The organism is Paraburkholderia fungorum, from assembly GCF_902833645.1.
Classification (GTDB): domain Bacteria; phylum Pseudomonadota; class Gammaproteobacteria; order Burkholderiales; family Burkholderiaceae; genus Paraburkholderia; species Paraburkholderia fungorum.
On record NZ_CADFGE010000006.1, the window covers coordinates 280463 to 337600 of the forward strand.

The 57138-nt window shown below is 63.1% G+C and carries 51 protein-coding genes (1 of these 51 running past the window's edge); 28 read left to right on the forward strand and 23 right to left on the reverse strand.

Translation table 11 applies throughout. From position 1 onward, the window contains the following. Positions 1 to 404: 404 nt before the first annotated feature. The 3 genes from hpnJ (at position 405) to HWX91_RS20565 (ending at position 4140) form a co-directional block, all read left to right on the forward strand. A complete protein-coding gene (gene hpnJ / locus HWX91_RS20555; protein ID WP_028198640.1) occupies positions 405 to 1826 on the forward strand; it encodes a hopanoid biosynthesis associated radical SAM protein HpnJ in 1422 nt (473 codons plus the stop codon). Next, on the forward strand, positions 1823 to 3007 hold the full coding sequence (gene hpnI / locus HWX91_RS20560) for a bacteriohopanetetrol glucosamine biosynthesis glycosyltransferase HpnI (RefSeq protein ID WP_028198641.1): 1185 nt from the start codon (positions 1823 to 1825) through the stop codon (positions 3005 to 3007). The genes hpnJ and hpnI (HWX91_RS20560) overlap by 4 nt, the downstream gene beginning before the upstream one ends. Positions 3008 to 3087: 80 nt before the next feature. Beyond that, entirely contained in the window at positions 3088 to 4140 is a 1053-nt protein-coding gene (locus tag HWX91_RS20565) for a flippase-like domain-containing protein (RefSeq protein ID WP_042276084.1), read from the forward strand. 21 nt (positions 4141 to 4161) lie between these two features. Here HWX91_RS20565 and HWX91_RS20570 read toward each other — a convergent pair whose 3' ends face one another. Both HWX91_RS20570 and HWX91_RS20575 read right to left on the reverse strand, forming a co-directional pair. Then, complete coding sequence (locus HWX91_RS20570; RefSeq protein ID WP_028198642.1) at positions 4162 to 5568, reverse strand: ATP-binding protein; 1407 nt, start codon at positions 5566 to 5568, stop codon at positions 4162 to 4164. Further along, positions 5565 to 6224, reverse strand: a complete 660-nt coding sequence (locus HWX91_RS20575; protein ID WP_028198643.1) for a response regulator — start codon at positions 6222 to 6224, stop codon at positions 5565 to 5567. Before HWX91_RS20575 ends, HWX91_RS20570 begins: the two co-directional genes overlap by 4 nt. 385 nt (positions 6225 to 6609) lie before the next feature. Between HWX91_RS20575 and HWX91_RS20580 the strand changes: the two genes are divergently transcribed. The 3 genes from HWX91_RS20580 to hpnK are packed head-to-tail and all read left to right on the forward strand — an operon-like array spanning position 6610 to position 9055. Beyond that, complete coding sequence (locus HWX91_RS20580; RefSeq protein ID WP_028198644.1) at positions 6610 to 6951, forward strand: hypothetical protein; 342 nt, start codon at positions 6610 to 6612, stop codon at positions 6949 to 6951. Between the two features lie 12 nt (positions 6952 to 6963). Continuing rightward, positions 6964 to 8241, forward strand: a complete 1278-nt coding sequence (hpnI, locus tag HWX91_RS20585; protein WP_028198645.1) for a bacteriohopanetetrol glucosamine biosynthesis glycosyltransferase HpnI — start codon at positions 6964 to 6966, stop codon at positions 8239 to 8241. Beyond that, a complete protein-coding gene (gene hpnK, locus HWX91_RS20590) occupies positions 8231 to 9055 on the forward strand; it encodes a hopanoid biosynthesis-associated protein HpnK (protein ID WP_028198646.1) in 825 nt (274 codons plus the stop codon). The genes hpnI (HWX91_RS20585) and hpnK overlap by 11 nt, the downstream gene beginning before the upstream one ends. Positions 9056 to 9931: 876 nt before the next feature. Here the strand turns inward: hpnK and HWX91_RS20595 are convergent. From HWX91_RS20595 to HWX91_RS20605, 3 genes are read right to left on the reverse strand one after another with little or no spacing between them, the layout of a single operon-like run. Further along, positions 9932 to 12982 (reverse strand): efflux RND transporter permease subunit, encoded by a 3051-nt coding sequence (locus tag HWX91_RS20595; RefSeq protein ID WP_028198647.1) that lies wholly within the window; start codon positions 12980 to 12982, stop codon positions 9932 to 9934. Then, positions 12979 to 14124: an efflux RND transporter periplasmic adaptor subunit gene (locus tag HWX91_RS20600; RefSeq protein WP_028198648.1), complete on the reverse strand. Its 1146-nt coding sequence runs from the start codon at positions 14122 to 14124 to the stop codon at positions 12979 to 12981. The genes HWX91_RS20595 and HWX91_RS20600 overlap by 4 nt, the downstream gene beginning before the upstream one ends. After that, positions 14114 to 15610 carry a TolC family protein gene (locus HWX91_RS20605; protein WP_028198649.1) on the reverse strand — a complete coding sequence of 499 codons (1497 nt, stop codon included), beginning with the start codon at positions 15608 to 15610 and terminating at the stop codon, positions 14114 to 14116. Before HWX91_RS20605 ends, HWX91_RS20600 begins: the two co-directional genes overlap by 11 nt. A 225-nt stretch (positions 15611 to 15835) precedes the next feature. On the opposite strand from HWX91_RS20605, the gene HWX91_RS20610 reads away from it, so the two are divergent. The 3 genes from HWX91_RS20610 to HWX91_RS20620 all read left to right on the forward strand — a co-directional run bounded on the left by HWX91_RS20610 (position 15836) and on the right by HWX91_RS20620 (position 18690). Further along, positions 15836 to 16495, forward strand: coding sequence for a response regulator (locus HWX91_RS20610; protein WP_028198650.1), 660 nt, complete (start codon positions 15836 to 15838; stop codon positions 16493 to 16495). After that, positions 16495 to 17859 carry an ATP-binding protein gene (locus HWX91_RS20615; protein ID WP_028198651.1) on the forward strand — a complete coding sequence of 455 codons (1365 nt, stop codon included), beginning with the start codon at positions 16495 to 16497 and terminating at the stop codon, positions 17857 to 17859. The genes HWX91_RS20610 and HWX91_RS20615 overlap by 1 nt, the downstream gene beginning before the upstream one ends. A gap of 96 nt (positions 17860 to 17955) precedes the next feature. Beyond that, positions 17956 to 18690 (forward strand): ProQ/FinO family protein, encoded by a 735-nt coding sequence (locus HWX91_RS20620; protein ID WP_042276111.1) that lies wholly within the window; start codon positions 17956 to 17958, stop codon positions 18688 to 18690. 18 nt (positions 18691 to 18708) lie between these two features. Here the strand turns inward: HWX91_RS20620 and HWX91_RS20625 are convergent, their stop codons facing one another. The 4 genes from HWX91_RS20625 to HWX91_RS20640 form a co-directional block, all read right to left on the reverse strand. Continuing rightward, positions 18709 to 20055, reverse strand: coding sequence for a TAXI family TRAP transporter solute-binding subunit (locus HWX91_RS20625; protein WP_028198652.1), 1347 nt, complete (start codon positions 20053 to 20055; stop codon positions 18709 to 18711). A gap of 605 nt (positions 20056 to 20660) precedes the next feature. Further along, on the reverse strand, positions 20661 to 21863 hold the full coding sequence (locus HWX91_RS20630; RefSeq protein ID WP_028198653.1) for a porin: 1203 nt from the start codon (positions 21861 to 21863) through the stop codon (positions 20661 to 20663). Positions 21864 to 21994: 131 nt separating this feature from the next. After that, positions 21995 to 23458 (reverse strand): amidase family protein, encoded by a 1464-nt coding sequence (locus tag HWX91_RS20635; RefSeq protein ID WP_028198654.1) that lies wholly within the window; start codon positions 23456 to 23458, stop codon positions 21995 to 21997. Between the two features lie 45 nt (positions 23459 to 23503). Further along, complete coding sequence (locus HWX91_RS20640) at positions 23504 to 24817, reverse strand: MFS transporter (protein ID WP_028198655.1); 1314 nt, start codon at positions 24815 to 24817, stop codon at positions 23504 to 23506. Between the two features lie 353 nt (positions 24818 to 25170). Between HWX91_RS20640 and HWX91_RS20645 the strand changes: the two genes are divergently transcribed. Beyond that, positions 25171 to 26103, forward strand: a complete 933-nt coding sequence (locus HWX91_RS20645) for a LysR substrate-binding domain-containing protein (protein ID WP_030103345.1) — start codon at positions 25171 to 25173, stop codon at positions 26101 to 26103. 43 nt (positions 26104 to 26146) lie between these two features. Here the strand turns inward: HWX91_RS20645 and hpaC are convergent, their stop codons facing one another. Further along, positions 26147 to 26686: a 4-hydroxyphenylacetate 3-monooxygenase, reductase component gene (gene hpaC, locus HWX91_RS20650; RefSeq protein WP_030103344.1), complete on the reverse strand. Its 540-nt coding sequence runs from the start codon at positions 26684 to 26686 to the stop codon at positions 26147 to 26149. A gap of 295 nt (positions 26687 to 26981) precedes the next feature. Between hpaC and HWX91_RS20655 the strand changes: the two genes are divergently transcribed. Beyond that, complete coding sequence (locus tag HWX91_RS20655) at positions 26982 to 27632, forward strand: response regulator transcription factor (RefSeq protein ID WP_028198657.1); 651 nt, start codon at positions 26982 to 26984, stop codon at positions 27630 to 27632. Here HWX91_RS20655 and HWX91_RS20660 read toward each other — a convergent pair. The 5 genes from HWX91_RS20660 to HWX91_RS20680 form a co-directional block, all read right to left on the reverse strand. Next, the gene (locus tag HWX91_RS20660) at positions 27622 to 28365 is read right to left on the reverse strand and encodes an SDR family NAD(P)-dependent oxidoreductase (RefSeq protein WP_028198658.1); all 744 of its coding nucleotides are present in this window, start codon (positions 28363 to 28365) and stop codon (positions 27622 to 27624) included. The two genes, HWX91_RS20655 and HWX91_RS20660, sit on opposite strands and share 11 nt — an antisense overlap. An 85-nt stretch (positions 28366 to 28450) precedes the next feature. Further along, positions 28451 to 29578 (reverse strand): amidase, encoded by a 1128-nt coding sequence (locus HWX91_RS20665; RefSeq protein ID WP_028198659.1) that lies wholly within the window; start codon positions 29576 to 29578, stop codon positions 28451 to 28453. Next, positions 29575 to 30090 (reverse strand): nuclear transport factor 2 family protein, encoded by a 516-nt coding sequence (locus tag HWX91_RS20670; RefSeq protein WP_028198660.1) that lies wholly within the window; start codon positions 30088 to 30090, stop codon positions 29575 to 29577. The genes HWX91_RS20665 and HWX91_RS20670 overlap by 4 nt, the downstream gene beginning before the upstream one ends. A gap of 23 nt (positions 30091 to 30113) precedes the next feature. Beyond that, complete coding sequence (locus HWX91_RS20675; RefSeq protein ID WP_028198661.1) at positions 30114 to 30491, reverse strand: hypothetical protein; 378 nt, start codon at positions 30489 to 30491, stop codon at positions 30114 to 30116. Between the two features lie 48 nt (positions 30492 to 30539). Further along, entirely contained in the window at positions 30540 to 31715 is a 1176-nt protein-coding gene (locus HWX91_RS20680) for an acyl-CoA dehydrogenase family protein (RefSeq protein ID WP_028198662.1), read from the reverse strand. Positions 31716 to 31963: 248 nt separating this feature from the next. Here HWX91_RS20680 and HWX91_RS20685 point away from each other — a divergent pair, with 248 nt between their 5' ends. Beyond that, positions 31964 to 33466 carry a PAS domain-containing sensor histidine kinase gene (locus HWX91_RS20685; protein ID WP_028198663.1) on the forward strand — a complete coding sequence of 501 codons (1503 nt, stop codon included), beginning with the start codon at positions 31964 to 31966 and terminating at the stop codon, positions 33464 to 33466. A gap of 7 nt (positions 33467 to 33473) precedes the next feature. Here HWX91_RS20685 and HWX91_RS20690 read toward each other — a convergent pair whose 3' ends face one another. Genes HWX91_RS20690 through HWX91_RS20700 form a run of 3 tightly spaced genes read right to left on the reverse strand, consistent with a single transcriptional unit; the run spans position 33474 to position 36598 of the window. Then, positions 33474 to 34790 carry an MFS transporter gene (locus HWX91_RS20690; RefSeq protein ID WP_028198664.1) on the reverse strand — a complete coding sequence of 439 codons (1317 nt, stop codon included), beginning with the start codon at positions 34788 to 34790 and terminating at the stop codon, positions 33474 to 33476. Between the two features lie 27 nt (positions 34791 to 34817). Further along, a complete protein-coding gene (locus HWX91_RS20695; protein ID WP_028198665.1) occupies positions 34818 to 35318 on the reverse strand; it encodes an aromatic-ring-hydroxylating dioxygenase subunit beta in 501 nt (166 codons plus the stop codon). Continuing rightward, complete coding sequence (locus HWX91_RS20700; RefSeq protein ID WP_028198666.1) at positions 35315 to 36598, reverse strand: aromatic ring-hydroxylating oxygenase subunit alpha; 1284 nt, start codon at positions 36596 to 36598, stop codon at positions 35315 to 35317. The genes HWX91_RS20695 and HWX91_RS20700 overlap by 4 nt, the downstream gene beginning before the upstream one ends. Positions 36599 to 36702: 104 nt before the next feature. On the opposite strand from HWX91_RS20700, the gene HWX91_RS20705 reads away from it, so the two are divergent. Further along, on the forward strand, positions 36703 to 37623 hold the full coding sequence (locus tag HWX91_RS20705) for a LysR family transcriptional regulator (protein ID WP_028198667.1): 921 nt from the start codon (positions 36703 to 36705) through the stop codon (positions 37621 to 37623). Positions 37624 to 37674: 51 nt separating this feature from the next. Here HWX91_RS20705 and HWX91_RS20710 read toward each other — a convergent pair whose 3' ends face one another. Beyond that, positions 37675 to 38562, reverse strand: a complete 888-nt coding sequence (locus tag HWX91_RS20710; protein ID WP_028198668.1) for a LysR family transcriptional regulator — start codon at positions 38560 to 38562, stop codon at positions 37675 to 37677. A gap of 102 nt (positions 38563 to 38664) precedes the next feature. Here HWX91_RS20710 and catB2 point away from each other — a divergent pair, with 102 nt between their 5' ends. The 3 genes from catB2 to catC are packed head-to-tail and all read left to right on the forward strand — an operon-like array spanning position 38665 to position 41089. Next, positions 38665 to 39822 carry a muconate cycloisomerase CatB2 gene (gene catB2 / locus HWX91_RS20715; protein WP_028198669.1) on the forward strand — a complete coding sequence of 386 codons (1158 nt, stop codon included), beginning with the start codon at positions 38665 to 38667 and terminating at the stop codon, positions 39820 to 39822. 47 nt (positions 39823 to 39869) lie between these two features. Next, positions 39870 to 40778 (forward strand): catechol 1,2-dioxygenase, encoded by a 909-nt coding sequence (gene catA, locus HWX91_RS20720; RefSeq protein WP_028198670.1) that lies wholly within the window; start codon positions 39870 to 39872, stop codon positions 40776 to 40778. A gap of 20 nt (positions 40779 to 40798) precedes the next feature. Continuing rightward, on the forward strand, positions 40799 to 41089 hold the full coding sequence (catC, locus tag HWX91_RS20725) for a muconolactone Delta-isomerase (protein WP_028198671.1): 291 nt from the start codon (positions 40799 to 40801) through the stop codon (positions 41087 to 41089). 64 nt (positions 41090 to 41153) lie between these two features. On the opposite strand, the gene HWX91_RS20730 is transcribed toward catC, so the two are convergent. After that, on the reverse strand, positions 41154 to 42131 hold the full coding sequence (locus tag HWX91_RS20730) for a PDR/VanB family oxidoreductase (RefSeq protein ID WP_028198672.1): 978 nt from the start codon (positions 42129 to 42131) through the stop codon (positions 41154 to 41156). Between the two features lie 206 nt (positions 42132 to 42337). Then, entirely contained in the window at positions 42338 to 43228 is an 891-nt protein-coding gene (locus tag HWX91_RS20735) for a LysR family transcriptional regulator (RefSeq protein ID WP_028198673.1), read from the reverse strand. A 293-nt stretch (positions 43229 to 43521) separates the two neighbouring features. Between HWX91_RS20735 and HWX91_RS20740 the strand changes: the two genes are divergently transcribed. Beyond that, positions 43522 to 43665 (forward strand): hypothetical protein, encoded by a 144-nt coding sequence (locus HWX91_RS20740; protein WP_156034542.1) that lies wholly within the window; start codon positions 43522 to 43524, stop codon positions 43663 to 43665. On the opposite strand, the gene HWX91_RS20745 is transcribed toward HWX91_RS20740, so the two are convergent. Further along, positions 43639 to 44598 (reverse strand): LysR family transcriptional regulator, encoded by a 960-nt coding sequence (locus HWX91_RS20745; RefSeq protein ID WP_028198674.1) that lies wholly within the window; start codon positions 44596 to 44598, stop codon positions 43639 to 43641. The genes HWX91_RS20740 and HWX91_RS20745 overlap by 27 nt on opposite strands. Before the next feature lie 139 nt (positions 44599 to 44737). On the opposite strand from HWX91_RS20745, the gene HWX91_RS20750 reads away from it, so the two are divergent. The 3 genes from HWX91_RS20750 (at position 44738) to HWX91_RS20760 (ending at position 48135) form a co-directional block, all read left to right on the forward strand. Continuing rightward, on the forward strand, positions 44738 to 46048 hold the full coding sequence (locus HWX91_RS20750; protein WP_028198675.1) for an MFS transporter: 1311 nt from the start codon (positions 44738 to 44740) through the stop codon (positions 46046 to 46048). Positions 46049 to 46128: 80 nt separating this feature from the next. After that, positions 46129 to 47151, forward strand: coding sequence for a histone deacetylase family protein (locus tag HWX91_RS20755; RefSeq protein WP_028198676.1), 1023 nt, complete (start codon positions 46129 to 46131; stop codon positions 47149 to 47151). Between the two features lie 237 nt (positions 47152 to 47388). After that, the gene (locus HWX91_RS20760; RefSeq protein ID WP_028198677.1) at positions 47389 to 48135 is read left to right on the forward strand and encodes a glucose 1-dehydrogenase; all 747 of its coding nucleotides are present in this window, start codon (positions 47389 to 47391) and stop codon (positions 48133 to 48135) included. A gap of 42 nt (positions 48136 to 48177) precedes the next feature. Here the strand turns inward: HWX91_RS20760 and HWX91_RS20765 are convergent, their stop codons facing one another. Beyond that, positions 48178 to 49056, reverse strand: a complete 879-nt coding sequence (locus tag HWX91_RS20765; protein ID WP_028198678.1) for a LysR substrate-binding domain-containing protein — start codon at positions 49054 to 49056, stop codon at positions 48178 to 48180. Between the two features lie 117 nt (positions 49057 to 49173). Here HWX91_RS20765 and HWX91_RS20770 point away from each other — a divergent pair, with 117 nt between their 5' ends. From HWX91_RS20770 to HWX91_RS20805, 8 genes are all read left to right on the forward strand, one after another. Further along, a complete protein-coding gene (locus HWX91_RS20770) occupies positions 49174 to 50427 on the forward strand; it encodes a 2-aminoethylphosphonate--pyruvate transaminase (RefSeq protein ID WP_028198679.1) in 1254 nt (417 codons plus the stop codon). Positions 50428 to 50620: 193 nt separating this feature from the next. Continuing rightward, on the forward strand, positions 50621 to 51574 hold the full coding sequence (locus tag HWX91_RS20775) for a LysR family transcriptional regulator (RefSeq protein WP_042276130.1): 954 nt from the start codon (positions 50621 to 50623) through the stop codon (positions 51572 to 51574). 198 nt (positions 51575 to 51772) lie between these two features. Continuing rightward, entirely contained in the window at positions 51773 to 52750 is a 978-nt protein-coding gene (locus HWX91_RS20780; RefSeq protein WP_028198681.1) for an isopenicillin N synthase family dioxygenase, read from the forward strand. Then, positions 52747 to 53610 (forward strand): alpha/beta fold hydrolase, encoded by an 864-nt coding sequence (locus tag HWX91_RS20785; RefSeq protein WP_028198682.1) that lies wholly within the window; start codon positions 52747 to 52749, stop codon positions 53608 to 53610. Before HWX91_RS20780 ends, HWX91_RS20785 begins: the two co-directional genes overlap by 4 nt. Then, on the forward strand, positions 53607 to 54713 hold the full coding sequence (locus HWX91_RS20790) for a BMP family ABC transporter substrate-binding protein (RefSeq protein WP_028198683.1): 1107 nt from the start codon (positions 53607 to 53609) through the stop codon (positions 54711 to 54713). Before HWX91_RS20785 ends, HWX91_RS20790 begins: the two co-directional genes overlap by 4 nt. A 13-nt stretch (positions 54714 to 54726) precedes the next feature. Continuing rightward, the gene (locus HWX91_RS20795) at positions 54727 to 55665 is read left to right on the forward strand and encodes an aromatic ring-hydroxylating oxygenase subunit alpha (protein ID WP_081833189.1); all 939 of its coding nucleotides are present in this window, start codon (positions 54727 to 54729) and stop codon (positions 55663 to 55665) included. Beyond that, positions 55643 to 56875 carry a Rieske 2Fe-2S domain-containing protein gene (locus HWX91_RS20800; protein ID WP_081833190.1) on the forward strand — a complete coding sequence of 411 codons (1233 nt, stop codon included), beginning with the start codon at positions 55643 to 55645 and terminating at the stop codon, positions 56873 to 56875. Before HWX91_RS20795 ends, HWX91_RS20800 begins: the two co-directional genes overlap by 23 nt. A 7-nt stretch (positions 56876 to 56882) precedes the next feature. Continuing rightward, positions 56883 to 57138, forward strand: the beginning of a protein-coding gene (locus HWX91_RS20805; protein ID WP_028198685.1) for a glutathione S-transferase family protein. 392 nt of this gene lie beyond the right edge of the window; only the first 256 of its 648 coding nucleotides appear in the window; it begins with the start codon at positions 56883 to 56885; its stop codon lies beyond the right edge, outside the window.

Here is a 57138-nt window from a genome sequence, read left to right on the forward strand (position 1 = left end):
CCTGAGATGGTCGTTTAGTTGTGACCGGTCAATGTAGTCAATGCGCGTGCCGAACTGAACGAATAAAAACTCACAATCAAAGCAGATCGGGCGCTATGGCGACAGTGAGCAGCGCACCGTTCCTTGCCGCCAGACGAGCCGTTGGCGGCGTATGGTCCGTTTTACGCCGCGATTGTGGCTGCAACATTGTTTCGCTATAAAGTACTCAAGCGCACTTGAGGCGAAGGCTGGGATTAACCATTTAGTACGGCCTGAACCGGGATACTTTCCTTAAGGTTTCCTTCAGCTTTGCTCCGTAGTATTTGCGCGATCCTATGTGCCCGCTTGCATTCTTGCGGGCAATCGTTCCGATAGTTTTCTGACAGAAAACTGAAAGCGCCGATCAAAGGCTTGCTGGAGCATTCATGAAAACCCTGTTCTTACAGGCGCCGTCGTACGACGGCTTCGACGGTGGCGCGGGTTCGCGCTACCAGGCCAAGCGTGAAGTGCGCTCGTTCTGGTACCCGACTTGGCTCGCGCAGCCCGCCGCGCTCGTCCCCGATAGCCGCGTACTCGATGCCCCCGCAGACGGTCTGTCCGTCGAAGCATCGCTCGACATAGCACAGCAATATGACCTGGTGGTGATCCACACCAGCACACCGTCCTTCCCGACCGACGCGCTGTTTGCCGAAGACCTGAAGAAGCGCAAGCCTTCGGTGCTGATCGGCATGGTCGGCGCGAAGGTCGCGGTCGATCCGCACAATTCGCTGACAGCGAGCGAAGCGATCGATTTCGTTTGCCGTGAAGAATTCGACTTCACCTGCCAGGAAGTCGCCGAAGGCAAGCCGTTCGCCGGCATCAAGGGTCTCAGCTATCGCGCGGCCGACGGCTCGATCGAGCACAACGAAGCGCGCCCGATCCTCGAGAACATGGACGAGCTGCCGTTCGTGGCGCCCGTGTACAAGCGCGACCTGAAGATCGACAACTATTTCATCGGCTATCTGAAGCACCCGTACGTATCGATCTACACGGGCCGGGGCTGCCGTTCGAAATGCACGTTCTGCCTGTGGCCGCAAACGGTGGGCGGGCATCGCTACCGAACGCGCTCGACCGAGAACGTGCTCGAAGAAGTGAAGTGGATTCGCGACAACATGCCTGAAGTCAAGGAGATCATGTTCGACGACGATACCTTCACCGACTTCAAGCCGCGCGTCGAGGAAATCGCCCGCGGTCTCGGCAAACTGGGTGTGACGTGGTCGTGCAACGCGAAGGCGAACGTGCCGTACTCGACGCTGAAGATCATGAAGGAAAACGGCCTGCGCCTGCTGCTGGTGGGCTACGAATCGGGCGACGACCAGATTCTGCTCAACATCAAGAAGGGTCTGCGTACCGACATCGCGCGCCGCTTCAGCGAAGATTGCCGCAAGCTTGGCATCAAGATTCACGGCACCTTCATTCTCGGTCTGCCGGGCGAGACGCAGGACACGATCCAGAAGACCATCGAGTATGCGAAGGAAATCAATCCGCATACGATCCAGGTGTCGCTCGCGGCGCCTTATCCCGGCACGACGCTCTACAACCAGGCGGTCGAGAACGGCTGGCTGGAAGAGAACAAGGTCATCAACCTGGTCAGCAAGTCAGGGGTGCAGCTTGCGGCGATCGGCTATCCGCATCTGTCGCGCGACGAGATCTATCACCAGCTCGAGAATTTCTATAAACGCTTCTATTTCCGGCCGTCGAAGATCTGGGAAATCCTGCGTGAGATGCTCACGAGCTGGGACATGATGAAACGGCGTCTGCGTGAAGGCGTCGAATTCTTCCGCTTCCTGCGCGCCCACCAAGCGTGAGCGCCCTGCATCTGCTCGCCGTCACGCTTGCCTATGCGTGTGCGGCGAGTGCGGTTTTCGGCATCGCCTACACGGTGCTGGCGGGCGCCCTGATCGGCCGGTTTTTCGCGAGAGCGGTATCCGAGCCGAGCAGTTTTCCGCCGGTCACCGTCGTCAAACCATTGCACGGCAACGAGTGGGCGTTGCTCGACAACCTCTCGGGTTTCTGCCAGCAAGACTATCCGGGCCCCGTGCAATTCCTGTTCGGCGTGCACGATTCAGCCGACCCCGCCTTGCAAACCGTCGACGCCTTGCGGCAGCTGCATCCGGAAGCGGACATCACCGTGGTTGTGGATGCGCGCCTCTACGGTCCGAACCGTAAGATCAGCAATATCCTCAATATGCTGCCGCAGGCCCGGCATGACGTGCTGGTGTTCGCCGACAGCGACGTAGGGGTCGGGCCGGATTATTTGCGCAATGTGATCGGCGAACTGCAGAAGCCCGGCGTCGGTCTCGTTACCTGTGTGTATCGGGGTGCGCCCGACCCCGGCTTCTGGCCGCGCATGTCGGCCAAGGCCACCAATTACCAGTTTCTGCCTGGCGTGGTCACAGGGCTCGCACTCGGTCTCGCGCGCCCATGCTTTGGGCAGACCATCGCGATGCGCCGCGACACCCTCGAAAAAATCGGCGGCTTCACACCGTTCGTGAAGCATCTCGCCGAAGACCATGCAATCGGCGAAGCCGTGCGCATGATCGGCGAGAAAGTGGTGATTCCGCCTTTTACGATCTCGCATGCCTGCGTGGAATCGAGCGCGACACAACTGATCGCGCACGAACTACGCTGGAGCCGGACGATTCGCAGCATCGACCCGCTCGGCCATCTCGGCTCCGCGCTGATTCATCCGCTCGCTTTCGCGTTGCTCGCGATTGCCTTCTCGGGCGGTGCGCTGTGGTCGTGGCCGCTCGCGCTGCTCGCCGTGTGCGCGCGGCTCGTGCTGAAGCTGCTGGCCGACCGTGCGTTGCAGCAGACGCGTCGCGACCTGTGGCTGTTGCCGTTATGGGATATCGTATCGTTTTGCATTTTTGTCGCGAGTTTCTGGTCCTCGCACGTGATCTGGCGCGGCTTCAGTTTCAAGGTGGACGGCGACGGCCTGCTGTCGGCCGTGCAGGACGGATTGACGGATGAGCAGCAGGTTGGGTAAGCAATGACGCGTGGATATCTGGAGGAGGGCGGCGAAGCTCACGTGGCGTGCCTGAAACGCGCGCCGGGAGTCGCCGCGCGATGATGAAGCATCTCGGGCGCATCGCCGCGCTGGCCGGCTTGCTGGTGTCGCTGTGGCTGGTCTGGCAGGACAACCCCGGTGCGGTGTTCTCCGCCTTGCGCGCGGCCGGCGCTGGCCTGCTGCTGGCGGCGATCGCGCACGTGCTGCCGATGATCGCCAACGCCTGCGACTGGCGCTCGCTGATTCGCGGCGCGAACCGGCCGGGTTTCGTCAATATGCTGCATCTGGTATGGGTGCGCGAATCCGTGAATAGCATGCTGCCGGTGGCGCGGATCGGCGGCGAGGTGGTGTCGTTCCGCATGCTCCGGCGCTGGGGCGTGCGGCCATCCACGGCGGTGGGCAGCATCATTGTCGACATGCAGCTCACGGTGATCAGTCAGTTGCTGTTCACGATGGTCGGTATCGGTTTTCTGTTCGCGCACGCGCAGTCCGACACGCTGCGGCTCGCCGGGCAACTCGCGTGGGGCGTGGTGGTGCTGACGCCGCTCCTGATACTGTTCGCACTCGTGCAGCATGCGAGCCCCTTCGAGCGCATCACGCGCATGCTCAATCGTATGACGAGTGGCAAGCTTGCCACGCTCGTCGGACAATCGGCGCAGATCGACCAGGCCATCAAGCTGATCTGGCGCCGCCGCGCCGTGGTGCTGCGCTATCTGTTCTTCTGGCAACCGCTGCAGTGTTTCCTGACCTCGCTCGAAATCTGGCTCGCGCTGTATTTTCTGGGCGTACATGTCACCCTCGTTGAAGCGGTGGTGATCGAATCGCTGATCCAGGCGATCAGCAGCGCGGCTTTCTTCGTGCCGGGCGGTCTCGGGGTGCAGGAGGGCGGTTTCATTCTGATCGGCGGCGCGTTCGGCCTCGATCCGTCCACCTGCCTCGCGCTCGCCGGCGCGCGGCGCATTCGCGATCTGCTGATCTTCGTGCCCGGCCTCATTGCGTGGCAGTTTGCCGAGTCGTCGAGCCGCGAGCCGAAGCCGGTGGCACAGGGGGCACAGGGGGCACAGGGAACACGGGCGGGGCGCACCGCCGTGGGCGAGGTAAGCGGACGCTAGGCCGGCGCGCGCGTGGCGCGCTCAGTCCTCATCTCCGGTGTAGGCGGGGAACGATACTGCGACGGCGAGACCTTGCTCGCCGATCCCCGAGCCCAGATGCAGGCTTGCGCCGAAATGCTCGGCGATGCGTGCGACGATCGAGAGTCCCAGTCCGCTGCCGGTCGCCTGATTGCCGGTCGCACGAAAAAAACGGTTCGTGAGACGCGCGAGATCGCCCGGTGCGACGCCGGGGCCGTTGTCGCGCACCGTGAGTTGCACACGGCCGACTTCACGGCGCACCGCCACTTCGACGCTGCCGCCGCGCCGTCCGTACTTGATTGCGTTATCCAGCAGATTGTCGAGCAGGATGCCCATCAGAACGGGTTCCGCGTTGATCTCCGCACGCATGTCGCCCGTGAGCGTGACGTGAATGTTTTTCTGCTGCGCATTGCGTTCGTTGGCGAGTAGCGCATCTTTCGCGACCGCCGCCGGCTTGAGCGGCGCGGTGGAGAGCTTCTCGTGCACGTCCAGGCGGGCAAGCAGCAGCAACTGCTCCGCAAGCCGCGCGCTGCGATCGACGCCTTGCACCACACGCTCCATCGCCACGCGCTGTAACGCCGCATCCGGCTCGGCCAGCGCCACTTGTGCCTGCACCTTGATCGCGGCGAGCGGCGTCTTCAGTTCATGGGCGGCGTCGGCGGTGAATGCACGTTCGCGTTCGATGGAGTGCTGCAAGCGCGACAGCACCAGATTGATCGCGTCGACGAGCGGCCGCACCTCGGTCGGCGCCCGGCCAATATCGACGGGTTCCAGCCGGTTGATGTCGCGTGCGCGAATTGCGCCCGACAGCACCTTGAGCGGCGCGAGACTCCAGCCGATGCTGAACCACACCAGCAGCGCCAGCACCGGCAGCGCGACGAGGGTGGGGCGCGCGATCCGGCTCGCGACTCCGCTTACCAGATCGCTGCGCGTATTGGCCGGTTCGAATACCCGAACCGTATGGCCGAGGGCGGTATCGCGCAAGGTGAACGTGTGCCATGCCTCGCCGCCGAGCGTCATGTTTTGCGCACCGCTTGCGGGTGGCACGGGTAAGTCCCACGCCTGCAGGGCGCGCAGTCGCGGGCTGCCCGCCAGGACCTCGCCGTTCGCTCCGCGTACCTGAAATAGCGCGTCGCGGGGCAACGCGTCGTCGTCGTCGCTATCGTTCGCACCGGCTTCGCCGCCTTGTTCTTCCTCGCGCAGATCGATGCGCGCATTGGCCAGGGTGGTCAGATTCCGCTGGTCGAGCAGCGCGAGAATTTGCGCGATTTCCGCAAGGCGTGCCTCTTCCCATTCACTGACTTCGCGCTTGGCCTGAAGATAGCTCGAGATCAGCGCGATACCCCAGATCAGCACGATGCTGGTGAGGATCAGCAGCATCAGGCGACGGCGTATCGATGCCGGCATCAAGCTTTCTCCACCACGTAGCCGATATTGCGCACGGTTCTGATCAGCTTGGCGCCGAGCTTTTTGCGTAGGTTGGACACGTGGACTTCGATCGCATTGCTCTCGATTTCCTCCTGCCAGCCGTACAGACTTTCTTCCAGCCGCGAGCGGGACTGCGGAATACCCTGGTTGGTCAGCAACTGCATCAGGATTGCCCATTCACGCGAGGTGAGGGGGACGCGCGTATTGCCGATTTCAACGGTTTGCGCGGCGGGATTGACCGTCAGATCCTGATAGCGGATAAGTTCGATGCTGCGCCCTTGCGCGCGTCGCAGCAGCGCCCGGCAACGGGCAATCAGCTCGGTCAGGTCGAAGGGCTTGCCGAGGTAATCGTCGGCGCCCGCCTCGAGGCCGCCGACCCGATCCACTACCGTGCCTCTTGCGGTCAGCACCAGCACCGGCACATCCTTGCCGGCGTCGCGCAGCCTTTTGAGCAGGTCCATACCCGATACTCTGGGCAGGCCCAGATCGAGCACGACGAGCGCGTAGGCGGTAGTATCGAGCGCAAGACTTGCCTTGTGACCGTCGCGTGCCCAATCGACCGTGAAACCGGCTTGACGCAGTCCTGCTTCGATACCGCAGCCGATCAGGTCGTCGTCTTCTACGAGGAGTACGCGCATGGGGGAAAAGACTCCGTTGGATGTTCATTGCATTGCGGCAAAGGGTTCCCGTCGATGTGAGCTTCAGTGAAATTCCGTGAGCTTCAGGCCGCATATCCGAAGTGTAACGATCATGTCTACGACACGCTTTATACCTCATTATTCCTTAAGGTTTCCTTCAGCTAGAATCGCTACCATCGCCCCTGAATTGTTGCTGTCGTGTGGCCGTCATGGGCATACGACATTACGTCGGGTTGTCAGAATGTTGCAACCCAATCGTAATAACATCGACCGAAAGTACGGCCGGCGCTTTGGTAGGCGCTTTCGTCAGCGCTTTTTCCGGCGAATGGCACCACCTCACGCCGACGTGCGTTTCGTGCGTTTCGTCAGGCCACGAGATCACGCCATGAAGCCAGTCACGATCGACATGTTGCGGGCCCACCTGATGGCGGCGTCGCTCACGGCCATGGGTACTCAGGTGCTCGCGTTGCTGGCCCTGCTGGTCATGCCGGTTTCCTCGCAAGTCTTCAGTTCCACGAGTTTCCGGATCCTTGCGCTCACGCTGATCGCGAGCGGCGTCGTGCTGATGCGCCAGTTCGCGCAGGCCGCTTTCAACGTCGCCTTCCGGAACCGGCACGCAACCCACGCCGGCCGGTCCGTGCTGATCGGTGCGGATTGTCCGTGGCGTTGGTTCGTTGTGCTTCATCTGCGCTTTACGGGTAGGCCTTTCGTGCTGGCCAGGCCTTGACGGACACGAGCGATGGCAGCGCATTCATTGACAGCATACCAATGGGTCCTGTTACTCGGCTGCGCGTCAGCGTCGCTTTATGCGATGCTGGCCGCCGTGGCGATGCCGTTTTTTGCGGCGCGGCGCGGACGAACGGCGCGAGCGGCGGCTGCGAGCGCCGCCTCCAGGGCCGCGGATGTTTTGACTCCCTTTGCCGGTGTCGGCGTCAGCGTCCTTAAGCCGCTGTGTGGCGCCGAGCCACGTCTGTACGAAAATCTCAGAACCTTTTGCGACCAGCGTCACGGAAATTTCCAGCTCGTGCTGGGCGTATCTTCGCCGGACGATCCGGCCATTGCCGTGGTGCGCCGTTTGCAGGCCGCATACCCGGGGCACGATATCGAGCTTGCGGTCGATGCGCGTGTACACGGCAGCAATCTCAAGGTCAGCAATCTGATCAACATGGCGGAGCATGCGCGCCATGAGTTGATTGTGATTGCCGATAGCGACATCGCGGTCGAAGCCGATTATCTCGACAGCGTGGCGGCGCCGCTGGCCGATCCACGCGTGGGGGTCGTCACCTGTCTCTACGTGGCGCAGGGCGTCGGCGGTTTCTGGCCGCGGTTGGGTGCGTTGTTCATCAACGAGTGGTTTGCTCCGTCTGTGCGTGTCGCGCATGCGGTCGGCTCGCGCCGCTTCGGTTTTGGCGCGACGCTCGCATTGCGCCGCGCGACGCTTGAGCGTATTGGCGGTTTCGACGCGTTAAAAGACTGTCTCGCGGATGATTACTGGCTCGCTGAACACGTGCGGGCACTCGGACTTCGGACGGTGCTGTCGCGTGTGATGGTGGCCACCGATGTCATCGAGCCGACCTTTTCCGCGTTGTGGCAGCGCGAGACACGCTGGCTGCGTACGATCCGTTCGGTGAACCCGCCTGGTTTTGCGTCGTTGATCATCACGTTCCCGACGCCGTGGCTGCTGGCCGGCGCATGGCTGACCCACAGCCTTGCGAGCGCGCCGTTCGACGGCGTGCATCTGTGGGCGGCGCTGGCGAGCGGCGCGGGCACGGCGGCGGGGTTTGCCGCGCGCATGCTGCTGCATCTGCGGTCCGCGCGTCATGAGCGCACCTTCTGGCGCGATCTGCCGCTGGTGCCGTTGCGCGATGTCTTGCTGATGTTCCAGTGGCTCGTGGCCGCGTTTGGCTCGCATGTGGTGTGGCGCGGCCAACGCGTGCGGGTCGACACCTCCACGTCTACCGCGCAACCTGCGGCGTTGCGTGTAATGGATGTCATGGAGACGTCGGATGGCGGCTAAGCCACGCGGGTTGATTGTCACAGCCGACGATTTCGGACTGCATCAACGGGTGAATCTGGCGGTCGAGCAGGCGCACCGGTATGGTGTGTTGACGGCTGCGAGCCTGATGATCGGTGCGCCCGCCGCGGACGATGCGGTGGCGCGTGCTCGCGCGCTGCCGGGGTTGCGGGTTGGCCTGCATCTGGTGCTGGCTGACGGCGACGCCGTTATGCCGCGCGACGGGATTGCCGCGCTGGTTGACGAGCATGGACGGTTCGGCGATAACATGGTGCGCGACGGGGTGCGGTTTTTCTTTTTGCCGCATGTTCGCAAACAGTTGGCGCGGGAAATTCGCGCGCAATTCGAGGCATTTGCGAAGACGGGGTTGACGCTCGATCATGTCAACACGCACAAGCATTTTCATTTGCATCCGACGGTGCTGGGTTTGATTCTGGAGATTGGCCGCGAGTACGGGATGCGGGCGATGCGGTTGCCGTTCGAGGTTAGCGCGCCGGTGTGGTTACGGCCGTGGATTTCGCGGGTGCGGGCGAGGTTGGATCGGGCGGGGATCGCGCACAACGATTATGTAGTTGGGATTGCTGATAGTGGACGGATGGATGAGGCGGTGTGGCTCGCTGCGCTTGCCGATTTGCCGCATGGGGTGGGGGAGATTTATTGTCATCCTGCGTTTGCCGGCGATCGGGTTTTGAGTGATGGGATGCGGGATTATCGGCATGCCGATGAGTTGCAGGCGCTTTTGTCGCCTCGGGTCGGCGAGGCGATTCGGGGGTTGGGGGTTCCGGTGGGGGGGTTTGAGGATGTGTTGAGAGGTTGATTTTCTTTTTGCCTGTTCGGCGGGTTCCTTGTTGATCTGGCTCTTTGGCCTTTCCTTGCTGTGTTAGTGGTCTATTGGCGTTGCCCCTGTGCGGGGCGGCACTTACTTTCTTTGCCGCCGCAAAGAAAGATAAGCAAAGAAAGCGGCTTACACCGCTAATTCTTAAGCGGGTCCCCCGCGCAGTAGCGGTAGTGGTGCATCTGGAATCTGTGTCCTCGCACATTCGGCGCTGGTGACAAAGGCGTCATACCTCCGGCGGCGCTGCGCGCGCCGATACCCTGTTCAAAACACCGGCCGCCGGACTTGCGCTTCCGCGGTTTGGTCCGTTCCCAGCTCGCCGTTGCATCGCTGCCACTCGGCCGCGGTGTAGCTCTCCCGATTTCCTGTTGCCGTTCCCTGCTTCCTGTTGCCTCGCTGCTGCAAGCACAACTGTGGCAGCGATCGTGATTGCACCGCGAATGCGACGCACGCCATTCCATTTGAAGTGGGGTTGACCAATCAGGGCGGGGGCATCTCGCCGAGGCGAAGCCGAGGGCACCCGCTGCGCGAAGCGAAGCCGCTGGTTTCCCTGGCAGACCCGTCCGCGACGCACGCAGTGCGGAGTGGGAGCTGATGAGTGCTTTGTCAACGGCGCGGAGTGTGCGGGGGCACGGATTCCAGATGCACCACTACCGTGGCTGCGCGGGGGACCCGCTTAAAAATTAGCGGTTTGAGCCGCTTTCTTTTGCCTACTTTTCTTTGCGGCAGGCAAAGAAAAGTAGGTGCCGCCCCGCACAGGGGCAACGCTAATAGACCACTAACAATTCAAGGAAAGGCCAACAGGCCAAAAGATCAACACCCAAATCAGACCCCGCCGAGCAGGCAATCACCACCCCTTCAAACACCCCCCTTCTTCATCAACAACTTCAACACCACAGGCAAAAGCAACAACACCAACGGCAACTGCACAATCAACCCCGAAATAATGGCAACTGCCAACGGCTGCTGCATAGCCGACCCCTGCCCAAGGGCAAAAGCAAGCGGCAGCAATGCCAAAATAGCCGCAATAGTCGTCATGGTAATCGGCCGCAACCGATTCCGCCCAGCCGCGATCAGCGCCTCCTCGAACCGGACACCTTCATCCCGAATCAACCCCTGCAACTCCGATACATAAAAAATCGCCACCTCGGTCACGATGCCGATAATCATCGTCATCCCCATCATCGCGGAGATGTTCAACTCGATGCCGGTGATCCATAACCCGATAAACACCGCGCCCGCGGCCAGCAACGGCATCGCCATCACCGCCAGCGCAACGCGAAACCGCTCGTACAGAAACAGCAGCAAGCCAAACACCAACGCAATTGCCGCGCCGAACACCGTCAACAAACCCTTGAAAGCAATCTGCTGTTGCTGATACAAGCCACCCAACTCGTAATACACGCCGGCCGGCAACAAACTTCCATCGCTCAACACACGCTGCACGTCCGCGATCGTCGAGCCCAGATCGCGGCCGTCGATCCGCGCGGTCACCGCCACCATCCGCTTGAGATTGTCGCGGCTGATTTCCGGTTGGCCAGTCACCGTCACCTGATCGGCAACGCGATTTAGCGCGAACAGATGGCCGTCCGGTGCACGAATTTCCAACTGCCCCAGTTGCGTATCGGTGAGCTTCAGCGCGCCAGCCACGCGTACCCGCACGCCTACGGTCTTCGGCCCGCTTTGGAACTGCGTTGCAATATTGCCCTCCACCATGTCCGACACCGCCTGCGCGATCGACTGCGGGTCCATTCCCTCAGCCGCCGCCGCCTCCGGCCGGATGTGCAGTTCGAGCGCATCGCCCGCCGGATTGATGCCGTCGTTGACGTCCACCACGCCCTGAATCTTGCCGATTCGTTCGGCCACCTTGCGCGCGGTCGTGTCTAACGTCGTCTGGTCGTCGGAATAGATCTTGATCTGGACCGGTTGCGGCACCGCGGTGAGGTCGCCGATCAGATCCTCCATCAACTGCGCGAGTTCGATGCTCACGCCGGGCACCTGCGTCTCGATCTTCGAGCGGACTTCCTCCATCACCGTTTCAATCGGCTCACGGCCACTCGATTTCAGGCGGATAAAGAAGTCCCCCTTATTGGGCTCGTTCAGATCGCCGCCAAGACCGGCGCCAGTACGGCGCGAGTAAGTCGCGATGTTCGGATTCGCGCGGATGATCGCCTCGATCTGCTTCATCAGCCGGTCGGTTTCGGTCACGGATGTGCCCGGTTCGGTGTGGTAATCGAGCACGAAACCGCCTTCGTCCATGCTCGGCATGAAGCCGCTACCCACCCGCGTGAACGCGAATGCGGCCACCACGATCAGCGGCAACACGCCGAGCAGCACCAGAGGCGGCCGCGCCGTTACGCGCTCGATGAGAAAGCCGTAGCGCCGGTTCATCCATGCGGCGAAGCGGGTTTCCTTGTGCTCCTCGGCGTCCTTCGGCGTCAGCCAGCGGTCACACAGAATCGGCACGGCGAGCCACGTGACGAGAAACGAAATGAACAGCGCGCTTGCCATTGTCACGGAGAGCGCCTTGAAGAACGCGCCCGTCACCCCCGACAGAAACGCGAGCGGCACGAAAATGATCAGTGTCGCCGCCGACGATCCGGCAAGCGGCCGCGTGAATTCGAGCGCCGCCGCCATCACGCGGCCATGGAACTTGTGCGCACCGCCTTCGCGCATGCGTCGCACGATGTGTTCGATCATCACGATGGCGTCGTCGATCACGAGGCCGACCGCGGCTGCCATCCCGCCGAGCGTCATGATGTTGAAGCCCATGCCGAACACGTCGAGCAGCAGGATCGTCGCGGCCATCACGACCGGCACCAGGGCGACCGCGATCGCCGTGATCTTCCAGTTGCGCAAAAAGGCAAACAGCGTGAACGCAGCCAGCACCACGCCGATCATGATCGCGTCGCGCACGCTGGTCGCCGAGGCGATCACCAGTTCGCTCTGGTCGTACCAGTTCGACAGGTGCACGCCCGCCGGCATCTGATGCTGGAAATCTGCGAGTTTCGCGCGGATCGCCTTGGCCATCGCCACGCTGTTCGCGCCGGGCTGCTGGTAGACGTTGAGCAGCACGGCGTCCTGACCGTCGGCCGTGACGCGCATCCATTGCGGCACGACGCCCTGACGAACGGTCGCGATGTCGCCGAGGCGGATTTGCGTCGCGCCATTGCTCGACACCACCACGTTGCGCAGTTCGTCGAGTCGCGTGATCGTGGTGTTGGCAATCACGAGATACAACTTGTCGTGATCCTCAATGCGGCCGTTGGCCATCAACACGTTGCTCGCGCCGATCGCTTTCGAGACGTCCGGCAGCGACAGCTTATAAGCGGCAAGGCGCGCCGGATCGATCGCGACTTCAAATTCGTCCTGCGCGCCACCCGTCACATCGACACGCGCGACCCCTTCCACTGATGACAGCAACGGGCGCATCTGGAATTGCGCGAGATCGTGCAGCGCCGACAGCGACTGCTGTTTCGATGTCAGGCTATACGCAAGTACCGGGAACACGGTCGGGTCCATGCGCCGGACTTGCATTGAGGTGCCCTGCGGCAGCGTCGCGAGAATCTCGCTGATCGCCGACTGAGCCTGCAACGTGGCTTGCGCCATGTCGGTGCCCCAGTCGAAATTGATCGAAATTTCCGCGGCGCCGCGGCTCGTGGTCGACTCGACGTCGCGCACGTTCGGCACGCGGCGCAGCGCCTCTTCGACCGGCATTGTGACGAGCGTGGCCATCTGTTCAGCAGGGCGGTCACCCGCGTCCAGCGAGACGACGGCACGCGGAAACGCGACGTTCGGGAACAGCGAGATCGGCAGGCGAAATGCGGTCAGCGCGCCCGCGATCGCCAGCAACGCGATCACGAACAGCAGTGAGCGCCGGTGCTTCTGCATCCATTGACCGAAATTCATTGCGCCGCGCCTTTGCTGACGCGCACCGCCATGCCGTCCTTCAACTCATAGTTGCCGCTGACGACGAGGCCCGCCGCGCCGTCGATCGGGCCGTCCACGCCGTAGCGGTCGCCGTTCTCGATCTGCATGACCACCGCTACGCGGCGTGCCCTGTTTTGCGGCGTGATCTGGAACACGTACGCGCCGGCCCCGTCTTTCAGCACGGCGGCACGCGGCACGACCCAGTGCGTGCCGCTGCGCGTCGCGATGTCGGCGCTGACTCGCGTGCCCGGAATGAATGCGCTCTGTTCGAGCGGCACGTTCGCGCCAACGTCGACGAGCTGGCTTTGCTGATCGACCGATGCGCCGACCAGCGTCACGTGCCCATCCGCCGAAGATTTCGCGAGTGCGGTGGAGAGTCCGTGCAGCGTGACGGTATCGCCGGCATGGATCGCGGCGGCGTCCGAGGGCTCGACGCCGAGCATCACGTTCGCGCGCATATCGCGGCCGGCGCGGCCGGCGCCGCTGGCCAGTTGCAGGATCGCCGCGCCTGGCTGTACCTGATCGCCCTGTGCCGCGGATACCTGCAAAACCACGCCGTCGATCGGCGCCGCGACGATCTTGTTGCCGCTCGCGATACCCGTCTGGTTTTGCGCGGCGAGTGCTTGCTGTGCATCGTCGGCGGCCTTGCGGGCCGTGGCGAGTTGCGATTGCGTGGCGAGTCCTTTGCCGTACAGCGACTGCGTGCGCGCGAGTTCGCCTTGCGCCAGCGTCACGGCGCTTTTCGCCTGGAGCGCGGCGAGCACCGCGGCAGGATCGGCTTGCACGACGAATAACGGTGTGCCTCGCGTCACGCGCTGGCCGGCCTGGACGCGCATCTGCACGATACGCGCGAGGTACGGCAGATTAACGGTGGTCAGGTTCGACGCGGACGCCGCGACGATGCCATAGGCGCGGACCGGCTGCGCAATGATGGCGCGTTGTACCCGTACGGTTTGCACGGATACGACGGATTGATCGGCCGCATCGCCGGCGGCGGATGCACCGGCTGCGCTCGCTGTATCAGCCGCATGAACGGCCGCGCTCAGCAGTGCGACGCAGGCAAATGAAATCGCATAAGAGGCGATACGCGGCCGCCGTGCCGAAAGGGGGCTATTTCGCATGAGTTTCGCTGAAGGTCTGAGCAGAGGAAAAAGCGTCGGGGATCGCGCTGCCCAACAGCGCCTGCAAACCGACGCGTTGTTCGGCGAGCGATTCGCGCAGGGTGGCGACGTCGACACGTTTGGTGAGCGCCGCGCCTTGTGCGTCGGTGTAGGCGCCGAGCGCGAGATCGTGCTGCGCATAGGCCGCAGCCGCGTGTTGCGCGGCAAGGTCGACATCGGGCAGCGCCGCCTCGGTTTGCTGCAACTGCCGCGTGAGAATCTCACTGTCGGCGCGCATGTGGGCGACATCGGCGTAGGCCTGATTCAAGCGCGATTGATATTCGTCACGCAGGCGCTGACGGGTTGCTTTCTCAATCGCGACGTTGCCCTGATTGCGATTGAAGATCGGCAGGCTCAGATTGATCTGGAAGCCGCTGGTGTAGATGTTCGAGGTATCGCGCGCACGCACGAAACCTACCGAAAGGCTCGGAAACTGGCTGAGAATCGCGGCACGGTACTTCTGCTCCTGCGCCTCGTAACCCGCCTGAAGCGCGATCAGATCCGGGCGCCGCTGCGCGAGTTTCGCGAGCGCTGCATCGAGCCTGGCGTCGGACAGTGCGCTTATGTTTTCGCTGCCCGCGAGTTGCAGTTGCACGTCGGGCGAGAGACCGAGCAGCGCGTTCAGATCATGATGAGTCTGTTCCGCGGCCCGTTCGGCGTCGGTGTACTGTTTGCGCGCATCGCTGTAAGCGGTGAGCGCGGCGGTCAGGGTGTCGTCGGTCAGATTGCCGTCGCGATGCGCTTCGGCCATGCGTTCGTAGCGCGTGCGCGCGAGTTCGCGCTGCTGTTGCAGCAGCGGCAGGGTGTCCTGCTGGAAGCGCGTCTTGACGAACAACTGGCGCGCCTGGGCGACAATCTGCCATTCTTGCCACAGCAGGCCGAGATCGGTTTTAGCCACCGTCGCATCGGCGGATTGCCTGTTCGCACTGCGCAGCACGATCGCCATCACGTCGATGCTCAGACCATAATTGAATGCGCGCGTGGCGCCGGCCGCACCGGGGTAATCGCTCGACACACTCAATTGCGGGTCGGGCAGCAGTCCGGCCGAATAAGCCTGTGCGCGGGCGATGCCGAGATCGTCGCGCGCCAGTTTCAGGTCGGGATTATTCGCTACCGCCAGCATCGCGACTTCGTCGATATCCAGTCCATCGGACGGATCGAAGCGATGCGCCGCCAGTTCGGGCAACGGCATGGTGGCTGGATCGATCTGGATGCGGTCGAGCGAGTTGGCGGAAGTCGAGGTGTCCTGCGGCGCGAGCGGCTCGCGGTGATACCACGTGCAGCCGCCAAGCAGCATGGCGCAGAGGGGCACGAGCACGAGCACGAGCGCGAGCATGCGCGAGGGTGGAGCGGGAACTGCCGCTGGATCGGCCACTGAATCGACCACTGAATCGACCACTGGAGCGACTACTGAAGCGACTTTCGCAGCAGCGTTGAAAACGGGCAAAGTCCGGCTCCTGAATGAAAACTGGGACGGCGGCGAGCGGATGTCGCGCAACAGGTGCCGATTTTGCTGAGGAAGAGCTTAAGGGACGCTTAGCTGAAGTTAAGCGTCCCATCAGTCTGCCTTCAGCGTTGCTTAAGCTTGCGCTAAGGATCCTTTAAGGATGATTTAAGGAAGCGTTAAGCTAGCGGGCTGGACAATGCAGGCAAACTGCAAAGAGGAGGGGCCATGCGTCTGCTGCTCGTCGAAGACGACAACATGATTGCGGAAACGGTATTGGGCGCCATGCGCCGTTCGGGCTACGCGATCGACTGGGCCGGCGACGGCCGCGCGGCGGAACTATCGCTGGGCAACGGCGTGTACGACCTCGTGCTGCTCGATCTCGGCCTGCCGAAAAAAGACGGCATCGACGTGCTCAACGCCTACCGCAAGAGCGGCGGTGCGGCGCCGGTGATCATCCTGACCGCGCGCGACGCGGTTGAAGATCGGATTCGCGGTCTCGATGCGGGCGCCGACGACTATCTGATCAAACCATTCGACCTCGACGAACTGGCCGCGCGAGTCCGTGCGCTATTGCGGCGGCGCACTGGCCAGAAGCAACCCATCTATGCGCACGGCGAACTCACACTCGATCCCGCCGCGCATGAAGTGACCAAAGACGGCGAGCTGCTGCCGCTCGTGCCACGCGAATTCGCGCTGCTGCAGGCGCTGATCGAAGAACCCACGCGCGTGTTCACCAAGGCGGAGCTGGAAGAGAAACTGTACGGCTGGGGCGAGGAGGTGGGCAGCAACACAATCGAAGTACATGTGCACAGCCTGCGCCGCAAGATCGGCGCGGACCAGGTGGTGACGGTGCGCGGCGTGGGCTACCGTCTGAAGAGGTGCTGATGACGTCGATTCGCCGCTGGCTGCTGGGCTGGCTGATTTTCGGGCTGGCCGCGGCATCGGGCGTGGCCGGCTTCGGCATCTTTCACACCGCGCGCGAGGAAGCGAGCGAACTGTTCGACTACGAGTTGCGCACGGTCGCACTGTCGTTGCCGTCGAATCTGGCCGGTACGGGCGACGGCGAGCATCACAGCCCGGACCTGGGTGATCTGGCCGACGATCGGGTCGTCATCGAAATCTGGGACCGTGCCGGCACACTCATTTATCACTCGACTCAGGCGCCGGTATTCTCGCGCTTGCCCGAAGGCTTCAGCACAGTCGAACGAGGCGAGAGCCATTGGCGCACATTCGGGGTGCAGCAGCGCGACCGCTATATCCAGGTCGCGCAGCCGATCTCCGTGCGCGAGGACCTCGCGCTGCAACTGGCGCTGCATACGCTGTGGCCGCTCGGCGTGCTGCTGCCCGTGACGATCGTGCTGGTGCTGCTGGTGGTCGCAAAAGGGCTGGCGCCGATCGGCGGCCTGACGCGCGCGCTCACGACCCGCTCGCTCGATTCGCTGGAGCCCTTGCGTCTGGATGGCAGCGTGCCGGTCGAAATCAAACCGCTGGTGGCGTCGCTCAACGATCTGTTGCAACGTCTGAACGTGGCGTCGCAGGCACAGCGCACGTTTATCGCGGATGCCGCGCATGAATTGCGCTCGCCGCTTGCCGCGCTGAAGCTGCAATTGCAGGCGGCTTCCCGCGACGGCTCGCTGAAGGGCGAGGGGCAAACGCTGGAGCGCGTCGAGGAGCGGGTCAACCGGATCATTCGCCTGGTGCAGCAATTGTTGACGCTCGCGCGCGAAGATGCGCATCCCGTAACGTCGATGGTGCCGGTGAGCTTGCGCCGGATCGGCGAACAGGCGGTGGGGGATCTGTCGTTGCTCGCGGAGACGGCCGAGATCGATCTCGGCCTCGAATGCGAAGACGCTGGCGCGGGCTACGATACTTATACGGTGCTGGCGGAGCCGCACGGGATGAGTGTGTTGCTGGGGAATCTGATCAACAACGCGATCCGGCATACGCCGCCAGGCGGCCGTGTGGATGTGATTCTCAAGCGCGCCGGCGAGCGGGTGGGATTCGACGTGGTGGATAGCGGCTCGGGGATTCCGGAGGCCGAGATCGAGCGGGTTTTCGACCGGTTTTATCGAGGCGAAGAGGCGCGCGGCGAGGGTAGCGGGCTCGGATTGGCGATTGTGGCGCGGATCGCCGCGCGGCATCAGCTTGAACTTTCCCTACGCAATAACGTAGGGCGGCCGGGCTTGTGCGTATCGGTTTTTGGCCTGAGCGCGCACGAGCCGGCAGCGCCTGTTGCGGTCAAAAGCTGATCGTTTGCCGCCATCGGTGCGCGGCGCATCGCCGGGTGACGGGAGCGTGGCGCAACACGCTGCTACAATCCTGTCTTTCTCGATTGATTGTGCGCTATGGGTTTCGAACAACTTGCTGAATTGAAGAAGCAACTGGCGGCGGCACGCGCCGAAGCTGCGCCTGCGGCCAAGCCAGTCGCCAAGCCCGGCGCGAAGCCTGCTCGCAAGCCGTCGCCGCCGCGCCGTGCCGCGCCCGTTCACAAGCATCAGGCGCATCAGGCCGACGCCAGACCGGCGGCCGAAGCAAAGCCTGCGGCTGACGCGAGACCCGTGGATCCGGTGGTGAAATCGATCGGGAGACTGCAAAAGCGCTTTCCCAATGTGTTCCCGAAGAATCCGGCGCCCAAGCTCCCGCTCAAGGTCGGCATCTTCGAGGACCTCGTGGTTCACGCGAAGGACCTGTCGCTGAGCGAAGCCGAATTGCGCGATGCGATCAAGACGTGGTGCCGTGGCAGCCGCTACTGGAAGTGCCTCGTCGAAGGCGCCGCGCGGGTCGATCTGACGGGCGCTGAAGCGGGCAAGGTAACGGCGCAGGAAGCAGCCGGCGCGCAGCGTCTGCAGGCGCATCGTGCGGGCCGGGGCGCGGCGAAAGCGGCGGCTTCGGCGGCTGCAACATCTGCCGATGCCTCGGTTGCTGCGGATGCTACGGATGCTACGGATGCCACAGCGCAGGCAGCATCCGTTGCGCAAGCTGGCGTGCCGACGCAGCCGGAGCAGACCACTTCGGCAGACACTCCGGCCGCAGAATCGGCCACGCCGCCGGCAGCGCCTTCATCCTCCGCTAAATCGTAAAGACGCCAGCCGCCCCGCCTAGGGGCGGCTGCCTTGTGCCGCCGCCAGCCGGCTGCGCACAAAGCCGACGTGCTCGCGCAGCACATAGAACGCGTCGGCGTATGCAAGCGGCATACGCAAGCGATCAAGCGACGCCTCGATAGCGTCGAGTTCCGCGAAGAGCTGTTTGCGCTCGGTCTCGGTCGAGTCGGCGAGTGCTTCGCGTTCGATTGCAATCAGCGCTCCGTAATAGCGATAAATACGCGAGCGTACGCGCCACCGGTAAAGCGCCGGGATCAAGCGCATTGCCGGAAACAGCAGCACTGCCATTGGCAGCAGCAGAACCAGCGTGCGGTCGCCGATGCTGGCGAGCCAGAACGGCAGCGTCCGGTATAGAAAACTCTTGCCGGTCTTGTAGTAGCGCTGTGCGTCCTCGCTGATCTGATATTCGTGGGCGACCGGACTCGGGAATTCCCCCGCGTGCTGCAAGAGCCCGGGCATGCCGTGCACCTCCTGCGCGGCCTCGATCAACAAATCGGAAATGGCCGGATGCAGACCGGTCCGGGCCACCAGTTCGGCTGTCGGGCTGATCAGATGGATGGTGTCGGGTGGAATTCTGCGCTTGAGATCCAGCACGCCGGGCGGCAGATCGATTTCGTCGAGATAGGGAAAAAGGCGCGTATAGGCGCTGGCCTCATCGAAATTCATGACCGAGATGCCGGGTACTTTCAGGAGCCGCAGCATCAGGCCGCGCGTGGCCGAATCACCGTTCAGGATCGCGGCGTCGACCTCGCCCGCCACCAGTTGGGTGGCGGCTTGCATGCCGTCGCTGGGCACCAGCCTGGTGTCGCCGCCTGGCGCGATGCCGTTTGCTTCCAGCAGTTTGAGCGAGAGCAGGCGTGTGCCGCTGCCTTCACGGCCGATTGCAATCCGCTTGCCTTCCAGTTCCGCGAGCTCGCTGAGCCCTGTGCCGCGATAGAACACCACGACCGGAACATAGAACACGCTACCGAGCGACATGAGCGATGACGTATCGAGCCCATCGGCGACGCCGCCTTGCACGAGTGCGAGATCGACGTGTTGTTTCGGGTCTAGCAGACGATGCAGGTTCTGCACCGAGCCATCGGATTCCAGCACCTTGAGTGTGATGCCGTTGCGGGCGAGGATCTTTTTATACTGATCCGCGGTGGCGAGGAAAGAACTGTCATGCGGTCCTGCGCTCATCGTGATGGTTTTCGGCGGTGCCGGATCGACCAGCCAGACGATGAGGGTGACGACCAGCACGACAATCACGGCCACGACGATGTATGACACGGTGTGATCGCGCCACTCCGCATGCGACGGATCGCCGGGCAGGTGTGGCAGACGCGGGCGATGCGCTTTCATGGGAACTCCGTACGAGCAGCCGAGATGAGGCATCGTCGGCGAGGACACACAGGCCACGCCTCGACCCGTGACCTCCAGTTGTTCGCGGCGCGCATACAGCGAAAGCAAAATGCAAGTTTAAAGTGACGCAACGCATTCCAAATGCAGTATGCCGCATCGAACCAGGCAGCAGGGAGTGGCCCAACACGGCGACATGCACGGCCCACGGCGATTGCAACCTGCGCCCCACACGTACCAAAGGGATAACGTGACGAAGTACCGCGTCGGCGCGCGCAGCGCCGCCGGAGGTATGACGGCCTTGTCACTAAGGCCGAATGTGCGAGAACACAGATTCCAGATGCACCACTACCGTGGCTGCGCGGGGGACCCGCTTATGAGCTGGCGGTGTAAAGCCGCTTTCTTTTGCCTACTTTTCTTTGCGGCAGGCAAAGAAAAGTAGGTGCCGCCCCGCACAGGGGCAACGCTAATAGACCACTAACAAAGCAAGGAAAGGCCAAAAGCCAAAGGCCAAAGGCCAAAGGCCAAAGGCCAAAGGCCAAAGGCCAAAGGCCAAGAGACCAAACGACCAACACCAGAACAGACCAACACCCCAACAACAAAAAAAATCAAAACTTATGCCGCATCCCAACCCTCACAACAGCCTGCTTATCACCAGCCGACGCAGAAGGCCCATTAACAGCGGCCACAGCCTGCCGCCCGGTCGAGTCCGTGCCGGAGGCTTTCTGATAAACCCCAATCACATACACATCGGTACGCTTCGAAACAAAGTAATCGATCCCCGAAGCGACCTGCTGATAGGTCGCCCCTGTCATCCCCTTGACTGAACTTCCCTTCGTATAGTCATACGCCACACCACACAGCAGATCAGGCGTGATCTGATACTTGAAACTCACTTCCGCATTATTCAACGTGGCATTGCCACTCAACCCGGCAGGATTCGGCCCCGAACCAAGATCCCCGAGATCTCGAAAACTCGTATTCGAATACGTCGCGCCGAACGTAGCGGCACCGAACAGATAAGACGCCCCAGCACCAATCACATGCAGCGATTTCGCCGACGCGTACCCGGAATAGACCGGCGACACCATATTGCTTCCAGGCAGGCCATTCACGCTAGCCGCGGGACTACCGGTACTGCCGAAGAACGACGTGTTCGGGTTGGCCACATCGAGATAACCGACACCGAGCGCCAACGGTCCATTCACATACCCGGCCGATACCGACCAGATCCGGTTACGCGCGAAATCGCCAGCCACACCGCCCAGGCTGTACATGCCTTCAACCGTCAAGCCGCCATAAGTGTTGCTGGTGAACTTGATCGCGTTATTCGTCGAGTTCGTGTTGTTGAAGTTGTCGAGGTCGCCGGGATGCGCAACCATATAGCCACCCCATTGATCGCCGACCTCGAACGGGCCAAGGATATCGACATTCGTATCGTATTGACGGCCGAGCGTCACCGTGCCGAACGGACCCGACAAACCCACCCAGGCCTTCTTGCCGAACAGCAGTCCCCCCTGGCCGAGCTTGCCGGTGCTGGCGTCGAAGCCATTCTCCAGCATGAAGATCGCTTTCATACCGCCGCCAAGGTCTTCCATGCCGCGCATGCCCCAGCGGCTTTGCTGCATCACGCCGCTCAGCAGGCGAACCGCGCTGTGACCAGAGATGCTGCCGTTGGCGTTGACCGTCGCTGCGTTGCTCGTATAACTCACACCTTCATCGATAATGCCGTATAGCGTGACGGCACTCTGTGCATGAACCACGGCCGGAAAGGGGGCGGCGAGGCATACTGCCAGTAGCATTTTTTTCATGTGGTCTGACGCTCAAGTTGGAGAAGTGCGAAAAGTGACGGACGTGTGGACTCCCGCGAGCCACGCGTTGCTTGCCAGCCAGCAGCCGGAGGCGAAACCGGCTGCTGAAAAAAACTCAGAGTGAGCGGCGGTTAGTGACGCCCGGCGATAAGCGGTGGGCGAATCCTCTCGTGTGCCGCGGCAGCCTCATAGGCGTGACCGAATTGCAACAGACCCCAGTCGTCGCGAAAGCGTCCGGCGATTTGCAGGCCGATCGGTAAGCCCGATGCGCTAAAGCCGCAGGGCAGAGCGAGGACCGGCGATTCGGTGGAAGACAGATACCAGCAGATGCGCATCCAGTCGATGTACGAGTCGTAGCGTGTGCCCATGAATTCTGTGGGCCAGCGCAGATCGGCATCGAAAGGCAGCATCTGCGTGGCGGGCAGCACGTAGTACGCGTGGTTGTCCATGAAGCGGCGCATGCGCTCGAACAACGCTGTCTTTCGCACGAACATGTCGCCCAGATCCGCTGCGGACAGCGACCTGTGCAGGCGGCACTCGGCTTCGATTTCCGGCTTCAGTTGGGCGCGCGCATCGGCATCGAGCCGGTCGACAAGGCTGCCGATCATCCACGCGCGCTCGATGCGAAACACGTCCTCGGCATCGCCGAGATCGGGGTCGGCGAATTCCACCTCGCAACCCATCGACTCGAAGATCGCGGCCTGTGCCTGCACGGTTCGCTGAATCTCGGGGTCGACAGCAAGACCGGCGAGCTGCACCGACATGGCGATGCGCGTGCCGCGAAAGTCGCGTTGCAATGGCTGCGCGAAACGTGAACCGGGCTCGCTGATCTCTGTCGCAGTTTCGCCGGAGGGACCGGAAATCGCGCTGAGCAGCAAGGCCGTGTCGGCCACATCGCGTGCCATCGGCCCGTCTACGCCGAGCGTTGCCCAGCCGTTCGAATCCGGTGCACGCGGCACGCGTCCCGGTGACGGGCGCAAACCCACCACCGCATTCCACGCGGCCGGATTGCGCAGCGAGCCGCCCATGTCGCTGCCGCAAGCGAGCGGATTCATGCCGCAGGCAACGGAGGCAGCGGCGCCGCCGCTGCTGCCGCCCGCGGATTTGCTCAGGTCCCACGGATTGCGCGTCACGCCAAACACGTCGTTGAAGGTGTGCGAACCCGAGCCGAGTTCAGGCGTGTTCGACTTGCCGATCATCAGTGCACCGGCGGCATCGCAGCGGCGCGCGATCAAGGCGCTGTGTTCAGGCACGTGATGTTCGAAGATTTTCGAGCCGAAGGTGGTACGCACGCCGCGCGTCGCGGTCAGGTCCTTTTGTGAAACCGGCAGCCCATGCAAGGGACCTTGCCAGACGCCGCGCGCCCATAGCGCGTCGATATCCGCGGCACGGCTTTTCAAGGTGGCTTCGTCGGCGAGGGTGACGAGTGCATTGACCTGCGGGTTCACGGCATGGATACGTGAGAGGTGCGCATTCAATATCTCGACGGCACTCACGGTTTTCTTTCGTTGCAGATCGAGCAAAGTGAGGGCGGACAGGTCACAAAGTTCGCTACCTGCGGCGAGCGGTGCATCGGCATGAAGAGTGTCTGACATGAGAATTTCGTGGTGTTGAAAGATGAATGACGCGCTCGCGTGCGCCTAGATGTCCTGACGGGTGCGGTCGGCTACGAACAGCAGCGCGACCAGCGAGAGCGCGCCGCAGACAATGACGTACCAGGCGGGCGCAGCCGGATTGCCGGTCGCCTGGATCAGCCATGTCACGATGAATTGTGCAAAGCCGCCGAAGATCGACACGCCCGCGGCGTACGCAATCGAAAGCCCGGTTGCGCGCGTGCTGCGCGGGAACATCTCGGGCAGCATCGCGCCGTTCGCGCCCGCGTTGACGGAATGCAGCGCGGCGAGTGCGCACACCACCAGATACAAGGTGCCCGTCGAAGGCGAATGCTGGATCAGATAGAACCCCGGCAGAATCAGCACGGTCAGAAGCACACGCGAAATGAAGGCGACGCGTTTGCGGCCGAACATGTCGGACCAGATGCCGCCCACCGGGGACATCACCAGCATCACCGCGCCGGCGAGAATTCCGCACCAGAGCGCGGCGTCCATCGGCAGATGCAGCATCTTGATTGCATATGTCGACATGTAATAGATCACGATGAAATGCGCCGAGGTGCCGCCCACCACCAGCAGAAGGGCCACCAGGACGAGGCGCCAGTCGCGTTGCAGAACGGTCTTCAGTACACCGGCGGGTTCGCGCGCGGAGTCGGCGGGCGCGTCCGCTTCGCCGCCCAGCCGCGAGCGCAGATACAGGCCGAGCGGTGCGATCAGCACACCCGCAAGAAACGGAATGCGCCATCCCCAGGATTCGAGCGACGCCTTGTCGAGGTAGTGCGACAGCAGAAAACCCACCAGCGAGCCGGCCAGCGCCGCCGCACCCTGGCTCGCGAACTGCCAGCTTGTGATGTAACCGCGCCGGCCGGAAGAAGCGCGTTCCGCGAGCAGCGTAGTTGCGACACCGACCTCACCGCCGGCGGAAAAGCCCTGCAGCAAACGCGCGGCGACGATCGCGAGCGGCGCGGCGATGCCGATTTGCGCGTAGGTGGGCATCACACCGATCAGGCCGGTGCCGACGGCCATGGTTACGAGCGTCAGGTTCATCGCTGCAATGCGGCCGAAGCGGTCGGCCAGCACGCCGAACAGCACCCCGCCGAGCGGCCGTGCAATGAAGCCGATGCCGAATGTGCCGACGGAGAGCAATAGTTGCTGTTGCGACGAAGCAAGCGGGAAGAACAGTTTGCCGAACAGCACGGCGAAGAAACTGTAGACGGTGAGATCGAAGAACTCGAACGCGTTGCCGATGGTAGTCGCGACGATCAGTCCGCGGGTCGATGCGCCGTGCCCCGCACTTTGACTGGCGTCGTACAGCGGGGAACTGAGTGAAGATGACTTCATAAACGGGATCCCTCTGGAGGTGAATCAATCCGTGATGCTTCGATAGCACGGCGCACTCGATTCGAGCGTGTTTCTATCGAACAGACTATCGAGCAGAGCGCCTTCAATGACGACGACAGGAAAAGTCTAGGGAGTCAAAAAAGCGTTCTGGATTTGCTTTTTCTTATTGTGATAACGCTGGGTTATCGCGCCCGGCGGGGGCTGGCGTCGATGCTCATGGGTGCGCACGGCAATGGGTATTTGGGAGCATGGCCGGCACGTTTCTCACGGTGTACCATCGATTCAAACTGTCAGCCGCTGACTGAAGCCGACCGTGGTCATTTCTCTCTAATCGCTTATCCGGCCGCTTACCCGTGAAATACAACCAGTTGCGCGCATTAGTGGCGATAGCCCAGCACGGCAGCATTCGCGCTGCTGCCAGAACGGTGTGCCTGTCCCAGCCCGCGTTGACCAAGGCGATTCGCGAGCTCGAACAGGAATTGGGTGTGCCGCTGGTGTCGCGCAGCGCGCGTGGTGCGCAACTCACCCAGTTCGGCCAGGCCGTGTGCGCACGCGCAAGACTCATCCTCGCGGAAATGCAGCATGCAAAGGACGATGTGATTCAACTATCCGGTCAGGCGGGCGGTACCGTGTCGTGTGCGGTCACCCCGCTGGTATCGCTCAAGTTTCTGTCGCGCGCCATTCACTCGTTCCGGCAGCGCATGCCGAAGACGCGGCTCTCGGTTCAGGAGGGTTTTCTGACGGCGGCATTGGCCCGCTTGCGCGACGGCTCGCTCGATTTCGTGATCGCTATCGTGGATGAAAAGAAGCTCGCGCCGGAATTCGTGTTCCGCTCCTTGCTCGAAGGCGAGTTGATCATTTCTGCGCGCAAAGGTCACCCGTTGGCGAAGGCCGAATCGCTCGCGGAGCTGGAAGACGCGGAGTGGATGTTGAACACCACGCCCGAAAGCATCGGTCAGTCGCTCCAGGATTTTTTTGTGCGGCATGGCGCAAAGGCGCCGAACGTGGTGGTGGAGTGCAGTTCGTTCAGTGCGAGTTTTTCGCTATCGGTGAAAAGCAATCTGCTGTCATGTTGTCCCAAGAGCTTTCTGGAAACCGACTGGATTCGCGAGCGGATCATATCGATACCGGTGCGTGAACCATTGCCGCGCGTGTCGGTGGGCATCATCTCGCGGCGCGACGCGCTGAATACATCGGCCTGCGATTACCTGATCGACTGTTTCGTCGAAGCGGTCGCGGCGGTGCCGTCGTTTCAATTCGATACCGATAGCGCGGGCGTTGTTTGAGCAAGCCACGCGCCGTGGTTTCATTCCAATAGTCCGGCCGCGCTCACTGCGGCGCCGGGCGCTTGATGCGGTGAAAGTTGCGATCGAAATAGATCAGGCCGTCGCCGTCCGCGCGTACGCTGATACAGGTCGTTTTGACGAACATCACCGAGTGCGAGCCCACTTCCTTCAGGTCGACAATCTCACCCTGGAGACTCGCAAGCGCATCGCGCAGGACCGGCACGCCATGCGTGCCGTCGTCCCAGATCGGCCAGCCAAAACGTTCTTCCATCGGCACCTGCGTCATGCCCGCGAAATGACGCGCAAGCAGTTCATGCTCGCCCGGCAGCACGTTGATGCAAACATGACGGTTGCGCTCGAAGGTGGCGTGCATCGCACTCGAACGGTTCAGGCAGACGAGCAGCGTGGGCGGCGTATCGGTAACGGAACACACCGCGCTCGCAGTCACCCCGCAGCGTCCGTGCGGGCCAGCCGTAGTGATCACGTTCACGGCCGCGGACAGATGCGCCATGGCCTGACGGAATTGCTGTTTTGTCGCCAGCTCAGCGTCGGCGACAGGAATCGGTTGCGGATTCGGCTTCATGGTCTAAAGTCCTCGGGAGTCGCGGCAGGGATCTGGAGTCAAGCGTAATCAATCCGGGTCCGGAAAAAAATCGGCGCGAGCGGTGAGCAGGGGCGCGTCTTTCCCAATCCGTCTAAAGCTTTCCCTAATGCGTGTTCGAACCGCGAGCGCGTGAAGGGCAGGCATGGGAACATTTATCCGCGCTACAGGGTAACTATCGCTTTGCAGCACTTTTTCCGCTGGTTATCATGAGCCGGCATGATGTTTCGAATCGCACCTTCGAATCGCACACTCCCGAACCGCTCCGGCTTACTCCATGTCCCACCCGTCTCAGTCCGCTGCGTCCCCCGCACCGATCGTCTACATCGTCGACGACGACAACGGCATGCGCACCTCGCTTGCATGGCTGCTCGAATCGGTGGGCGTGAAGTCGGCGGGTTTCGGCAATGCCAGCGAATTCCTAAGCGCTTTCGATCCTGGCGTGCCCGCGTGTCTCGTACTCGATGTGCGTATGCCGCAGCAAAGCGGCTTCGACGTGCAAGCGGAGCTGAACCGTCAAGGCGCGACGCTGCCGATCATTTTTGTCAGCGGCCACGGCGATATTCCGATGTCGGTGCGCGCGTTGCAAAACGGTGCGATCGATTTCGTCGAGAAGCCGTATAACTCTCAGCAAATGCTCGATCGCGTGCAGCGCGCGTTGAAACTGGCTGAATCTCGTCACGCCGCCGACCAGAAGCAGCGCGAGTTGAAGAAGCGGCTGGAATCGCTGACGGCACGCGAGAAAGAAGTGCTTCGCGGCGTGATCGACGGCAAGGGCAGCAAGCGTATCGCCTCCGATCTGTCGATCAGCGTGAAGACCGTCGACGTACATCGTGCAAGCATCAAGGACAAACTCGGCGCGGCGTCGATTGCGATGCTGGTGCGCGACGTGATGGCCGTGTGGGACCAGGACGGATTCAACGCATGAACAAGCCGCCATTCACGTCCCAGCACGCACCGTTCGCAAAGTAAGCATGCTCAGCCGCCAGCATGATCGCGACATCGGCGACATACTCCGCGGAGCCCAGACGTCCCGCAGGGATGTTCGCGATGACTGCCTTCAGCTTGTCGGGTGTGACGCTCTCGTGCACGATCGGCAGGTCCATCGGTCCGGGTGAAATCGCATTGACAGTCACGCCCGCTGCACCGAGGTCGCGCGCGAACACCTTGGTCAACGTGATCACGCCGCCTTTGGCCGCCGCATAGTGCGCGCCGGTTGCCGATCCACCGTTCTGGCCGGCCAGCGAGGCGATGTTGACGATGCGACCTACGCCGGCATCAGCGAAATACTGGCCGAATACCTGGCAGCCGAACAGCACGCTGCGCAGATTCACGTTGATCACCTGATCGAACTGCTCGGCGGTGATCTCCATCACCGGGACGACTTTGGATGCGCCCGCATTGTTGATCAGCGCGTCGATGCGGCCCCAACGTTGCAGGATTGCATCGCGGGCGGATTCGAATGCGTGTTTCGCAGTGACGTCGAGAGTCAGCGCGAAGGCGCTTGAACCGTCCGCGCTCAATTCATGGGCGAGGGCTTGCGCGGCGTCGAACGCAATGTCGCCGATCGCCACCGCGTAACCCGCTGCGTGAAAACGCGTGGCAATCGCGGCACCGAGACCGCGTGCGGCGCCGGTAACGAGTACAACTCGCTTCTGCATTGCTTCTACTCCTTGAGAAAACTGCGGCTGCTGTAGCGGCCTGATGCATTGCGGCCCGGTGTGTTGCCGGTTTCGTTGCGCGACTTCACGCGGCGAGTGCCGCTTCGAAGCGTGCTGCTATCGCGCAGACCTGTTCATCCGCCCCTTTGCGTCCAACGATCTGCAAGCCCGCCTTGAGCGGCGAACCGTCGACAGGCAAGGGCAGGCTCAGTGCCGGATGGCCGCTCAGATTGAACGGCCGGATCAGCGACGACATGCCGATAACCGAGGTGCCGCTGCGTGCCTCAGCGAGCGTGATGGGCAGCGCGGGCAGCGTGGGAAGAATCAGTACGTCCACGCTTTCAAGCGCGTGATCGACCGCCGCGGTGAATTGCCGTCGTACCGATTCCGCCGCATCGCGTTGCGCGCTGGTGGTTTTAGCCGCGGCGCGCAACCGTGCGTCCAGATCGGCGCCGAGCTTGCCGCTCGCCACGAGGTGACCGAACGCGTGCGAGGTTTCGACATTGATGATCGCGAGGCCCGCTTCGAAGGCTTCGGCAAAGCCCGGGAGTTCCACCGTGCGAGCATTGCAACCGGCCTGGTCCGCTGCACGTGCAACTGCGCTGAGGATCGCCGGGGTTGCGTCGACCTGCAGGACACCGACGTTGCACACGCCGGTTTGTGGCGCCAGCGCGGCTTGCAAGTCGAAGGTGGCGGTGATTGCCTGCATTGCGGCGACGATCATCCGCATATCGCGCGCGAACGGCCCGACACAATCGAGCGTCGATTCACGTGGCGCCACGCCACGCCGGGATACGCGTCCGTAGGTCGGCTTCAAACCGATCACGCCGCAACATGCAGCGGGGCCGCGAATCGAGCCGCCGGTGTCCGTGCCGAGCGCGGCATCGGCCAGTTTCAGACCGACGGCCGCCGCCGAACCGCTCGACGAGCCGCCGGGAATGCGCGCGGCATCCTGCGGATTTTGTGGCGTGCCGGTGTAGTCGTTGATACCGGTCATGCCGAACGCGAGCTCGTGCATATTGGCCTTGCCGACAATATGCCAGCCGGCATCGAGCAATCGTGCCACGACTTCCGCGTGCTGGTTGGCCGCAGGCGTATCGGCCAACGCGCGGCTCGCGGCCGTGGTCGCGTAGCCGGCGATATCGATCGTGTCCTTGATTGCGATGCTGGGGCCGGTGCCACCTAACGACAAGGTCTGGATAAACTCATTCATGGATTCGGTTTCCTCGCATTGACTTGCCAGGGCGCATCGAAAAGACGTTCGGTGCGAAAGTGTTTGATGAGCCAGTCGCGGCCGTTACCGGCGGATGCGAAATCCACCTCCAGCCGCGCCGAGATCAATTCGGCCGGCGCGTCGACATAGCCGGACGCCTGCAGCATGATCCAGCGGCCTCGCGCGTTTGTGCCTTGCACCTCGATGGTTTCCGACGTGAGGAAGTGCACATTCACCGTGAAATGCGGCGACGGCGGCAGGTAGCGCGTCAGCATCGCGAGAATTTGCGCGTGGCCGCTGAGGCGGCCGAACTTGCTCGCGTACTGCGAGCCGATGCCTTCCCAGATCGCGTCTTCAGCAAAGAGAGCCGCGAGCGTCTCGCCTTCGAGCGCCCCCGAGGGCACATCGCATAGCGCCATATAGCGCGCCATCGTGCGGCGCACTGCGGATTCGGCTTCGAGCGCGGCGAGCCGTTCGGTCAACATGGCCAGCGTAGCGGGCGTCCCGTTCATCGCATCGTGCTCCGGCATAGTCGTCAGGCCGCGTTGGCATGCTGGGGCGGCACGGCCAGCGCGCGGCCGACGCGCGCTTCGATCTTGCCATAACGCCACAGGTTGTACTCGCCGACCGGGGTCGTGCGAAACAGATTGCACACCGCGACCGTCGTATCGAAGTCGCGCACGTCGGCCATGATGTAGAAGGTCCACGGTGCGTTGTCCGCGCTGCCGACGGTAAGCCGGTCGTCGTCCATGATGCCGAGCACGTCGACACCTTCCATCGATTCGAGCGCGGCCAGCATCTTGCCGTAGGCCTGCCAGACTTCACCGATCTTCTCGCGCGGCAAGTCGAAGAAATTCTGCGTGACGCCGCAGCAGAACAGAACACGCAAGGGCAGCTTCGGGTTATCGGACATTGGGTGGTTCTCCATGAAATCGTTTGAAGGGCAAAGGCGAAAAATTGCTTACAGGTAGCCCGGAATCGGCGGAACGCCGACGAACACCGCGCCTGCACCGTCGTAGTTGCATTCGCCGAGGAACGCGTGCTGGGTGACCACCATCGCGTCGCGCAGCAGGCGTTGCAACGGGTGCGTGCGGTAGATCGCCATCGTGCCGCCGAGTCGGTAGGCGCGCTGCACGACCTCGGCGCCTTCGCGGGCGATCTGCGTTGCGGCAAGGCGCAGCAGGCTGGTTTGCTCCGCTGTCACGGGGTTGCCGGCCAGGATCGATTGCCAGACCGTGTCGGTGGCGTCGTAGAAGAACGCACGGGCCGAACGCAATTGCGCCTCGGCTTTCGCCAGTTCGATCCGGTAGTACGCGCGGTCGGCGAGTTGCGGCGCGCCAGTGGTGGTCTTGCGGCCGCCGGCCATCTGGTTGGCGACATCGAGTGCGGCGCGCGCGAGGCCCAGGTTGACCACGGCCAGCACTTGCGCCGCGTAGGCGATCGTCGGATAGCGATACAGCGGTTCGTCCACGCACGCTTCGCCGCCGCGCACGAAGGTCCAGTCGTCGGCGACGAACTGGTCGGTGACGCGCAGATCGTGGCTGCCGGTGCCCTGCATGCCGACCACATCCCAGTTTTCGACGATCTCCACCTGATGCGGGCGAAACACGGCGGTGCGAGGTTTGCCCGGTACGCCCGGGGCGCCGGTGCTGATGCCCACGCCGAGCCAATCCGCGCCCTTGCAGCCGCTCGCGAACTTCCAAGTGCCGTTCACGCGCCAGCCACCGTCGGCGGGTTGCGCGGGTTGAACCGGGAACAGGCCGCCGGCGAACACCTGATCGGGGCCGTCGGCGTAGATGTGCGCCTGAGTGGCGAGCGGCAGCGCCGCGAGATACACGTTGGCCGAGCCGAAACTCGCCACCCATGCTGCCGAGCCGTCCGCGACCGCGATGCGTTCAATCATGTCGAGGAACGCGGTGGGCGCGAGCGCGTCGCCGCCGAAGCACCGCGGTGTGGCCGCGCGATACACCCCTGCCTGTTTGAGTTTCGCAATCAGGTCGCGCGGCACATGTGACAGGCGCTCGAACTCTTCGCGACGCACGGCGATTTCGGCGATGACATCGGCGAGCGGCAAGCGTGTTGCATCGCGGCTGGCGTGCGCGTCGGCGGCAACAGTGTCGGTGGCGGTGTCTGACATGGCGGGGCATCTCCTTGATTCGTTATGGGCTGAAACTCGTGGCAGCAGGTCGTGGGCGCTGAAATGGATGACGATGCGTGCAGAGTGAGGTCAGTCTAGAAATGCAAAAAGAACGCTTCAATTGGGACGCGGGAGGCGTTTTTAGGTAACGCGCCGGGGGCAACTAAAGAAATCTTCAGACGCGAATCCGGCGAACTGGTGTTATGTTCCATGCCATACGTGATCGAATCTTTCTGCCGTCCCGCCCGATGAATTTCCCCGCCGAAGAAGATTTCCACCGCCTGCTCGACGCGCTCACGCTGTGTGTGCTGCTGCATGACGCCGACACGAAGGCAATTGTCTGGGCTAATCGCGCGGCCTGCGAGGCGCTCGGCTTTACGCTCGAAGAACTGCTGCCGCTCAAGGCAAAAGACATGACCCGGCCGGTGCCGAAGTACCGGCGCGAGATCGGCGTCGGCGCCATGGACCGTGCCATCACCGAAGGTCCACAGGTCTACGAGTGGTGCTACCGCTCGCGTAACGGGACCGATATGCTGTCCGAAGCGATTGCCACCTACGTGCCGCTGCGTAATCGGGCCGTGGTCATGGTGCAGTTCCGCGATATCAGCGCCGAGGACACGCTCAAGCAGACGCTGCGCCGCTACGAATCGCGGTTGCGGGAATTCATGCAGGATCTGAGCGAGGGTGTCGCCGTTCTGACACCCAGGGGCGAAGTGGAGTTCGTCAGCGAATCCGGACGGCGCGTGCTGGGTCTGGAAGAGGGCGCGCCAATGGGCGACGTGCTCGACTATTGCAGCGAGTCCGATCGCGACCGGCTGCTCGAACAGCTCGCCGGCGCGCCGCGTATTCAGCCTTCCGCGCCGCAGCGTTATCGCATCACGCGCCGCGACGGCACGCCCGGCTGGTTGCGCATTACCTGCAGAAGAATTGAAATCGAAGACGACCTCAACGGCCGCCTGCTGCACTTTCGCGATATCACGGACGAAGTCGCCGTTGAAGAGGCGCGCCGTCACGAGGCCCGATTGCTGGAATACGCGGGGCGCTACAACGCGATGGGAGAAATGGCGACCGCCATTGCACACGAGTTGAGTCAGCCGCTCGCCGCGGTGCGTAATTTCATCGAAGGCGCGATCCGGCGGCTCGCCCAACCCGATTCGGTCGACGACGCGTTGTGGGGCTTGCGCAGCGCCGATCGCGAGGCCGAGCACGCGGCGCTCATCATCAAAAGCGTGCGTGATTACACCGTCAAGCGGGAATCGAGCGAGACGTATGCGGATCTGCGCGACATCGTCGCGGACGTCGCGTACTTCGTCGAATTGCGGGCGAGAGAGGCGGGCGTGACGGTCTCGATCGAGCAGGCGTCTGAAGCGTTGCCGGTGTACTGCGAGCGTGTGCTGATCGGCCAGGTGGTGCTGAATCTGGCGTTCAATGCGATCGAGGCGCTGACCCAATGCCCGCTGGAAGGCATCAATGCGATTACACAGCGCCGTGAATTGCGCCTTGTCACCAGCTTGCGGGGCAAGCTCGTGCTGGCGCAGGTGATCGACAACGGCCCTGGCGTGCCCGCCGACGCTCACGGCCGGCTGTTCGACGGCTTTTCGTCGTCGAAGGCGGGCGGCAATGGGATCGGTTTGTCGCTGTGCAAGAACATCGTCACGCGACATGGCGGCGAAATCTGGGCCAAACCGGCGCGGCAAGGCGGCCTTCAATGCAGCTTTACGCTGCCGCTGGTGGTCGCGCCTCGCGGTTGATCGCATTTCAATCATGCGCCGTGCTGACGTGTTTTGGAATGGTCGCAAGGGTGATCGCGGTGATCAGGCCGAAGCCGACCAGCATCAACGCAACCGGCCACGGCGCATGCACCTTCGAATACAGCGCGATCGCGACCAGCGGCGCGAGTCCGCCGGAAAATACCGAAGCGATTTCGTGGCCCAGCGCCATGCCCGAATAGCGGACCTCGGTAGGAAACAGTTCGCCCATCAAGGCGGGCTGCGTGCCGATCATCGCGCCGTGGCAGAAGGGCAGGCCGAGCGCCAGCGAAAGAAACACCAGCAGCGGTTCGTGCGTATCGATCAGCCAGAAAGCCGGAAACGCAATCACGACAAGGCCGAGCGCGCCGATCAGATACACCGGCCGGCGTCCGATCACATCCGATAGTCTGCCCCACAGCACGATCGTGACGAGTTCGAGCAGCATGGCGATCATCACGCCGCCGAGCATCACCGAAACCGGCACGCCGATCGTCTTGCCGTACACCAGCACGAACGACAGGAAGATGTACGTGCCGCCGTTTTCGGCGACTCGCAGCCCCATGGCCTGCACCACCTGCTTCGGGTGATTGCGCAGTACGGTCAGCACCGGCATGTGCTTCGGTTTGGCCGCGCTGAAGTCGCGGCTCTCCGGCAGACGCCGGCGGATATAGACACCGACGCCGAAGATCAGCACGCTCGCGAGAAACGGCACGCGCCAACCCCAGGACATGAAGCTCCCGGCCGGCAAACGCTGCACCAGATAGAACGCCGCTGCCGACAGCACGAAGCCGCCCGCCACGCCCAGTTGACTGAACGAGGCATAGTAACCGCGGCGATTGGCCGGCGCGCTCTCGCTGATCAGCAGCACGCCGCCGCCCCATTCGCCGCCCGACGCGATGCCCTGAACGATCCGCAAACAGACGAGTGCGGCGGGCGCCAGAAAGCCGATCTGCGAGAAAGTCGGCAGCAGACCGATGCCGAAGGTGGCCACGCCCATCATCATCAGCGTCACGACAAGCGCGCGTTTGCGGCCATGACGGTCGCCGATGTGGCCGAACACGATGCCGCCCAGCGGGCGCGCCACGAAGCCGATCGCGAAGCCGGCGAAGGCGGCCAGCGTGCCCATCAGCGGATCGCCGTGCAGCGGGAAGAACAGCGGCCCGAAGATCAGGGCCGCCGCCGTGCCGTACAGAAAGAAGTCATACCATTCGAGCGCGTTGCCGAGCACGGAGGCGACGATGATCCGCCGCAGGGTGCGCGAGGTGGCCGGCACCGCGGGCGCGACGGGCGAGCCGGCCGTGGGAGAAAACGTGTCGTTTGGCATTGTCGTGCTCGCTGGTAGGGGCGTCGGTTACAGCAGGAACCCGATGGCGCTGAGCGCCTCGGTCGAATCGATCAGGCGGATGACCTTCTGGGCGATACGCGGCTCGCCGCTCGCGAAACTGATGCGGTGCATGAGATCCGCTGCGAACAGGGTCGACTTGCCGCGCTTGTACGCGACGACGATCTGCGCCGAGCTCACTTCGACCTCGTCGCTCGTATCGCTCGTCAGCGTGAAGCGCGAAACGGTACGCACGGTGCGCGCGGCGTCGCTTGCCGAGGCCGAGTAGCCCGACATCATGCGTTGCACGCGTTTCTCGCGCATGTCCTGATCGTCGTAGGCATAGTTCAGCGTGGCGGCGAAATCGGTGGTGGCGGGATCGATCGGCACCACATAGAAACCCGCCGGATCCCACAGCGAAAGCCACTCGCGATAGTCTTTGCGGTCCAGCAACTCGGCTTCGCGCCAGATCAGTTCGATCGCGCCGGCAAAGGTCTGCTGCGAGAACAGTGTGTTCTTCTGGTCCATCATGCTTGCTCCATCATCGTGCGCCATTGCGCGTAAGCCTCGCGCATGCCGGTTTCATCGGTGGCGTGCGCGGTCTTTTCGCCGTTCGGCGCGGTGCTTTCGCGATTCATACCGCGGTTCACGAGGATCGGCAGATCGGGCCCGGCGTGCGAGCCGCGCTGCACGCGTTCCCATGCTTCGGCGTCGTCCGGACTGCCGAAACCGAACGGGCCCTGGAAGTGTTCGTGAATGCGCAGACGCACGCGGTTCGCTTCTTCGGGGCCGCCATCCATCGCCAGAGCCACGTGGCGAATTTCAGTTTCGTTCGCGGAAATGGGCCGCAGCACGCGGAAAAACGCCATCGACAGCGCGAGGTTGGGAAACAGATTCAGGTTGAAGCCGACCCCCATCAACGATCGTACGATGCGACGCACTTCGTCGGGCGTGTGCTTTTTCGCGAGCGTGGCGGCGAGTTCCTCGAACCGTTCGGGAATCGGCGCGCCGTCGTCGTGATCGAGATCGACGAGTTCCGGCACCAGCACGGCGAGACTGTGGCCATTACCGAGCGAGCGGCAAAATGCCTGGTCGCTCGTCATGAAACTCGTGATGGCGGCTGCCGTTTCGTCGTCGATCGACTTCATCCACGACTTGTGGACCACTGGGAAGTGATACAGGTCGGTGGTGTTTTCGAGCTGGATCTTCCAGTTGCCGTTGAAGCGGAAGCGATGTTCGCCGTTGGCCTTGATCGGATAGCCCGCGCCTTGCTTCATGAACAGGTCGATCCATGGCTTCGCGCCGCCGAGAAAATCCTCGAGCGGTTCAATGTCCTGATTGAAACTCGCGAAGATCAGACCTTGATAGATGCCCACGCGCAGGCTTGCGAGAGGCAACTCGGTCTTATCGATCACGCCTTCATAGCCGTCGCCATAGGGCAGCGCGCGCAATGCGCCGTCGAGACCATAGGTCCAACTGTGATACGGGCACGTGAAGCCTTTAGCGTTGCCCTTGTGCTGCTCGCACACCGTCGCGCCGCGATGGCGGCAGCGGTTTTGCAGCACGTTCACGGCGCCGCTCTTGTCACGCACCACGATCACCGGCTGACGGCCGATCGTGGTGGTGCGGAAGTCGCCCGGATTCGGCAATTCGCTTTCATGCGCGACCCAGATCCACGTCTTGTAGAAAATGCGCTCGAGCTCGGTTTCGAAAACCGCCGGATCGTAGTACAGCGATGGGGCGACGCGGTCGGATTGCGCGCGCTGATACAAGGCGCTCGCATCGACGGTCTGATAGGAGGAATCGCTCATTGGAGTGGTCTGTGGGTGATCGATGAACCAAAGTCTCGCTGAGCGACTGATATGCGTCAAATTGATCTAAAATAAAATATAAGATCAATCTCATGGATATCTCGATGAATTCACTGGACCACGTCGACCTCAATCTGCTGCGCGTTTTCCAGGCGATCGTCGAGGAGCGCAGCCTCACGCGGGCCGGTCAGCGCCTTGCGTTGTCGCAACCGGCGATCAGTTATTCATTGGGGCGCTTGCGGACCCTGTTCGACGATCCGCTGTTCATTCGCACGCGCGCCGGCATGCAGCCCACGCCGATCGCGCTCGAACTGTCGGGCATCGTCGCGCGGGCACTGGATACGGTGCGTGAAGCGCTGCGCTACGCGGAGCATTTCGATCCGGCAGTGAGCACACGCACGTTCCGCCTGTCGTTATCCGACGCAGGAGAGTTGGCGTATCTGCCGCCGATTTGCGAAGCCTTGCATCGGCAGGCGCCGCGCGTGAAATTGCGCGTCGAGCCGTTGCCGGTAGAAGAAATCGAAGACGCATTGCGCGGCAGCCGGCTCGACTTTGCAATCGGCAATCTGCCGGCGCTGACCGCGCGCACGCGTCATCAACCGTTGTTCGAAGAGACTTACGTGTGCATGACGCGCAAGCGGCGCGGCTTGCCGCGTACGAAAGAGCTGGACATGAAGGCGTTTCTGGATGCATCGCACGTGCAGATCACGTCGGTTGAGCACAGCCACTATGCGCTCGACGACGCGTTTCGCGCGCAAGGTGTGGGCCGGCATATCGCACTGGAGTTGCCGCATTTCGTGGCCTTGCCGAGCGTGCTGGCCGTGACCGATCTGTTCGCCACGCTGCCGCGGCGTCTCGCCCAGATTTTCAATCGGGACGGCGGCTTTCAGCTTTACGACTTGCCTGTCACGTTGCCAATGGCGGCCGTCACCATGCACTGGCACGAGCATTTCGATCAGGACGAAGGCAACGTATGGTTGCGCAATCTGATGGGCGATATCGTGCGGCGGTTCGACGAACGTTGAGCTCGCGAAATCGACGGGCGCGAGCGGACCGGCAGCACGCCGACTGAGATTTCAGACTCGTTTGAACAACTCCCGCGCGAGCGAACACAACAACGTGGTGGTCGGCGACTCGTCCTGCAGCCGCCGGCTCATGATGATCGGCGACGCGATATTGGCCGCCGGCACCGGCCGGTACACCACGCCATGGGCGCGCAGCCCCTCCACGCTTTCCGGCACCAGACACACGCCGACTTGCGCCGCGACCAGACCTAGCGCGGTTTGCAACTCCCTCACTTCATGAACGGCCCTGGGCTCCAGTGCGTGATCGTGCATCGCCGATAGCTGCTGGTCCGCATAACTCGGCCGCGGCGTGCTCGGGTAGACGATCAGCGTTTCCTGCGCGAGCGCCGCAAGCGTCAGCGGTTTCTTCTGGCGTGCGAGCGGATGGTCTTGCGGCAGCGCGGCAATCATCCGCTCTTCGACCAGCACCTCGCGCGCCAATTGCGCATCGTCGAAACGCAAGCGGCCGAAACCGACGTCGATACGGCCGCCTTTGAGGGCGCCGAGTTGTTCGATCGTGAACATTTCGATCAGCGACAGTTCGATATGCGGCGCGGCCTCGCGAAACGCACGGATCACCGCGGGCAGCGCGCCATACAGCGTGGACGGCACAAAGCCGATCACGATGCGCTCGGCCAGTTGCGCGAGGCGCCGGGTAAGCGGCGCGAGTTCGTCTGCTTCATCGACGAGGCGCCGCGCCTGCGTATAGAAAATCCGGCCGGCTTCGGTCAGACGCAGCGGCCGTGAACCGCGTTCGAACAGCGCGAGGCCGACGCTTTCCTCGATCTGCTGGATCTGGCGGCTGAGCGGCGGTTGCGTCATATGCAGGCGGTTGGCGGCCCGCGTAATGTTCATTTCTTCGGCGACCGCGATGAAATAGCGGAGCTGGCGAAGTTCCATGCATACCTCTAAGGTATGGAAGTAGTCGGAATCGGTGTTGGACTGCTTCGCGGGTTATTTCTACTATGGTGCTCTCAGGAAAGCAGTTCAGGAGGGCAAGGAATGATAGCAACACCCGTGAAGATCGAGAGCGTGGAGACGATTCTCGTCGACGTACCGACGATTCGTCCGCACCGGCTGTCGGTCGCGACGATGAACTGCCAGACGCTCGTGCTGGTGCGCATTCGCTGCGCCGACGGCGTGGTCGGTGTGGGCGAGGGCACGACCATCGGCGGGCTCGCCTACGGTGAAGAAAGCCCGGAAAGTATCAAGGTCAACATCGATACGTATTTCGCACCGCTGCTCAAGGGCCTCGACGCGACCCGACCAGGCGCGGCAATGGCCACGCTGCGCGGCTTGTTTCAGGGCAACCGCTTTGCCCGGTCGGCGGTTGAAACCGCTTTGTTCGATGCCCAGGCGCAGCGCCTCGGCGTGCCGTTGTCGGAGCTGTTCGGCGGGCGCATCCGCGATGCGGTGGATGTCGCGTGGACCCTCGCGAGCGGCGATACGACCCGCGATATCGACGAAGCCGAGCGTGTTTTCGAAGCGAAGCGGCATCGCGTGTTCAAGCTGAAGATCGGTTCGCGAGCGTTGGCCGACGACGTGGCGCACGTTGTGGCGATTCAGAAAGCGCTGCAAGGGCGCGGTGAAGTGCGGGTCGACGTGAACCAGGCATGGACCGAGTCCGAGGCGATCTGGGCCGGTAAACGCTTTGCCGATGCGGGCGTTGCGCTGATCGAGCAGCCGATTGCCGCGGAGAATCGCGCGGGTCTCAAACGTCTGACGGATCTCGCTCAGGTGCCGATCATGGCGGACGAGGCCTTGCATGGGCCGGCCGATGCCTTCGCACTGGCGAGCGCGCGTGCCGCCGATGTGTTCGCCGTGAAGATCGCGCAATCGGGCGGCCTGAGCGGCGCCGCGAACGTGGCGGCGATTGCGCTCGCCGCGAATATCGACCTGTACGGCGGCACGATGCTCGAAGGCGCGGTGGGCACGATCGCCTCGGCGCAACTCTTCAGCACCTTCGGCGAATTGAAGTGGGGCACCGAACTGTTCGGGCCGTTGCTGCTGACCGAAGAAATTCTCACTGAGCCGCTGCGTTACGAGAATTTTGTTTTGCATCTTCCACAAGGACCGGGTCTGGGCATCACGCTCGACTGGGACAAGATCGACCGCTTACGGCGCGATACGCGCAAGGGCGCAAGCATCACCATGAACTGACGGTTCATTCGCTAACCGCCAAGAACATCAAACGAAGGAGATACCCCATGAACAAGCAAGCCATCGACGCGCTGCTGCAAAAAATCAACGATAGCGCCATCAATGAAGGCAATCCGCGCACGAAGCAGATCGTCAACCGCATCGTCAGGGATCTGTTCTATACGATCGAAGACCTCGACGTGCAGCCGGACGAGTTCTGGACCGCGCTGAATTATCTCGGCGACGCGGGCAGGAGCGGCGAGCTCGGTCTGTTGGCCGCCGGTCTCGGCTTCGAGCATTTTCTCGATCTGCGCATGGACGAAGCTGAAGCGAAGGCCGGCGTCGAAGGCGGCACGCCGCGCACCATCGAAGGACCGTTGTATGTGGCGGGCGCGCCGGTTTCCGACGGCCACGCGCGGCTCGATGACGGCACCGATCCGGGTCAGACGCTGGTGATGCGCGGCCGCGTGTTCGGCGAAGACGGCAAGCCGCTCGCGAATGCGCTGGTTGAGGTGTGGCACGCGAATCACCTCGGCAACTACTCGTACTTCGACAAGTCGCAGCCGGCTTTCAATCTGCGCCGCTCGATTCGCACCGATGCCGAAGGCAAGTACAGCTTCCGCAGCGTGGTGCCGGTCGGTTACTCGGTGCCGCCGCAAGGGCAGACGCAGTTGCTGCTCGATCAGTTGGGCCGCCATGGGCATCGTCCGGCGCATATTCACTTCTTCGTTTCGGCGCCGGGTTTCCGCAAGCTGACCACCCAGATCAACATCGACGGCGACCCGTATCTGTGGGACGACTTTGCGTTTGCCACGCGCGACGGGCTCGTGCCCGCCGTCAGGCAGGCCGAGGGTGCGGAAGGCGAACCGTACGGCGTGGACGGCCAGTTCGCGTTGATCGATTTCGACTTCACGCTGTTCAAGGAACGCGACAATCTGCCGGGCGCCGAAGTGGAGCGCGTGCGCGCCGAAGCCTGAGACAAAAAAGGAGAGCAAGCATGCTGTTTCACGTAGAGATGACTGTCAATCTGCCGTCCGATATGGACGCGGAGCGCGCCGCCCGTTTGAAGTCCGATGAGAAAGCGATGTCGCAGAAGCTGCAGCAGGAGGGCGTGTGGCGGCACTTGTGGCGTATCGCCGGGCGCTACGCGAACATCAGCGTGTTCGACGTGGAAAGCCCCGCGCATCTGCATGATGTGCTGAGCCAGTTGCCGCTGTTTCCGTATATGGACGTCGAAGTGCGCGCGCTGTGCCGGCATGCTTCGTCGATCCACGACGACGATCGCTAAGGGCGCAAGCAAGCCGGTGCTGCAAATGCGGCGCCGGCTTGCTTTAAAGATGGAAGATCAGGTATTAAAGATCGAGCACCAGCAGCGGCGAAGCAGCGCGCGAGACACAGCAGCAGATCACCTTGCCGCTCGCGCGTTCGGCTTTACTCAGGCAATGGTCGCGATGCTCGGGCGTGCCGCTCACCACATCGACCATGCAGGTGCCGCAGACGCCTTCACCGCATGACGTATCCACTTCAATGCCGATCGACGCAAGCGCCGCGACGATCGTCGTGTGCTTATCCACATGGACCGTTGCGCCGCTGCTGGCAATACGCACGTCGAATGAACCCGGCGTGTTCGATTCGTCGTCAGCCGCAGCAGCCGGCGCAGCCGCAAAACGTTCGAGGTGAATCGCATCGGCGGCAACGCGCTGTTCGCCTATTGCCACCACACGTTCCATGAAGGGCGCGGGCCCACAGGTATAAAGGTGCGAGCCGTCGCGCGCATTGGCGACGCAACCGGCTAGCGCCGCGTCGAGTTGGTCCCGTTCGACGCCGAAATGAAACCGCACGAAATCATTGAACGGCGCGCGCGAGAGCAAGGGCAGGAAAGCCGCATGTTCCGCGCTGCGCGCGAAATAATGCAGCACGAAGCGCTGTTCCTGCTTGAGCAGGCGGTATGCCATGCTCAGGAGCGGCGTCACACCGATACCCGCCGCAATCAGAATGTGTTCGGTGGCACCGGGCGCGAGCTGGAACAGATTGCGCGGCGCGCCGATCGTCAATTGGCAGCCGACCGTCACGTCCTCATGCAGCGAGCGCGAGCCGCCGCGCGACGCTTCTTCACGCTTGACCGCAAACAGGTGTGTTTCGCGATGGTCCGGGTCGCCGCACAGAGAATATTGCCGCGTGACACCCGAGGGGCCGGTGACGTCGATATGCGCGCCGGGTTCGTAGCGCTCGAACGGTTGTCCGTCCAGACGCGATACGCTGAACGAGCGCACGCCGTGCGCTTCGTCACGCACGCTGTCGACGCGTACGCTGAAGGTGGTTCTTTCCATGATCTTGGCGGCCAACTGAGCAAAAAGGACAGAGAGGGGCAGAGCGGACGCCACATGCAATTCGCGGCGCCCGGTTGTGCGTCAAGGATAAGAAACCACCGATAATCAGGCAAATCGATTAAAAATAGGTTATGTAATAAATGTGACTGATAATACGGGGCGCTCATCGCCCCTTGTCATGTCCACACGCGTTATTCCCACCTGCGTCATTCCCACATCCCGGCCAGGTGACGCACCAGCGCTTTTTCCGGCCGTTTCAGCGCATTCAGGTCGCGCATGCAGATCAGCAACTGACGTGTGGCCCAGCTGTCCGTCAGTTCGATCGTGCGAATACCCGGCGTGCCGCGATAGCGCTTCGCGGCGGTGGCCGGCACGATGGCGATGCCCGCGCCCTGTTCGACCATGCAGCAGACGCTTTCGAAGGTTCTCATGTGAGCGCGAACGCTGAGCGGTTGCCCGGCAAGCAGTGAACGTTCGCCAAGGTACGCGTGCAACGCGCTGCTCGTGCTCAAGCCAATGAATTCACGCTCGGCCACTTCTGCGAGCTTCACGCGGCGGCGCGCGCCCAGCGGGTCGTCACGGCTCGTGATCAGCACGAGTTTGTCGATGGCGAAGGGCAGCGTCTGCAATGCGCCATGCTCGACGGCATCCGAGATGATGCCGATTTCCGCCGCGCCGGCCAGTACCGCCTTGATGGTTTCGCTACTTTGCCGCTCCTTCAGATCGATCTGTACGTTGGGGTGATCGCGCAGGAACAGGCCGACCGCGGACGGCAAGAACTCGGTGATCGCGGCGGTATTGGTCCACAAGCGGATGCAGGCTTTGCGCCCGGCCCGATGTTCACCGAGTTCGCCCTCCATCCGGTCGATCTGGCCGAGCACGAGCCGTGCATGATGCGCGAGCGTATCGCCGGTTGCCGTCGACTCTACGCCGCGCCGGCCGCGCTCCAGCAATGGCACGCCCAGGGCTTCTTCCATACCGCGCAAACGTGCGCTGGCCGAAGGCAGCGACATGTTCGCGCGGGCCGCGCCATGCGTGATGCTGCCGGTTTCGAGAATGTGCAGAAAAAGGCGGAGGTCGATCAGGTCGAAGCGCATGGGGTGAGATTGGATCGGGGTGTTGTTATCGTGGCCGGGTCTGAGTTTGAACTTGAGCCTCAGCCCCAGCCTCAGCCTTAGTTATAGCCTAAGTCACAGTACGTATCTTACGCATTGTGAGCCGCGCCGCGGCAACCGAAAATCCGGACACGACATTCATAACAACGTCCCGATGATCTCTTCCTTTGCTATGCGCGCGAGTGGGGTTGCCGCGACCTTCGGGGTGGCCGGCCTGCTGGCGCGCGCATTCATTTGATCCGGACGTGGCGGAGTAAACCAGGGAGGGATGCATCATGTGGCCGACTATTCTGGATACGCTGGGCGCTTTGGCCGTGCTGGCCAGTGTGGCCGCGCAGATCGCGTTCATCCGCAAAACGCGGCAATCGGCGAACCGTGAGGCTCGTCCCCAGTCAGCGCGGCGCAAGCCGTTCAGGTAGCGCGTAACGTTGCATCGTGCGCTCCATGCCGTCGAGAAAGGCCTGCTCGGCGGCGTTCATCTTACGCGCGCGCAGCCATAGCAGATCGATATCGACGTCGACCAATCCCTCTTCGGGCGGCAAACGCCACAGGCGTTGTTGCGCGAGATCGTCGCGCACGATGTGCTCGGGCAGGCAGCCGATGCCGTATCCGGCGAAGATCAGCCGACGCACTTCATCGAGGCTCGGAGAGGCCGCCACGATGCGTCCGGTGAAGCCGCGCTGATCGCGGAACACCGTGAGCGGCGAGAGGCTGTCGCCGATCTGGTCGCTGGTGAATGACACGAAGTTTTCCGCCAGCAACTGATCGACCGACAGCGCATGCCGCCCGAACAGCCGATGATGCCGCCCGCAATAAAGCGCATAGCGTTGCCGCAGAAAGCAGCGCTGCTCGAGTTTATCGACGGGCGTGCGGCATAGACCGAGACCGGCCGTGGCGGTTTTTTGCAGCAACGACGAGATGATGTCCGACGAGCGCATGACTTCGATCTGCAAATCCACGCGCGGGTAGGTCTTGTGGAATTCCGCGAGGAATTCGTCGTAGACGCCGGAGTCGATCCGGCTCACCGTCAGAAGCCGGATCGACCCGGTGATGTCGTCGCTGCGATCGTCGAGTTCGGTTTCGAGCCGCGACATGTGGCCGTAAATATCGCTGGCGATCCGGTACACCTCCTCGCCGGCGCGGGTCGGTTCGAAGTGCGGGCCGCGGCGCTGGATCAGGTTGCGCCCGAGCGTGTCTTCGAGCCGTTTGAGCGCCTGGCTGACCGCGGGCTGGGTCAGATGCAATCGGGCTGCGGCACGGCTGACGCTGCGCTCCTGCATGATCACGAGGAACGTGCGCAGCAGGTTCCAGTCGAGCCGGTCATTCAAAAAACGCGTGACGTCCGCGCGCAACTGAGTCATGGACTCTCCTTCGGCATTAGCTGAATTTATAGTTGAGATAATAAGCCGAAATTTGACTAATGTTTTATGGCTAGCGATAAAACCCCTCATAAGATGCCCTGATGTCAGGCATCGCGACTGAGGAGCCGCCATGAACGCTTCACCCTCCGCCACCCGTCAGCCCGTGCGCGCGGCAACCGCCGCTTTCATCGGCACGATGATCGAGTGGTATGACTTCTACATCTACGCCACGGCCGCCGCGCTGGTGTTCGGCGAGTTGTACTTCCCCTCGCACGATCCGTTTGTCAGCACGATGGCGTCGTTTGCGACCTTCGCGGTCGGCTTCTTTGCACGGCCGCTGGGCGGTGTGATCTTCGGCCACCTGGGCGATCGCATCGGCCGCAAGAAGGCGCTGATGACCACGCTGATGATGATGGGTGTCGCCACCGTGTGCGTCGGCTTGCTGCCGGCTTATGCGAAGGTCGGTGTGCTCGCGCCCGTGCTGCTGGTCCTGCTGCGCGTGGTGCAAGGTATCGCCGTGGGCGGCGAGTGGGGCGGCGCTGTGCTGATGGCCGGTGAACATGCACCGCAAGGGCGGCGCACCTTCTTCGCTTCGTTCGCGCAACTGGGCAGCCCGGCCGGATTGATTCTCTCGTTGATCGCCTTTCGCGCCGTGACGTCGATGCCGCACGACGACTTCATCGCCTATGGCTGGCGGCTGCCGTTTCTGGCGAGCGCGGTGTTGCTCGCGGTCGGCATCTTTATCCGTATGGGGGTGAACGAGTCGCCGGAATTCCAGCGCGAGAAAGAGGCGAAGCGCACCGTCGAGTTGCCGATTGCCGAAGTGTTCCGTTCTTCCGGCGCGCTCGTTGCGCTGTGCATTGGCGCGAATACGATCGGTATCGCCGGCGTGTATTTCACCAACACGTTCATGATTTCGTACACCACGCAAAACATCGGCGTGTCGAAATCGCTGATTCTCGATTGCCTGTTCGCGGTCGCCATCATCCAGTTTCTGGCACAACCGCTCGCCGCGTGGCTCGCGGAAAAGCTCGGCGGGGCGCGTTTCCTGAAGTTGGCCGCGTTTGCCGCGATGCTGTCGCCGTATCCGATGTTCACGCTCGTGCAGAGCGGCAGCCGGCTCTCGATGATTGTCGGCATCGCGCTGGCGGTGGTGTGCATGGCGAGCTTCTATTCGGTGATCGCGGGTTTTGTCAGCGGCGTGTTTCCGGTGCGCGTGCGTTACTCCGCGATTTCGCTTTCATACCAGGTGTGCGGCGCGATTGCCGGCGGCCTGACGCCGCTGGCGGGAACATGGCTCGCCCATCAATTCGCCGGACAATGGTGGCCGCTTGCGGTGTTTTACACCTGCCTCGCAGGTATCTCGTTGTCGTGCATCGTCGCACTGGATGCGCTGAAGCACCGTCGTGCCGATGCACCCGAAGCGCTGCCGGCACGCTGAATCACCGTGAAATCAAAGCGCTTGCCGGCGCGTGCGACGATCGCCGTACCGGCTTGCGTCTGAAGCCAAGGAACTGGACTATGCAGACGTTTTTTCATCCGGCGCAGTTGAAGCACCATCCGCGCAGCTATCTGTCGCGCGGTCAGATGCGCACGCCACAGGAAGTGCCCGAACGTGCGTTGCGACTCGCCGAAGCCGTGAAGAAGCTCGGCTTCGACGTGCGCGAGCCGGCGGATTTCGGTGCTGCGCCGCTCGCCGCGGTGCACGGGATGAACTACCTGCGCTTTCTCGAAGAAGCGCACCGCGAGTGGAAGAAGATTCCCGCGGAATGGGGCGACGAGGTGATGTCGAACGTGTACATCCGCGAGAATAATCCCTTGCGCGGCGTGCTCGCGCAAGCGGCCCGCTATCTCGCCGACGGCAGTTGCCCGATCGGCGCGGATACTTACGAATCGGCCTACTGGTCCGCACAAAGCGCGCTGGCCGGCGCGCGGGCGATTCTCGACGGCGCGGGTGAGGCCTATGCGTTGTGCCGCCCGCCGGGCCATCATGCGCGCGCCGAAGCAGCAGGCGGTTTCTGCTATCTGAACAATGCGGCCGTTGCAGCGCAAGCGCTGCGGCAAAAGTATCGGCGCGTGGCGATTCTCGATACGGACATGCATCACGGCCAGGGCATTCAGGAGATCTTCTATGGCCGCGACGACGTGCTGTACGTGTCGATTCACGGCGATCCGACGAATTTCTATCCCGTGGTGGCGGGTTTCGAAGACGAGCGCGGTACGGAACGAGGCGAGGGCTACAACGTCAATCTGCCGATGCCGCACGGTTCGTCGGAGGCGGTGTTCTTCGAGCAGCTCGACGCCGCGCTGCGGATAGTCAGCCGCTTTCAGCCGGACGTGCTGGTCGTGGCATTGGGCTTCGACATCTACAAAGACGATCCGCAAGCGATGGTCGCGGTGACGACCGAGGGCTTTGGCGAACTCGGCGGCCGGCTCGGCGCGCTGCAACTGCCGACGCTGATCGTGCAGGAAGGCGGATATCACATCGAGACGCTCGAGGCGAACGCGCAATCGTTCTTCGGTGGATTTACGTCGAAGCGGTGACGTGAGCGGGCGGGGCCGCTCGGTGTTCGGAGCACGGGGCCGGAACCCGGCCGCCGGTGCGGATTGTTCGGCTGATCCGACGTATCTATTCGTCTTGAGCCGCTTTATCCCTTGGGCTTGTGTGCCTACATTGGCTGCAGTGACAGCGCCACTGCATTTTGCAGCTTCATCGACGCCGGCGCCGCGAATCGTCGCGACGTCGCGTCGGCGCGAACTCCATCCAAAGGACACACGATCATGAGCAAGCTCACAGGTAAGGTTGCGGTTGTAACGGGCGCATCGAAAGGCATCGGCGCCGCGATTGCGAAGGCATTGGCGGCAGAGGGCGCCTCGGTGGTGGTGAACTATGCGTCCAGCAAGGCGGGCGCGGACGATGTGGTCGCCGCCATTGCCGCTGCGGGTGGCAAGGCGGTGGCCGTGGCCGGCGACGTGTCCAAGGCCGCCGACGCGCAAGGCATCGTGGAAGCTGCGGTCGAAACGTATGGCCGCCTCGACATTCTCGTGAACAACTCCGGCGTGTATGAGATGGCGCCGATCGAGGAAGTCACGGAAGCTCACTTCCACAAGCAGTTCGATGTGAATGTGCTGGGTCTGCTGCTGGTTACGCAGGCGGCGGTGAAGCATCTGGGCGAGGGCGGCAGCATTGTGAACGTCAGTTCGGTCGTGAGCCGCATCACGCCGCCGGGCAGCGTGGTCTATACCGCCACCAAGGGCGCGGTGGATGCCATCACCGGCGTGCTCGCGCGTGAACTCGGCCCACGCAAGATTCGTGTCAACTCCGTGAATCCCGGCATGGTGGAAACGGAAGGCACGCATAGCGCTGGCTTTATCGGCTCGGACTTCGAGGCCTGGGCAGTCAGCACGACACCGCTTGGCCGCATCGGCCAGCCTGACGATATTGCGGACGTCGCCGTGTTCCTTTCTTCCGACGACTCGCGCTGGCTGACCGGCGAAAGCCTGATCGCAAGCGGCGGTTCGCGCTAAGGAGGGAGCCGCCGGATCGTGTCGATCCGGCGGCTGACCGGTTTATTGCGCCGCCACGGCGGCGCCTGTCAATTCCACCGCAAATAACGCGTCCAGCAGATTCGACCCCGGCCGCCCGGCGAGCCGCGTGAGCGATTCGGTCATGCGCACCTGGCAATCCTGGAGCGGAATCATCCTGATGCGCCGCGATTCGTTGAATTCGGCGCGCGCGATCACGCCTACCCCCACGCCTTGCGCGACCGCTTCTTCCAACGCTTCGCGGCCGTCCACATACATCACCGGTTCGACCTGCAACGACTCGCGCACCAGTTCGATCTCCAGCAACTGCTGCGTGACCGATTGCGGCTCGCGAAAAATCATCGGCTGTTGCACGAGTTCCGCATAGCTCAACCGGCGTTTCTTCGCCACCGGATAGCCGGCCGGCACCATTGCCACCAGCGGATCGCGCCGCAGCACGCGTGATTCGAGCCGGCTATGCACTTGCGGCGCGGCGGTAATGGCGGCGTCGACCGCGCTCGACAACACGCGCTGCATGCAGTCCGCGGCGTTGGCGATCGACAGCGTCACGACGATTCCCGGATGAAGCTTGCGAAACGCGCCGATCAGCGCGACCGCAAGATCGGGTGCGTCCGCCGCCAGCGAGAGTGAACCGGATTCGAGGCCGCCCGCCGATTCGAGCAGTTGCCGCGCTTCGCGCTCGCACCCGAGCATTTGCCGCGTGACGCTGAAAAGACGCAGGCCGAGTTCGGTGGTTTCGACGCCACGCGGGCCGCGCTCGAACAGTTTGACGCCGTAATCCTGCTCGAGGCGCTTCACGTGATCCGATACCGCCGGCTGCGTGAGTGACAGCGCCTGCGCCGCTTTCGAAAACCCGCCATGTTCCGCGACCGCATGAAACGCCCGCAATTGCGCGTATTGCACGTCTGCCTCGCTCGGATAAGTTTTTGCGATATCTACATCGATTATATCGATTTTACCAATGAGCACGGTTTATGTACTGTGTCACGCATCGAAACAGCGATATCGGAGATTCCGAACATGGCAAGCGCAATCGACAACTCACCGGCAGTGACCACCACACCCTCAGCCGCACCTTCAGCCACGCCCTCCGCCTCAACCTGCGCCGCGCCGGCAATGGGCGAGCCGTATCTGCTGACGCCGGGACCGTTGACCACGGCGTTCTCGACCAAACAGGCGATGCTGCGCGACTGGGGCTCGTGGGACGGCGATTTCCGCGCCATGACCGCCGAACTGCGTCGCAGCCTGCTGGAGATCGCGGGCGACGCCGCGGGCGAGTACGACTGTGTGCCGCTCCAGGGCAGCGGCAGTTACTGCGTCGAAGCGATGCTCGGCAGCCTGATTCCGCGCGACGGCCACGCCCTCGTGCTGGCCAACGGTGCATACGGCAAGCGCATTGCGACCACGCTGGGCTATCTCGGCCGTGCCTGCACGGTGCTCGACAAGGGCGACTACCTGCCGCCGCGCGGCGCTGAAGTCGAAAGCATGCTGGCCGCCGATCCGCGTATCACGCATGTGGTCGCGGTGCATTGTGAAACCAGCTCGGGCATTCTCAATCCGATCGAAGAAATCGCCGCCGCCACCGCGAAGCAGGGCCGCAAGCTGCTGATCGATTCGATGAGCGCGTTCGGCGCGGTGCCGCTCGACGTGAAGCGGATTGCGTGCGAGGCGTTCGTGTCGTCAGCGAACAAATGCATCGAAGGCGTGCCCGGTTTCGGTTTCGTGATCGCCCGCAAGCGCGCGTTGCAGGAAGCGAAGGGCCGCAGTCATTCGCTCTCGCTCGACGTGTACGACCAGTGGGACGTGATGAACCGCACCGGCCAATGGCGCTTTACGCCGCCGACGCATACCGTGGCCGCGTTCATCGAGGCATTGCGTCTGCACAAGCTCGAAGGCGGCCAGGCCGGACGTCTCGCGCGCTATGCCAACAACCGCGACGTGCTGGTCGCGGGCATGCGCGAACTCGGTTTCGAGCCGCTGCTGAACGCGCGTTGGCGCTCGCCGATCATCGTGACGTTTTTCTCGCCGGCGCATGCGTCGTTCAAATTCGAGCGCTTCTATGAGTTGATGAAGGAGCAGGGTTTCATCATCTATCCGGGCAAGCTGACGGTGGTGGACAGTTTCCGCATCGGCTGCATCGGTCAGGTGGACGAGCGCGTGATGCGCCGCGTGGTGCGGGCCTGCGCGCAGTCGTTGCAGGCGATGGGCGTCGATCACGCCGCGCCGCCGGCGATGGCGATCGAGGAGCGCAAGACGCTGGCCGAAGCGGCATGAACCGTGTGCGCCGTGCGGGCGGCCTTGAGCTGCCGCAGCGCGGGTTTTGTCGAGAGTAGTTTTTTTGCCGGCTTTTCAAAGGCGTACTGTTGCGAGACAGTACGCTTTTTTGTTTTGGGAAGGGTCAGCGCGACCTGACCCGAACTGCGTCGGCTTTGCCCGGCTTGCCCAATCAATAACAACCCGGACCGATATGTCGAAAACCACGGCGGTCGATACCCTCGCATGGCACATTCACGCGCGCTCGCTGCGCTATTTCGATGCGATTCGCCGCTGCGGCTCGATCCGTGAAGCCGCGCGCCAATTGCACGTGGCCTCGTCGGCGGTGAACCGGCAGTTGCTGAAGCTCGAGGCCGAAGTCGGCACGCCGCTGTTCGAACGGCTGCCGGCCGGCCTGGCATTGACGGCCGCGGGCGAGGTGTTCGCGCGGCATGTGATTACCGTCTTGCAGGATGCGCGACGCTTCGAAAGCGAACTCGACGCGCTGCGCGGCATCCGTCGCGGCGAGATCGGCATCGTCACGGTCGAGGGGCTCAACTCGAGTTTTCTGCCGGACCTGGTCGAACGGATGCTGACGCGCTATCCGGCCATCCGTTTCCAGGTGCATACCGCCGGTTCGGCATCGATTGCCCGCACGATTCTCGATGGCGATGCCGACCTTGGCCTCGCGTTCTCGCTGCCGCGCACGGACGATTTGCAGCAACTCGCCGTCGGGCGTTTTCAGCTCGGCGCAATCGTCGCCGTCGATCATCCGCTCGCCGGCGAAACAACCGTCACGTTCGCGCAGTGCGCGCGCTATCCACTCATTCTCGGCAACGCGCAATTGTCGATCAGCGGCTTGCTCGAACCGCTGATCCGCCATTACGCCAAACCGCTGCAAACCGTGCTCGAAAGCGATTCGATCGAACTGATGCGGCGCATGGCGGCCCGCGGGCGCGGCGTGGGGTTTCAGACGCGCCTCGGGCTGGAGCGTGATCTCGCCGAGGGGACGCTCGTGCATATTCCGCTGCGCACGCCCCGCGCGCTGGTCTCCGAGCTGGGCGCCTACGCCCGTGCCGGGCGCACCTTGACGCCGGCGCTGGACGCGTTCGTTCGGCTGCTGGCCGAGGCGATCGCCGCTCGGGAAGACGACGAACCGTCCGTCTGACGGCACGCGCCTCGGGGTCGACCCGCGGGACGGAGCCTCACGCCGTGGATGCCATATGCCGATCCGCGAGCCACTCCATGAACCGAAAGCTGACGGCCGTGCTGATGCCGAAACGGCATCGGCATGCACTTTTTTATGCGCTTTTTTGACCGCCTGCCGCGGCCTACACTCGGTCGAAACGGGTTCAAGGGAGCCGCAATGTCCGAAGTGCTATCAGCTAAAGCGGTGCCGCACACGAGCCTGCCCGTCATCGACGTGGCCGGGCTCGAATCGGCCGATCCGCTGCAACGCGCGGCAGTGGGCGCGGCGCTCCACGCCGCCTGCATCGATAAGGGCTTCTTCTACATCACTCGTCACGGCATCGAGCCGGCGCTAATCGACGCCGCGCGTGCGGAGGCCGAGCGCTTTTTCGCGCTCAGTGACGCCGAGAAGCGCGAGGTCGACAAGGCGCAGTCGTTCTGCAACCGCGGCTACGAACCGTTACGCGGCCAGGTGCTGGAAGCAGGCACGCCGCCCGATCTGAAGGAAGGTTTTTACATCGGCAATGAACTGCCGCTCGATCATCCGCGTGTCGTGGCGCGCGCTTTCAACTGCGGACCGAACCAGTGGCCGCGGCAGTTGCCGGCTTTTCGCCCGGCCATGGAGGCTTATTTCGCCGCGCTGTTCGATCTGTCGACGCGTTTGACGCGCGGCCTCGCTTTGTCGCTGGATTTGCCGGAAGACCATTTCGACGCGTTTTGCGACGAAGCGATGGGCACGCTGCGGCTGTTGCACTATCCGCCGCAACCGGCCCAGGCGATGCCCGAGCAAAAGGGCTGCGGCGCGCATACCGACTTTGGCTGCCTGACGCTGCTGTGGCAGGACGGCAACGGCGGTTTGCAGGTGCAGGACAGCGACGGCGGCTGGATTCACGTGCCGCCGCTGCCGGGCACCTTCGTCGTCAATCTGGGCGACCTGATCGCGCGCTGGACCAACGACCGTTATCGCTCGACGTTGCATCGCGTGGTGAATGCGTCGGGTCGCGAACGTTACTCGATGCCGTTTTTCTTTACCGGGCGCCCGGACTATGTGGTGACCTGTTTGCCGGGCTGCGCGGTAGAGGGCGAAGCGCCGAAGTACCCCCCCATCACCGTCGCAGGCCATCTCGAGGCGTGCTACCGGAGAACTTACGGATGACGCCCGCCCGCACGCCGGCAGCAGGCATGCTGCTGATTCACGGCGCCTGGCAGGGCAGTTGGGCGTGGGACGCCTGGCTGCCGGAACTCGCGGCGCGCGGGTGGCGGGCCCGCACTGTCGACTTGCCGGGCAACGGCGCAAATCCTGCGCGGGATGCCGGTCTCGAAGTCTCGCTGCAAATCTATGTCGATGCGCTGACCGAAGCGCTCGCGGCCTTCGACGCTCCGGTCGTCGTGGTTGCGCATAGCGGCGCGGGCGTGCCGGCCTCGCAACTGGCCGAGGCGCTGCCCGAGCGGATCGCGTGCCTCGTCTACGTCGCGGGGATGATGCTGCCTTCGGGCATGGGCTACGCGGAGCTCGTCGATGCCAGCGCGGCCGAGGTGCCGAATGCCGGCGGCATCGCGCCCTATCTGCAATGGCGCGACGAGGGCTCGTCCTCCGTCGTCCCACCCGAGGCCGCGCTGGAAATCTTCCTGCACGATTGTCCCCCGCAAGCGGCGCGGCAAGCCGCCGCGAAACTCACGCCGCAGCAGGAAAGCGGCCGCGCGCTCGTCACGACGCTGAGCGCCGAGCGTTTTGGCAGCGTGCCGCGCATTTACGTCGAAGCGCTGCGCGACCGTTCCGTGCTGTTGCCCTTGCAACGCAAGATGCAGGCGCTGGTGCCCGGCGCGATCGTGCGCTCGATCGACTGCGGGCACGTGCCGCAACTGGCGCGGCCGGCCGAACTGGCGGCGCTGGTGTGCGACACGCTGGGCGGGATCGGTATCGGTATCGCGCCTGCTTCTCCTGCTGCCGGTTCGGCCGCTGCGGCCAGCGCTGCCGCCAGTCCCTCTTCGTTCACCACCGGAACTTCGTCATGACCCGACTCAATCGTCTCGGCCGTTTGCTCCTTGCCGGCAGCGCGGCTTCGCTCGTTGCGCTCGCTACCCTGAACACCGACGCGTTTGCCGCTGCCGGCGCGCCGCTCGACGTCTCCATCGTCTACCTCGGCAATCCGGGCGATGCCGGTTGGACCCACGCGCACGACCTCGGCATTAGCGCCGCGCAGAAGCAGTTCGGCGACCAGATCAAGGTGACGCGCGTCGACGACGTCCCCGAAAACGCCGACGCCGCCCGCGTGTTCCGCGACCGCGCGGCGAAGGGCGACAAGATCGTGATCGGCACATCGTTCGGTTATATGGATTCGATGATGAAAGTCGCGCGCGACTATCCCGACACGGTGTTCCTGCATTGCTCTGGCTACAAGAGCGCGCCTAACCTCGGCAACTTCAACGGCAAGGTGTATGAGTCGGCGTACCTCGCCGGGGTGGTCGCCGGGTACGTATCGAAGTCGCATGTGCTCGGTTTCGTCGGCTCGGTGCCGATTCCGGAAGTCGTGCGCAATATCGATGCGTTCGCGCTCGGCGCGCGTTCGGTCGCACCGCAAACGGTCGTGAAGGTCGTGTGGATCAGCAGTTGGTTCGATCCGGGCAAGGAGCGTCAGGCGGCGGAAACGCTGGTCGGACTCGGCGCCGACGTGCTGATGCAGAACACCGATTCCACCGCGACGATGGCTGTGGCCGAACAGCACAAGGTCCACGCATTCGGCTGGGATTCGGATATGAGTCGCTGGGGTCCGCATGCGCATCTGGGTTCGGTCGCCTACGACTGGGGTATCTACTACAGCAAAGTGATCGACGAAGTGCGCCGTGGCACGTGGACTAACAAGCCGGTCTATTGGGGCGTCAAGGAAGGCATCACCGATCTGGTGAACGTGAATACGACGGCGGTGCCGGCGGATGCGCAGCGTGCGCTCGCCGAAAAACGCGCCGCGCTGGTCGCCGGCCGCCTCGATCCGTTCGCCGGGCCGCTGAAGGACCAGAGCGGCAAGGTGCGGGTGGCTGCCGGCGCCACGCTGTCCGCGGACGAGACGAACCGTATAAACTGGTTCGTCGACGGTGTGCAGGGCAGCATCGCGCAATGACGGAGCAAGGGCTATGGGCATGGCGACGATGGCGAGTACGGCAGGCGAAGCAATGAACGGCGCGACGATCGACGAGGTGATCTGGAATGACTGGCATCCGGTGGCCGCGCTCGATGCGCTCGACGCCGCGCGGGCCGCCGGCGGCTCGAACGCCGTGACCCGCACACGTCTGCTCGGCGTCGATATCGGTATGCTCGCGCTGCCGCAGGCTGGGGCGCGGCCGCAAGACAGCTACCGCGTCTGGCGTCTCGACGATCAAACGCCGTGCCATGCGCAGGCGCGCTATGGCGTGTTATGGGTGTGTGCCGGCGAGCCGCGCCGCGACATTCTCGCGATTCCCGAAGCCGACGAGCCCGATCGGCGTCTGCTGCATGCCGGCGCGTTTCGCGTGCATGTGAGCGGGTTGCGGGCCGTCGAAAATTTTCTCGACATGGGACATTTTCCGTTCGTGCATACCGGCTATCTCGGCGTGGAGCCGTACACCGAAGTGGCGCCATACCGCATCGAGCGGGACGAGCTCAACGACGAACTGTATGCGCACGACTGCCGCTTCTATCAGCCACGCGCCGCGATGACCGCCGGCGCCGCGCTCGAGGTGCGCTATGTGTACCGCGTGGCGCGGCCGTACAGCGCGATTCTGTACAAGACCTGTCCGCCGCAGCCCGAACGCTTCGACGTGATCGCGCTGTTCGTGCAACCGGTCGACGAAGAGTGGTGTGTCGCGCACACCGTCATGAGTTATCTCGACGACGCCAGCAGTGACAGCGAATTGCGTGGCTTCCAGCAAACCATCTTCGCGCAGGACATCAAGATTCTGGTCAATCAGGTGCCCAAACGCTTGCCGCTCGGCACGGGCGACGAACATCCGGTGCGCGCCGACGCGATGTCGGTCGCCTACCGCCGCTGGCTCTCGGCTCAGCGGGTCACCTATGGGACGACTCATGGCCGCTGAAGAGCGCATTGAACGCGCGTGGTTTGCGCTGTGCGACGTCGATCAACTCGGCGATCGGGCGATCTATCACACCGAACTGCTCGGCCGCGAACTCGTGGTGTGGCGGGCCGGCGACGGCACCTTCAACGTATGGGAAAACCGTTGTCCGCATCGCGGCGTGCGTTTGTCGCTCGGGCACCATCGTGGCGAAGCGCTGCAGTGTCAGTATCACGGCTGGCAGTTCAGTTCCGGCAGCGGCGCCTGCCGCTTCGTGCCGGCGCACCCGGATGCGGCAGCACCGGCGGTCGCGGTGAAGACGTGGCCGGTGGAAGTGCATTACGGCTTCGTGTGGACCTGTCTCGCACCGGCTGACGAAGTGCCTCCATTCGCGCCGATCGAGGAGCTTGAGCATGACGCGAGCCTCGCGGCGAGCGAAGACGCGGATGCGCGATCTCAAGTTCGTTCAGTCCGCTTGCGCACTGTCGCGATCGAAGCCCCCGGCGAAGCCGTGCAGCATGCGCTCGCTGGATATTGCTTCGACCATGCACGCTTCGATCCATGGCAGGCAAGCGGATGCGTGACGTTCGACGTCGCGCCGCACGCGGTGATGATCGAGCAACTGGACGACGCCGGGCAGCGTGTGGTGTTCTTGGTGCAACCGGCGCGCGCCGGGCGGACGTATCTGCATGGCGTCGCGCTCGGGCCGTTTGCCGCGGCCGAACGCCTGAGCGTGCAGCGGCATCATCAGCAAAGGCTCAACGTGTTGCGCGATGCGTTGGAGCGGCAGTTCGACCAGCGTGAGGCGCTATCGGGCGAGGCGCTTGCCGATCGGTTGCCGCTTTGCGTGCCTCAAACGTTGTCGCCCGCGCAGCCGGTCATGCTTCAACGTTCATTGTCGAAGCCGGTCGGCGCGCCGGGGCTCTCCGGTGAAAAGCGTTCTCCGGTGAATCCTGACATGACGGATCGCGCCTTCGATCTCTATCTTTCGCGCAGCAGGCGCACGCTCAAAGTTGCCGCCGGCGTCACCGTCTTGCAGACTTTGCGCAATCACGGCATCGACGTGCCGAGTTCATGCGAGCAGGGCGTATGCGGCACGTGCCGCACGCGGGTGATCGAAGGAACGCCGCTGCATCGCGACGATTTTCTGACGCCGCAGGAGCGGGCCGCGGGCGATTGCATGCTGGTCTGCGTCTCGCGTGCGGCGACCGGCACGTTGACCCTGGATCTGTGAGGCCGTCATGCTCAAACTCCACGATGACGAGTTGTGCGGCGAAAGCTACAAGGTCCGGCTGATGCTCGGCTTGCTCGGCGTGCCTTACGAAAGAGCACGGATCGAACTCTACCCGTCAAGGCAGAACGCCGCGCCGGATTTTCTGGCGATGAATCCGCTCGGTACCCTGCCGCTGCTCGAAGCGCAGGGCGCGTTGCTGCACGATGCCCACGCGATCCTCGTCTATCTGGCGCGGCGTTACGGCGGCACGGACTCGGGCGGCG

Bases quoted from the DNA above. Each gene is read 5' to 3' on its own strand.
- hpnJ (WP_028198640.1), top strand. From the start codon at position 405: ATGAAAACCCTGTTCTTACAGGCGCCGTCGTACGACGGCTTCGACGGT.
- HWX91_RS20565 (WP_042276084.1), top strand. From the start codon at position 3,088: ATGATGAAGCATCTCGGGCGCATCGCCGCGCTGGCCGGCTTGCTGGTG.
- HWX91_RS20575 (WP_028198643.1), bottom strand. From the start codon at position 6,224: ATGCGCGTACTCCTCGTAGAAGACGACGACCTGATCGGCTGCGGTATC.
- HWX91_RS20580 (WP_028198644.1), top strand. From the start codon at position 6,610: ATGAAGCCAGTCACGATCGACATGTTGCGGGCCCACCTGATGGCGGCG.
- hpnI (WP_028198645.1), top strand. From the start codon at position 6,964: ATGGCAGCGCATTCATTGACAGCATACCAATGGGTCCTGTTACTCGGC.
- hpnK (WP_028198646.1), top strand. From the start codon at position 8,231: ATGGCGGCTAAGCCACGCGGGTTGATTGTCACAGCCGACGATTTCGGA.
- HWX91_RS20595 (WP_028198647.1), bottom strand. From the start codon at position 12,982: ATGAATTTCGGTCAATGGATGCAGAAGCACCGGCGCTCACTGCTGTTC.
- HWX91_RS20600 (WP_028198648.1), bottom strand. From the start codon at position 14,124: ATGCGAAATAGCCCCCTTTCGGCACGGCGGCCGCGTATCGCCTCTTAT.
- HWX91_RS20610 (WP_028198650.1), top strand. From the start codon at position 15,836: ATGCGTCTGCTGCTCGTCGAAGACGACAACATGATTGCGGAAACGGTA.
- HWX91_RS20615 (WP_028198651.1), top strand. From the start codon at position 16,495: ATGACGTCGATTCGCCGCTGGCTGCTGGGCTGGCTGATTTTCGGGCTG.
- HWX91_RS20620 (WP_042276111.1), top strand. From the start codon at position 17,956: ATGGGTTTCGAACAACTTGCTGAATTGAAGAAGCAACTGGCGGCGGCA.
- HWX91_RS20625 (WP_028198652.1), bottom strand. From the start codon at position 20,055: ATGAAAGCGCATCGCCCGCGTCTGCCACACCTGCCCGGCGATCCGTCG.
- HWX91_RS20630 (WP_028198653.1), bottom strand. From the start codon at position 21,863: ATGAAAAAAATGCTACTGGCAGTATGCCTCGCCGCCCCCTTTCCGGCC.
- HWX91_RS20635 (WP_028198654.1), bottom strand. From the start codon at position 23,458: ATGTCAGACACTCTTCATGCCGATGCACCGCTCGCCGCAGGTAGCGAA.
- HWX91_RS20640 (WP_028198655.1), bottom strand. From the start codon at position 24,817: ATGAAGTCATCTTCACTCAGTTCCCCGCTGTACGACGCCAGTCAAAGT.
- hpaC (WP_030103344.1), bottom strand. From the start codon at position 26,686: ATGAAGCCGAATCCGCAACCGATTCCTGTCGCCGACGCTGAGCTGGCG.
- HWX91_RS20655 (WP_028198657.1), top strand. From the start codon at position 26,982: ATGTCCCACCCGTCTCAGTCCGCTGCGTCCCCCGCACCGATCGTCTAC.
- HWX91_RS20660 (WP_028198658.1), bottom strand. From the start codon at position 28,365: ATGCAGAAGCGAGTTGTACTCGTTACCGGCGCCGCACGCGGTCTCGGT.
- HWX91_RS20665 (WP_028198659.1), bottom strand. From the start codon at position 29,578: ATGAATGAGTTTATCCAGACCTTGTCGTTAGGTGGCACCGGCCCCAGC.
- HWX91_RS20670 (WP_028198660.1), bottom strand. From the start codon at position 30,090: ATGAACGGGACGCCCGCTACGCTGGCCATGTTGACCGAACGGCTCGCC.
- HWX91_RS20675 (WP_028198661.1), bottom strand. From the start codon at position 30,491: ATGTCCGATAACCCGAAGCTGCCCTTGCGTGTTCTGTTCTGCTGCGGC.
- HWX91_RS20680 (WP_028198662.1), bottom strand. From the start codon at position 31,715: ATGTCAGACACCGCCACCGACACTGTTGCCGCCGACGCGCACGCCAGC.
- HWX91_RS20685 (WP_028198663.1), top strand. From the start codon at position 31,964: ATGAATTTCCCCGCCGAAGAAGATTTCCACCGCCTGCTCGACGCGCTC.
- HWX91_RS20690 (WP_028198664.1), bottom strand. From the start codon at position 34,790: ATGCCAAACGACACGTTTTCTCCCACGGCCGGCTCGCCCGTCGCGCCC.
- HWX91_RS20695 (WP_028198665.1), bottom strand. From the start codon at position 35,318: ATGATGGACCAGAAGAACACACTGTTCTCGCAGCAGACCTTTGCCGGC.
- HWX91_RS20700 (WP_028198666.1), bottom strand. From the start codon at position 36,598: ATGAGCGATTCCTCCTATCAGACCGTCGATGCGAGCGCCTTGTATCAG.
- HWX91_RS20705 (WP_028198667.1), top strand. From the start codon at position 36,703: ATGAATTCACTGGACCACGTCGACCTCAATCTGCTGCGCGTTTTCCAG.
- HWX91_RS20710 (WP_028198668.1), bottom strand. From the start codon at position 38,562: ATGGAACTTCGCCAGCTCCGCTATTTCATCGCGGTCGCCGAAGAAATG.
- catB2 (WP_028198669.1), top strand. From the start codon at position 38,665: ATGATAGCAACACCCGTGAAGATCGAGAGCGTGGAGACGATTCTCGTC.
- catA (WP_028198670.1), top strand. From the start codon at position 39,870: ATGAACAAGCAAGCCATCGACGCGCTGCTGCAAAAAATCAACGATAGC.
- catC (WP_028198671.1), top strand. From the start codon at position 40,799: ATGCTGTTTCACGTAGAGATGACTGTCAATCTGCCGTCCGATATGGAC.
- HWX91_RS20730 (WP_028198672.1), bottom strand. From the start codon at position 42,131: ATGGAAAGAACCACCTTCAGCGTACGCGTCGACAGCGTGCGTGACGAA.
- HWX91_RS20735 (WP_028198673.1), bottom strand. From the start codon at position 43,228: ATGCGCTTCGACCTGATCGACCTCCGCCTTTTTCTGCACATTCTCGAA.
- HWX91_RS20740 (WP_156034542.1), top strand. From the start codon at position 43,522: ATGTGGCCGACTATTCTGGATACGCTGGGCGCTTTGGCCGTGCTGGCC.
- HWX91_RS20750 (WP_028198675.1), top strand. From the start codon at position 44,738: ATGAACGCTTCACCCTCCGCCACCCGTCAGCCCGTGCGCGCGGCAACC.
- HWX91_RS20755 (WP_028198676.1), top strand. From the start codon at position 46,129: ATGCAGACGTTTTTTCATCCGGCGCAGTTGAAGCACCATCCGCGCAGC.
- HWX91_RS20760 (WP_028198677.1), top strand. From the start codon at position 47,389: ATGAGCAAGCTCACAGGTAAGGTTGCGGTTGTAACGGGCGCATCGAAA.
- HWX91_RS20770 (WP_028198679.1), top strand. From the start codon at position 49,174: ATGGCAAGCGCAATCGACAACTCACCGGCAGTGACCACCACACCCTCA.
- HWX91_RS20775 (WP_042276130.1), top strand. From the start codon at position 50,621: ATGTCGAAAACCACGGCGGTCGATACCCTCGCATGGCACATTCACGCG.
- HWX91_RS20780 (WP_028198681.1), top strand. From the start codon at position 51,773: ATGTCCGAAGTGCTATCAGCTAAAGCGGTGCCGCACACGAGCCTGCCC.
- HWX91_RS20785 (WP_028198682.1), top strand. From the start codon at position 52,747: ATGACGCCCGCCCGCACGCCGGCAGCAGGCATGCTGCTGATTCACGGC.
- HWX91_RS20790 (WP_028198683.1), top strand. From the start codon at position 53,607: ATGACCCGACTCAATCGTCTCGGCCGTTTGCTCCTTGCCGGCAGCGCG.
- HWX91_RS20795 (WP_081833189.1), top strand. From the start codon at position 54,727: ATGGGCATGGCGACGATGGCGAGTACGGCAGGCGAAGCAATGAACGGC.
- HWX91_RS20800 (WP_081833190.1), top strand. From the start codon at position 55,643: ATGGGACGACTCATGGCCGCTGAAGAGCGCATTGAACGCGCGTGGTTT.